Genomic DNA, 42,576 nt, shown 5'->3' with positions numbered 1-42,576 from the left:
TTAGCTTGAACGAAGAGAAAGCCGCGTCATTTAGGCGCAGTCGGTAACATGCCCTTATAGGGCTAGAGCAAACCACCCGCTATGCGGGTGGTTCTGATTTATTATTTTTATAAAGATCGTCAAGGACAGACTGAAACTCGCTATGCGTTTGGGTGGGCAACAAAAATTTCGCATAGGTGAAAAAGAAGTGCTTTTACTTCATTGTTCAAACGATTGTACCGATCAGGGGACTGGATAATGGTATCCAGTCTCTTATCCAAAGGTGTCTGTTGTTGTGAGCGATTTGTATACCGCCGAAGGCGTGATGGACAAAAATAGCCTCTGGAAGCGCTATGTACCCCTGGTTCGCCATGAAGCATTGAGGCTACAGGTCAGGTTGCCTGCCAGTGTAGAACTCGATGACTTGCTTCAGGCCGGTGGCATAGGCTTACTGAATGCGGTGGAACGGTTTGATTCCCTACAGGGAACGGCCTTTACCACCTATGCGGTACAGCGCATCAGAGGTGCAATGTTGGATGAGTTGAGGAGCCGTGATTGGGCTCCGCGTAGTGTGCGGCGTAACGCACGTGAAGTCACGCAAACCATCCGTAAACTTGAGCAAGAGTTAGGCCGTCCAGCCAGTGAGCAGGAAGTTGCTAAAGAATTAAAGATTAATCTGATAGAATATCGGCAAATACTGTTAGACACAAATAACAGTCAACTGTTTTCTTATGACGAATGGCATGAAGTTCACGGTGAAAGCTGTGAGCCAGTGATTGAGGAGGAGCATGAAACTAACCCTCTCCAACAATTATTGGAAGGTGATCTTCGTCAGCGGGTAATCAATGTTATTGAATCATTACCTGAGCGGGAAAAGATAGTTCTTACGCTATACTATCAGGAGGAACTGAATCTTAAAGAGATCGGCGCAGTACTTAATGTGGGTGAATCCCGCGTAAGTCAGCTTCACAGCCAGGCGATAAAAAGGCTGAGGGCACGTTTGAATCAAGAACAGTAACTTTTTGCTTGTTTGTTTTTTTTGTTAAGACTATACACAGGGCTTTATCTCTTATGTCTATTACAACACAAAAGAAACGGCCTCTTAGCCGTTATATCAAAGATTATAAACATAGCCAGACTCATTGTCTGCACTGTCATAAAACTCTCGACCGTATTTCGCTTGTTTTTAACGGTCAGGTCATCAATAAGGAAGCTATTTCTGAGATGACTGAATTGGTGGATGACAAAACCTGGAGCGAGTTGCAGGGTAAATTTGTGGCACTGTGCCGCTTTTGTAGTGAAATTTATTGCAATAGTCAGACTGATTATTTTGACATTATGTCATTTAAACAGTATTTGTTTGAGCAAACAGAGATGAGTCACAGTACTGTGCGTGAGTATGTGGTTCGTTTAAGGCGTTTGGATGAATTACTAACTTCAAGTAATTATCCAACAAGTGAGTTTACGCCAGAAAAGATCCAGGAAAAACTCAGTGAGGAATTATCTCAATCTGCTTTTAGTAATTATAATATTGCCCTGCGTAAATATGAGCAATATCTGAGTTGGCAACAGAACGGTCGTCATTGATTAATTATACCGATAGGTAATATTTTTAAATTAAAACGATTTCAGAGGGAAGTGCGATTATCACGCACTCCCCTCTATGTATATTTCGTTGAACCGTTCAATTTAGCCACTTATTTTAATTACTAAATAAATAGCTTTATCAGAAATAATGTGAGCAAAAAAAATGACATTAGCTGTTTCATGTTAACCAATTGTCATCAGGCTAGCATTTCCGCCTGCGGCTGCTGTATTAACACTTAATGAACGTTCATGCAGTAAACGTTCTAGCAGCAAGTTGGTTTCACCACGGGCAAAACCTTGTACGGAAATAATCGGCCCCTTACGTTGCGCAATCACTTCACACACATGGCGTAATTGGTCACAATCACCATGATAAATAACCGCTTCCATCGCTGTTTCTTCATTCTGCCAATCGTTGATCCAATAAATATGCTGACGAACCTCATTGGGTAACTGACTGTGTAGCCCTTGATGTAGCTCATCTTTTTCCCAAATGGCTTGACAACCAACAGAAAGTACCGCGGCTAATTGCACCAATGCGTCTTGTTCGTTGTCTGCAAGGCAAAGGACATGACCACGCGGCAGTAGGGTATAAGTATTACGCTCTCCGGTTGGACCTGGTAATAGGCGTATTGTTCCGCCCTGTGCCAGTAAACTGTATTCCTGAATTACCTGATTCAATACTTCATTATTCTGCTTGGTTGCCCAATCTGCCAGTTTATAGAGAGGCGAGTGCAGGTCAACACGAGCTTTGGCATCCAGCTCATATTCTGCATCCTGCCGTTCCAAGGTTTGGCTGGCGGCATTGAGAGGGCGTTGTGACAGCAAACGATACAGATACAGTGGTCCACCGGCTTTTGGTCCTGTACCTGACAAGCCTTCACCACCAAACGGTTGCACACCGACGACTGCACCGACCATATTGCGGTTGACATATATATTGCCGACTTTCGCTTTGCCTGTGACCTGGGTGATGACCTCATCAATACGGGTATGGACTCCTAATGTTAAGCCATAACCGGTAGCGTTGATTTGCTCCAGCAGATTATCCAACTCATTACGTTTAAAACGGACAACATGCAAGACTGGCCCGAAAATTTCTTTCTTCAATTCATCGAAACTTTCCAGTTCAATCAGCGTTGGTTTAACGAAAGTGCCTTGTGACCACTCTTGGCTATCTGTGATATTTTCATATACCGCCTGATAAATTGTCCGGCCTTTGGTACGCATGGTTTGGATATGTCGCTCGATACCCGCTTTCGCTTCTGCATCAATGACGGGGCCAATATCTGTGGATAAGTGCTCAGTATTCCCCATCCGGCATTCAGCCATCGCACCTTTCAACATAGTGATAGTTCTTTCAGCTACATCTTCCTGAACACACAGGATACGTAGGGCGGAGCAACGCTGACCAGCACTGTCAAAAGCGGAAGCGATGACATCGGTAACAACTTGTTCGGTTAACGCGGAGGAATCTATGATCATGGCATTCAGGCCACCGGTTTCTGCGATCAACGGTGTTGGGCGACCTTGTGCATCAAGCCGACCAGCAATATTGCGCTGTAACAAGCTGGCGACTTCGGTAGAGCCTGTAAACATGACACCGCGTACACGCTCATCACCGACCAGCAGTGCACCTACTGTTTCCCCTTGCCCGGGCAATAATTGCAGTACATCACGAGGAATACCTGCCTGATGCAACATTTTTACAGCAACGGCGGCAATAAGTGGTGTCTGCTCTGCGGGTTTTGCCAGGACACTATTACCTGCCGCCAATGCAGCCGCGATTTGACCGGTGAAAATTGCCAGCGGGAAGTTCCACGGGCTGATACATACCACAGTCCCTAATGGGCGGTGGGTATCATTAGCGAAATCCTGGCGAACCTGGCTTGCATAATAGTGGAGAAAATCCACCGCTTCGCGTACTTCAGCAATTGCATTGTTGAATGTTTTACCTGCTTCACGAACCAGAATGCCGAGCAAGGATTGCAGATTGTTTTCCATCAACTCCGCTGCACGGACTAAAATTGCTGCCCGCTCTGAGGGAGGAGTGGCAAACCAAATTGCGCTGGCATCGGTAGCCACATCCAGTGCATGGCCAACTTCTTGTTCAGTGGCTTCGCGAACATAACCCACTATATCGGAATTTCTGGCTGGATTATTCACAGATTTAGTCGTAGGCAGTTCTCCAGTAGGTTGGAAATCGCCACCTAACAACGGTTCGCTGTGCCATGTTTCCATTGAAGAACTGAGCAGGGCGCTGGAAAGAGAAGCTAAACGATGTTCATTGGCGAGATCCAGCCCTGATGAGTTAACACGGTTTTTGCCATATAAATCACGTGGCAGAGGAATTTTAGGATGGGGCAGGCCGATTTGCCCTTCAGTTTGCGCCAATTCCTGTACAATTTTTACCGGATCAGCAACCAATTCATCAATCGGCAGTGACGTATCGGCAATGCGATTAACAAACGAAGTATTGGCCCCATTTTCCAGCAAACGGCGTACCAGATAGGCCAGTAGTGTTTCGTGTGTTCCTACAGGTGCGTAAATACGGCATGGGCGATTGAGTTTACCTTCTGAGATCTTGCCGACAACTTGTTCATAAAGCGGTTCACCCATGCCATGCAGACATTGGAATTCATATTGCCCCAGATAATAATTTTGCCCCGCCAGATGATAAATGGCGGATAAAGTATGGGCGTTGTGAGTGGCAAATTGCGGGTAGATCAAATTAGGGACAGAGAGCAGTTTGCGGGCACAGGCAAGGTAAGAAACATCGGTATAGACCTTGCGGGTATACACTGGATAGCCTTCCAAGCCATCGATTTGGGCACGTTTAATTTCACTATCCCAGTAAGCACCTTTCACCAGACGGATCATTAACCTGTGACGGCTGCGTTGTGCCAAATCAATAATGCTGTCGATGACGAAAGGACAACGTTTCTGATAAGCTTGAATGACAAAACCAATACCGTTCCAGCCTTCCAATTTTGGTTCGAAACACAATTTTTCCAGCAAGTCGAGGGAAATTTCCAGACGATCGGCTTCTTCTGCATCAATATTGATACCAATATCATATTGACGAGCCTGTAAGGTCAGGGAAAGCAGGCGAGGATAGAGTTCCTCAATAACACGTTCGTACTGAGCACGGCTATAACGTGGATGCAGGGCGGAAAGTTTAATAGAAATTCCTGGCCCTTCATAAATACCACGGCCATTTGATGCCTTACCAATGGCGTGGATCGCTTGCTGATAGGAAACTATATAGGCTTGTGCATCTTCTTCGGTTAATGCGGCTTCGCCGAGCATATCATAAGAATAGCGGAAGCCTTTTTCCTCCAGTTTACGAGCGTTGGCAAGGGCTTGGGCGATGGTTTCTCCCGTCACAAACTGCTCACCCATCAAGCGCATTGCCATATCCACGCCCTTGCGCACCAATGGCTCACCACTTTTGCTGATAATACGATTCAGGGAGTTGGATAACTTGGCTTCATTATGGGTAGACACCAGCTTGCCAGTGAACAACAAGCCCCATGTTGCAGCGTTGACAAACATGGAGGGACTTTGGCCTAAATGAGAATGCCAGTTGCCGTTACTGATCTTATCGCGGATCAGGGCATCACGGGTTGCTTTATCGGGGATGCGTAGCAGGGCTTCGGCGAGACACATCAATGCCACACCTTCCTGTGAAGAAAGTGAAAACTCTTGCAATAATCCCTGAACCAAACCTGAGCGGCCGATGCCCTGTTTTTGTTGACGTAGCTTTTCTGCAATGGAATAAGCGAGCTTATGAGTTGCCTTGGCTTGTTCTTCAGATAGCTGTGCACGTTGCAGCAGCATAGGAACCGCTTGGGTTTCGGGGAGGCGATAGGCTGCAGTAATTGCAGAACGTTTCACCGATTGGGGCAAAATGTGTTCAGCAAAATCCAGAAATGGTTGGTAAGGCGCCTCAATCTGTGATTCTACTTCGGAAATCATTTCTTCTTTGTTATCCTGACTCGCTGATATTTCTGGGAGCTTTTCCTCGTTTTCCAGACGTTCGAGATAGTTAAAAATGGCTTGCTTAATCAGCCAGTGCGGTGTGCGTTCAATTTGTTTTGCGGCGGCTTTAATTCGACTACGCGTTGCTTCATCGAGCTTTACACCCATAGTGGTACTACCCATTTTCACTCCTTAATAGGTAAGACTAGAACAAGTTACATAACAATATCTTTCATGTTGCAACTTTGTGCAACCATGTTAAAAGTAGTCATTCTAAATTTGTGAAATTAATCTTGTTTTCATTATTTCTTCAGAGAATCTTATTATTGTTTTTTGTTTAATTTGTTGATATTTATGTATTTTATTTTAATTCTGCAAATTTTAGGTATAACCAGTTATTTAATTTCAGGTGCAACTTCTGGAGTGATAAATGTGATTTAGTAAGCGTTTTTTATAAAAATACAGTTAATTTGTTGTTAAACATATTTTATATAAACTAGGATGGAATGTAATTTTAGAATAATTACAAACATAAATAGTACATATGGAAACTAATGGCATCTTCAGGTGCAACTGTTAGAGTCTGGTAAAAAAGATGAGGTATCACTCAAGGGTACTTCAAGCACAGATGACATTATTTACGCAAATAACACATTTGCAGACACATAACTTATAAAAACACTATGGAGAAGAATCTGCATGACAGTAAATTCACCGATGCTCATTACCTTCATTATCTACATCGCAGGGATGCTGCTGATAGGTTTTATGGCTTATCGTTCTACCAAAAATTTTGATGATTACATATTGGGTGGCCGGCGATTAGGTAGCGTGGTAACAGCATTATCTGCTGGCGCTTCTGATATGAGTGGCTGGTTATTGATGGGGTTGCCGGGGGCTATTTTTTTCTCCGGAATTTCAGAAAGTTGGATCGCATTAGGACTGTTGCTGGGCGCATACCTGAATTGGCGATGGATTGCAGGTAGATTGCGCGTTCATACTGAAGTGAGTAATAACGCATTGACGCTACCAGATTATTTCACTCATCGCTTTGAAGATAAAAGCAAAATCCTGCGTATTATTTCTGCACTGGTTATCTTGATTTTCTTTACTATTTACTGTGCATCGGGTGTTGTGGCTGGTGGACTGTTGTTTGAAAACACGTTTGGTATCAGCTATGAAAAGGCTATCTGGTTAGGTGCATTGGCAACGATTGCCTATACCTTCCTCGGTGGCTTTTTGGCAGTGAGTTGGACGGATACAGTTCAGGCTACTTTGATGATTTTTGCTTTGATTTTGGTTCCTGTGCTGGTTCTGTTCAAAGTGGGGGGAGTTGGCACCGCCATCAATATTATTGAAGCAAAAAATTCGGCCTATTTAGATATGTTTAAGAATCTGAATATTATTGCCATTATTTCTTTGTTGGGATGGGGATTGGGCTATTTTGGTCAGCCACACATTCTGGCTCGTTTCATGGCGGCAGATTCCCACCAGACTATTCATAAAGCCCGTCGCATCAGTATGACGTGGATGTTCCTGTGTCTTGCAGGTACTGTGGCTGTTGGTTTCTTTGGTATCTCATATTTTGAAATATATCCTGAGCAGGCAGGGTCAGTATTGCAAAACCGTGAACGTATCTTTATAGAATTAGGCGTGCTCTTGTTTAATCCATGGATCACCGGAGTATTACTGTCTGCGGTGCTGGCTGCGGTTATGAGTACATTGAGTTGCCAATTGCTGGTTTGTTCCAGCGCGCTGACAGAAGATCTCTATAAAGCATTTATACGTACCAAAGCTAGCCAGAAAGAATTGGTATGGGTTGGTCGTATGATGGTTTTGCTGGTGGCAATTATTGCTATTGTGCTCGCAACTAACCCAAACAATAAGGTACTGGCTTTAGTCAGTAATGCCTGGGCTGGATTTGGTGCGGCGTTTGGTCCAGTGGTTTTGATTTCGGTATTGTGGAAACGGATGACTCGCAATGGTGCTCTGGCAGGTATGTTGGTAGGAGCTATCACCGTACTGGTTTGGATGGAGTTCCGTTGGTTTTCCTTGTATGAAATCATTCCAGGTTTCATTTTCGCGACGATTGCTATTATCGTGGTGAGTTTGCTAGGAAAAGCGCCAAGCCAAGCGACACAACAGCGTTTTCTTGAAGCCGAAGCGCATTATAAGACTAAGTAATCCAAATAAAATAACAAGCCTCTGAATACTCAGGGGCTTGTTAGGACACTGTTGCAAATAGCCGATGGTAGTAAGCTAGGTTCCCATTTTTCCGAAGGAGCGGCGTATGAATCCTTTTCATGGTCGTCATTTTCAGGGTGAGATTATTCTGTGGGCTGTCCGCTGGTATTGTAAGTACGGCATCAGTTATCGTGAATTGCAGGAAATGCTCGCCGAACATGGCGTGAACGTTGACCACACTACGATGTTGGTCTTTGAGCCCCTTTTTGAAGGGTAAAGCTCAACTTAGGATCCTATTTGCAACAGTGCCGTGCTAGCAGATAAAGGTTATTCGGGAGGAAAACTCCGCGGTTACCTGCGCATGCGCAGAACGCTGTTTCGGTTTTCTCAAAGGAAATCGGCGTATCGCAACCCGTTAAAAAAACAGCCCGGAACTCTCTGTCCATGGTGAAATTAGGCTGTATTCGACTCTTTTACAGGCGATTATATAATTAAGGGACACTGCCTAGTACTCTCTTTTCCATGTTCTTTAACCTCTTCTGTTTTATGACAGTAGCGACAAACCACATCAACTTTAGTCATATCTCACCCATAATAAAAAGAGAGATGTTTATCACAACATCTAATTATTGGGAACATGACTTTCATTTCATCAATTTTAATTATGTATTAAACAACTCCCTTCCCATACAGTAAATACTGATATAATGAATAATATAAATTTAAAAATAAATCCAGATCTATATTTTTGTAAAATACAGATAATCCTAAATAGGAAAAGTGTTGTTGATAAAATAAAAATAGCTATAGATGTTAATTTGTTATAGCATAAAGTTATAATAAGAGGAATAGTTAGGGCGATTATTGTTATTGACAAAACATTTAAAATTACAGATAAAATATTTTTTTCTGATATACCAAAAGACTTGAATAATTTAAGCATAGGCATATGCAAAGAAATCATTGTATATAAAAGCGCTGATGTTTGAAACATGAGAGTTACATGAAAAAACGCAACAAGTAAAATCACAACTGAGAAACTCGTTCCCATGGAATTTAATAGTGAAAGTATTAGAACGGGAATAATTAAAATAATAAATAAATTTACTCTTTGATTTATATATTTAAAACCAAACAAATAATACAATGATATCATTGTAATATTTAATTTAAACCCTTTGTTTGGGTTAACTATTTTTCGGGATTTTGTTTTTTTGAAAAAAACAAACGATGAGTTTTTGATCTTATGTATAAATATATATAATACCATGAATGAAAATATTTTTATGGTGAGTAATGATGTGGTGGATATTAAAAAAGGAATAAATAATGATAATAAAAAAATAATTAAACAAGAATATGATGAGTAGAGGTAAGTTAATTGAAAAAACAAAAAATATATCATTATTAATAAAATTAATATTATTTTTTTTAAAAAAATAATATTATCTACACCTCCGTCATGACCAAATAACATTGCAGCAAAAAATGGTAGTAAAATGGGTGTATCAATAATGAATAGTACAGATAAATTCAATGAGTTTATAATGTTGTTACTAATTGGTAGAGTCTCTAAAAATTTCTGATAATTTCCTCCGCTAATACCTTTTGTCTGGATACTACAAATTATAATGAATAAAATTGATAATGAACACCATATAAATAATGCATGGTAAATATTCTGTTCATCAGTTAATGCTAAAATAGGAGTGGCTAACAGGCGCATCTGTGATAAAAATGGCATTGCCATAGGAGAAATAATTAAGAGAAAAAATAGCGTGACATTCATCCGTTTTTTAAGTATTTCAGATGTAACATTAGAATAGTATCGGAGACGCAAAAATAAAAGTGTAATATAAACTCTCATTTATTTATCCTATATTAGTGTGATTGCTGAGAGAGATTGATGGATTAATTACCGAGCAACTGCCTTAAACGATATTTTTATGAGGCAATTTGATAATACGATTCATCCCATTTCTCATTCTTTTTGATCAATTCAGAAGAATATTAGCGTTTGGGATTGTTATCACCACAACTGTGCTGTAAGCCCCGCCGGTGACACCGTTTATTTTCTGTTGACAGATCATAGGAATAAGGAAGTTGCATTACGTTTCTTTAAAAAGGCAATAATCCAACATGACCAACACAAAATAGTGGTGTCTTTGATAAAAAGGGGGGCGAACAAAGTCGCACTGGATAAATTACATCAGGGAAAATAGGAAGATGATTCTAAACCGGGTCAATTTTTTCTGGCGTTGACGTTTTTCTTAATGCATTTTGTATGAGCCACTGGTAAATAGTAAAAGCATCTTGTGTTAAGAATGACTCGTTATGAAATTGAATTGAGGTCACATTACTTGACGACAAGGCAATAATTTCATTGGAAACAAGCCTTTCAAAACAGATAGTTTTGTCATAAGTTGTACTATACCAGCAAGGTTCATGGTGCATGGCCGAAAAACTATTATAGAAACCGACACAATGATTTTTTCCCTGAATCGATACCTGATATTGACTGCCTTGACGATTTCTGGGTAAGCGTATAATTGGGATGCCAAGCTCAGCGCAAATGAGTTGATGCCCCAGACAGGTGCCAATTAGCGGATGTTGGGAACGCAATTGTTGCGCAATAATTTGTCGGGCAATCCGGACTTTTTCGAGTTTCAGATTGGTAGGATCACCCGGTCCCGGGCCGATGAACACGATGTTGTTACTGGCCTGTGGCAATTTGCACTGACTGTCATACCAGGGAACAATTGTGACAGCGCAGCCCGCTATTCTTAGCTGGTAGGCGATCATTTCGGTGAAGGTATCTCCCATATCAATCAGGAAGATCTCGTTGTGAGGCAGGGTCATACGGTTTTGTTCCATCTTTCCCAACCAGAATGCGGATGCTTTCTCATTGCGTTGTGCCAGAAGTTGGCTTGCTCTGCTATATAACTCTGCGGATATTTCCGCTTTTGGCGAGCCTGCAGATATTGTCGCAACATCAAAGAAAGAGTGCATCAGTCCCTGCAGTTTAGCGCGTGTTTCACAGGCTTCATCATGTGGTACGGAATCCCTGACGATAGTCGAACCTGCCGTCAAGCGGAAATGCCCCTGTGAGCTGATATCAGCTGTGCGGATCATGATAGCGGAATCCAGATAACGTTTTTCGCGGTTGTTACCGATAATAGCAACAACACCGCTATAATAGCCACGGCCTCGCTGTTCATGGCGTGCAATGACTTTACAGGCATTTTCGATTGGACTGCCCGTGACTGCTGGAGAAAACAATGATTGCTGGATAATTTCCTTCAGACCCCGGTCAGACTCACCATTAATATAGTATTCTGTGTGGGCGATATGCGACATCGCCTTGAGTTTTGGACCGGATACTTGGATATTGCGTTGACAAATATTGCCCATCATTTTGAGTTCTTCATCAACCACCATGAATAACTCATCGCATTCTTTTTTATCCTGTAAAAAATCATACAATGCGCGTTCTAAATGCTGAGTATCAGGATATTTTAATGTGCCGCTAATGGGATTCATCGAAACAGACTGCTGGCTTACCTTAATGTGTTGTTCGGGTGTGCTGCCAATAAAATAGCGACGACCTGTATAGCACATCCATGTCCAGTAAGACCCACATTCAGAGTGTACCAATCGTTTAAATAAATTCAGCGCGTATTTGATATTAAAACCATCAATATCGCCTTCTAGACTGCGTGAAATAACGAAATTACTGCCTTCTCCTGCGTTTATTTCCTGACGGATTACAGTGTCGACAATCTCACCGTACGCTTGATCATTGAAATCGAAACGAAGATTCTTCGGCTGAATATCGTAATTGGCGATAACTGCCATAAATTGGTTGACAGGGTAATATGTCAGTTTATCAATGTGCATGACGATCACCTGTTCGTGATCATCAATACAGGCATAGCCCTTTTCCTTTAATTGATTAAAAGGTAGCAGTACCAACTGCGACATCTGATGGGTGTTAGCGTCTGTCGTCGGGGTATCGAGGGTCAAATCAGAAAGGGAAGGAAATTGCTCAATATTGCCCTCAAGGAATAACACCGAATCAGCTATATCGACTTCCGGACGATAAATACAAGCAAAGGGTCGATCGAGATTTGCGATATAAACTGGGAATTCAGCAATGCTGCAAGCGGCAAGTACAGTCTTATTGGTAGATAACATCATTATCTCCTTTGATACAGGACGTTATTCCAAAATATTGATGAGCTGTTGAGTGGATAACACTACGGAACAAGTTTCTGCTGCCAGCTCTAGCGCCAAGCGATGTTTTTCTGCGGAAAAATCAGCAACAGCATCGGCTACGAAAAAAGTTTCAATATCATTGGAGTAGGCTTCCTGTGCTGTGCACAAGCAGCCGATGTGAGCATAAACACCGCATATGATTAGCTGATCTCGTTTAAGGCTGTGCAGTGTAGGCAGCAGTGGGGAATTGAAAAACGCGCTGTAACGCCACTTGGTTAATACCTGTTCACCTTCTTGAGGAGACAGTTGCGGGATAATACATTTGTGTTCGTGGCTGGCCTGCATACCCGGCCCCCATAGACTTTGCAGCAATCCTCTCTGTTGGGGAGTCATGTCTCCCGGCTGAGCAGAATAAAACACGGGGATTTGCAGGTGTCTGGCAACGTTCAGCAAATGGAGCGCATTATTAATAACCTGTACTACAGGTGATGTATTCGCCGTAAAAAAATTGAGAAAATAGTGCTGCATATCGTGGATGAGTAATGCTATACGGGTGCGATCAGCCTGCCAGTTTGCAATGGGTATCGGTAATTGGTGTTCTATCGGTAATGGATAGGGCAATATTTTTTCCATTCGGCTTTCCTTTTCAGAATTAACAACTTCCGAGGGCGGCACCGCCATCGACCAGTAAAGTTGAAAGCGTGGTTTGTCCTGACTCTTCGCAAAGGTAGAAACAGACTGCCGAGGCGATCTCTTTCGTCGTTGCGATCTTGTTGAGTGGAATACCAATACGGAATTGTTGTGGGTTGCCATTGAGAGTATTTTGGCGGTCACGTTCGTTCTGCCACATACCCTGCAGCATAGGTGTGTCGGTAGATCCGGGGGCAACTACATTGCAGCGGATACTATACGGTGCAACCTCCAACCCTAATGCATAGGTAAATGCCTGTGCTGCTGCTTTTGATGCGCAGTACGCCGCCATAGTGGCTCGAGGCACACGCGCTGCGTTAGACGCGATGGTCACAATGCTGCCTTTCCGCTGCTTCATCATCAGGTTTGCCGCATGGCGGCTAATGTTAAATACGCCAGTAGAATTGACCGCAAAAGTTTTTTCCCAATCCTGAAGGGACGTCTCAGCAACAGAAGAGTGACATAATACGCCCGCACCATTGACCAGATAGCCCACCGGATCCAACTGACGACTCAGTGTGGCGAATACTTTTTCAACACATTGAGCATCAGTTACATCAACGGTAAAACCCATAATTGGCTGTGTATGTTCGCCTTTTAGCTCGGCAACCAGAGATTCTAGTGCTTGTGACTTGTTATCCAACAGCGCCAATGAAATGCCTTCTTTCGCTAGCAAACGGGCTACGGCCTCACCAATACCCCCGCAAGCGCCAGTAATGACGGCAGTATAATGTTTATCAAAGGTCATTTTGTTGTAGCTCTTTCCAGTAGTGTAATAAGGTCTGCGTTTGCGACATGTTTAAGTGCGGATCGCATATTCACAGAATAGGTGTTACGGTTGCTTCATATTTTTTGTTAATTAAAAAGGCATTAAAAATAATCTTCCTTATACTTAGATAAGTGATTAATGAATAAAAATTTAATTTATTAATAAAATCTAAGATGCATAATAAATTTTTCTATCTCGATATTACAGCACTCCCAATTGTAACTTCGTTTAAATATGTGATCATCATTCTCTAATGTATATAATTTACGTTTAACACTTGCATCTGTGAAAGATTTTGAATGTTCCCAAGGAGTAACCTCATCTTCTTTTGAATGGATTATCAATATATCGGTGTCTATCTTTGAAAATAATTCACTTATTCTGGTTTTATTTTTTATTAAAGATTTTTTTAAAATATTATAATCATAAACTGGGTTAATAAGAATAGCTGGAATGGATGAATTAGTATTACGCAAAAAATTGAGTATAGATAAACCACCTAAACTACCAGAGCAAAGTACAATTTTATTGAAACCAATTTCATTTAACTCTGTAATCACACCACTAAGATAATTATCTTCATTAATTTCTTTATTGAGTTCAAAATTATTTACAGAGTTAAAAGAACTAGGGAGGTTAATTATTATACCTTGATAGCTTTTTGATTTATCCTTGGTAAGGAGACGACAAATACATTCTTGAAACATATTTGGCTGCATGCCACTCATTGCCAACTTATGGGCTCCTGGGTAATAAACAACAATAATATTTTCTTTTTTGTAATTTAGATTAAAGATATCTTTTTTTACAGATAACCAATTGAGTATAGGGATAGATGGATATTCTGTTTTATTTTGATAGAATATTTTTACATTCCTACTAATACGGCTGTACTTTAATATTGATAGTTTATTTTTTAGTAATCCATAAAAAATACAATCACCGTTTTTTAGAATGGATAATTTGTATCCTACATCCTCAAAAATCATTCTTGTGGTGAATTTATTACCATGATTGGTTACTTCAAAAATTTTTCTGATTGGTTTATTTGAGACATATTCAATTGCAATATAATATATTGAAGAGCAACAATTCGATGAAACAAAGTTAATAACTACATGCTGTGGTAGAGATACAGGAGTTATACGTTCATTTACAGAGTTATAATGGCATAAATAAACATTATTATTTTTCTCGCAGATAAATAAAACATCATTATTTTTCCATCTTGATAAATTAATATTTTTTATACTTAAATGAGATACTGCCTCAACATTTATATTTTTGATTGAATTAAGGTCATGTTTATTTAAAACAATAAGATGGTTGTTGATTTTACTAACTAGATCTTTTGGTTGTATATATATGTATATATATGATTCAGTAGGAACTATATTAAAATGGGTTCTAGAATTACACTTTATTTTCCCTATTTTATATTTGAAAATTTCTTTCCCATCATTCACTATCAAAGTAAAATCATTTTTATCATCCACAGATAGTAAATAGTTATTTTTTTCTTCTAAAATAAAGGACTTAATATTTTTTTGAAAAGCATAATATTTACCAAAAGAATTTGGTAAGGTTTTAAACAACGTTTCTCCAGATAATAACCATAATGTATTTTTGTAATCAAATTTTATTGATTTTATGTTTTTTAAATTAATTAATCCACACATTTTATTATTTTCGAGAGAAAAAACCTTAACGTTATTATTTGTACTTAAGGCATAATTTTCTTTCGAAAAGGAAATTATATTTTGATAAATACTTTCTTCTAGATGCAAAAAAATAATTTCCTCTTCCAAAACTTTATACCAATAATGGTATGCGTTATTACCATCACTAGCAATCCAAGACACAATTACATTTTCTTTATTATCATTCTGCAATGAAGTAATAAATGGTGTTTCAAAAACACTTTGTTTTTCAATAAATGAAAAGTAATTCATTTAATTACCCTTAAATATATTTATGTTAATAATATGGGGGTTTAGATATTTTTTAACCTCAAAATTATGGCATGTCATTATAACTAATCCAGACAGGCTGAATTTTTTTATATTCTCGAGGAAATATGAAAGTGAATCATTATCAAGACCATTAGTTGGTTCATCAAAAATAAGTATTTTTACATCAGCTATGATTGCAGAAATTAACATGAATTTTTTTGCAGTTCCAAGAGACATATCACGAAAATGAATATGCATATAATTATGTAAATTAAAACCATCGATTAAATCAAGTTGTTTTTCTATTTCTATCTTTCTTATAGAACAAATAAGATCTAGAAATTCTTTTCCAGTAATGAATTCATATATACAGGGGCTATCAGGAGCATAAGCTATAAATTTTTGTCTACAACCGTATCCTTCACTTAAAAATACATCTCCATAATCAGGTTTAATGGCGCCAGCTATAATTCCTAACAATGTCGATTTACCTGAACCATTTTCACCTTCTAGGCAATAGATACCATTATTAGGAAAAGTAAAGCAAGCATCCTTAATTATAAATCTTTCTGAATATTCTTTACATATGTTGGATAATTTAATCACTATAACACCTATTTTCACTTTAAGTAAATACATTTAACTATAATATATAATTATAGTTAGTCTCATTATCTGGCTACATAGATTTTGATTGTTTAGTAATGAATGTTTTTTAATTATTAATTGCATCAAAAAACATTAAATTATAGATATAAAGTATAATTATTTGTAATGCAATTGCGCATAAAAAGACACTAAAATTATTTACCTTCCGTTTAGCAAAGCTACCGCCCTTGAATTATTTCCTATAAGAATAACTCATTTATTTTATTATGCTTTCTTATTAATGAATTATTTATAGTTAAAAAACAGAATATTTCATTAATTTTTTAATGCCGAAATCACTTTTTTTATCGCTCTGTAAATATCTAGTGTATCATCATGATTCCCTAATAAAGCTCGGTGATGTATCCAAACTCCTCTATTTGCGATATATTCAGCAACTGGACACGAGTCTATAAATTTTTGCTTATGTCGTGTTGTGCAAGGATATAGCCAATAATTATCAACATGGTAGATTGATTTATAAGCACGGAATGCTGGAATTCCCTCAGCGAATAGGCAAGCTACAAAGTAATTACGATCAATATATGCAATCCTTTGATCGAGTGTAAACATAAACATATAGTGTGGATGAGATGTTACGATTTTAGTATCGTACTCTTGAAGAGTAACTTCTGGTAATGTTTTTAACAATTCCTCTAAACTTGCCGCGTTACGCTCTCTAATCTGAGTTTGTTCTTTTAGTCTTTTTAGTTGAGTACGCAAAATTGCTGCAGAGAATTCACTTAGTCTAGCATTTGTTGCGATTATAGTATGTTGATATTCTTTGTCTTTTGTATGACGTCCACAATTACTATAAAGAAAAACAAGATCACGTAATTCTTTCGTAGGGCACAAAACGACACCGCCTTCCCCTGCTGTCATCAGTTTAAGATTATGGAAACTAAAGCATGCCAGTGTTCCCCAATCACCTATCTTTTTCCCTTCTTCTCCACAGGCTCCATGTGCATGAGCGGCATCTTGAATAATAATAATGTCATGTTTATTAGCTATTTTTATTATATTGTTCATATCACATAAGTGACCAGCAATATGGACCGGTATGATTGCTTTTGTTCGGGGAGTTATATTTTTTTCAATTAGATTAGGATCAATACAATAAGTACTTTTTAAAACATCTATAGCTATTGGTATTGCACCAACTCGTTGAACTGCCATACTAGTCGAAATAAATGTAAAAGCCGGAACTATAACTTCATCTCCAGGTTTTATACCAGAAGCTAATAATGCCAATTCTAATGCTACCGTTCCACTAGTGACAGTGACAGCATAACCGTTATGATATTGACCGAATTCTTGTTCAAAAAAATTATTTTCTTCCCCTTGATTTCTCCACCAATGCCCTTGATGTAAACTCCTCAATAATGCTTGCTCTTCACTTTCATTAAAATAAGGCCATTTAGGAAAGTTCGCGAGACGAATAGCTTTACCGCCATTGATTGCTAATTTCATGTTAATTACCTATTTAATTTCAATAGATTATCACTTTATTTAAAATTCTTAACTTAGTCAAAAAAAGCAAAAATACAGATTGATATAAAAAATATAATTTTGTATATCAAATTAATTTAGATTACATTAACTTTATCCAGTATATGGATTTTTTTAAAAACTATTCTAATTTAGAGTCAAACTTCCGTGGGCAGGTGAGACGACAATATGCAGGAGAAGTAAACAGTATTTCTCTAGCACGGTGTAAACTCTCTAAAATATCATCAATATCGAAATTAGCATCTCTTTCTAAAACAATACCATGAGGTGTGATTCTAGAACATAGGTACTCAAGTAATTCCCATACTGGTTTTCCTATTTTATGACCATGACTATCTATTAATAATTCATCATGCGCATATCCTCCAGCTATATGAATTTCTACGATTGAATTTAAATCTATTTTTTCTAGAAAATCATAAGGATCATAACCATGATTTTTAGAATTAATATAAAGGTTATTTACATCAAGCAGTAACCCACATCCACTTTTCTTAATAATATCATATATAAATTCACACTCACTATATTCATTATCAGGAAAGTCAAAGTAGTATGAAATATTCTCTATTAAAAATGGTATATTACTAGATGAACAAATTTCTTTTATTTTTGATATTACTCTTTCCTTATTATATGAATTTCTTCTAATAGGCATCAGTTGACCTATATCAAATGCATTTATTTTTGTATATGCCAAGTGATCGCTGAACCATAATGGGGATAATTTATTGATGATATTGGCTGTTAATTTTAAATAATTTAAATCTATACCTTCATCAGCACCTATAGATAATTTTAATCCATGTAGTACACAATATCTTTTGGTTAAAATTTTTTGCAAAGATAAAGGAATATCTTTAGATAAAAAAAATAGGTCAGTGATAATTTCTATAAAGTCAAAATAGTCAATATTTTTTAACAAGCTGTCACCTATTTCAGGGCGGTAATTAATTCCAACACCATATGGAAGATTGTCTAACATATTAACTCCTTTTTATATTTTTTAATTTACTCTTAGAGAACCATCTAATCACGCCTAATGATTCTAGTTTAATAAATATTGAATCTATTTTCAAAATATTGTTATCAGACAACTCTGATAACAATATTTTATCACAAATTTTTTTATAGGTTGATAGAGAATAGAATTCGTTGATTAACTTCATCAATAGTGTGTTTACCTTTATAGTTCTAACTTTCTGGTCATGCCAAGATATATAAGTTAAAATGTTATTTTTTTCATTTTTTAAAAGCTCTTTATCTGATAATTCTATTTCTACATTGTCATTTTTTCTTAGTTTTTTTATCATTGTGACTATATCAAAATCATAAGTGTTATAAACTGGCTTTACCATTACCACAGGGTAATTATAATCACTTTTAGAATCTGACATTGATAATGAATTATAACTGATTTTCTTTGCGTTATTTAATACCTCAAGGATACTAATTTCATAACTAATAATTTGACATATGAAAAAACCATTCTTATAAGAAAGAAATGAACCTTTATTTATTACATGTTTCATAAAATCTAGTGCACATAGATTAGCATCATTCCACCTAAGATTAGATAAAGTACTGCGAAAATCATCCCATTCTACATGCAATATATTTTCACTAATAGCTGTTGCAGATAAAGAAAAGAACAAAAGTACATGTTTATATAATCTTTTATCTAAAATTTCACTTAATATTCTAATTCTCTTTGTTTGATTTATAATTACGCCGTTAATAATATCTTTAATTTCTTTAGGTATATCTAAATTAGGGTCGTCAAATTCTTGGGTGTGTATATAATGATCTAATGAATACGTATTGGTAACCAAGTAACCAATCAAATATTGAATCATTGATTCGTTTTCTTTTATTTTTATCACATTCTCCTCCCATGTAATTTGGCATTGATTTCCTTGACTCTAATTAAAATATCACCAGAAAGAACAGATTCCAACTGAGATGAATATTTTTCAGCTTTACTTATATCAAGGCGGATCATTTTTTTATATGATTGTAATTTAATTGATGGAGTTCCGAGGGGAAATATTTTTTCCAATATATTAAATTTGAAATTCGGGCTTAATTTATCAGTGAGTAGTAAACATGAAGTCAAATTCCTCAATACTACAATAGAATGATCAATATTGTCACGTGGATCATTTTTCCCTAACCATATAGTATCGCCATTTTTATCTTTTCTCAGTTCTGAATCACAAAAAACGTGTAGAGTGATACTATATTCGGATAAATCGGGATTACCCAATGCATGGATACATGGTGGTATTAAATAACCTGTTTTTCCTTCAATCGCAATTAGTTCATCAATAACAGATAGTTCTTCATTTGTTTTTTTATAAATTTTTATTTTTATTTTGTTGTGCATAACTCCACTTACGCTCCATGTGTTATGCTGATGTGGTTGGTTTTCACTCTTAGGATTCCATAAAAAAATATTCATCCTCCATTTATTATTATGATCAACATAAAGTGGCTTGATTTCGTTAATATTTATGGTGTTTTTAATATTTTCAATGAGTTCATTGATACAATCATTCAAAAAAAGTTCGTCTGTAATTGCTACAGACATAATATTTCTGATATTATTTATCATATCAAACATACTTTGTGCTGATGTAATTTCGTAGTTTATTCTTTTTGCAAAATCAATTATATTCATAATCCCCCCTGAAAATATATTTTTATAACTGAAGGTTATATGACTGAATCTTGTTAATTAAATTTTATAAAATTTATTTATGATTTTATGAGGATAAATTATAAAAAATTACTTTCCTTATTATTCTTACAATACTAATTAATAATTAAATGATTTTTTAACAATCATAAGAAAATTCAGTTAGTGTTTTACTTCCCAAAATATTACGTTGTAATTTCCCTGAGCTGTTCCTCGGTAGAGCATCCATAAACTCAATTTCCTCTAAATGCTTATATGTAAAATTAATCCATCTATTCTTTACTGAATTAAAAATTCTTTCCTCTAAGGAAGGGGATATTACTGTTCCTTCTTTACATACAACGCATGCTTTTAATATAATCACATTATTTTCATTTGTTTCTCCAATGACTGCGCACTCTAAAACTTCATCATTTTTTAATATTTCATTTTCTATTTCATAAGGAGACACCCATTCGCCACAACCTTTTTTAATCATATCATCTGAACGACCGAAATATGTAACATAATCATTAGAAATGCTAAACATGTCATTGCTAATATGCCAACCATCATTAAAAGATTGCTTGCTTCTCTTTACATCATTTAAATACTCACAAGCAACACTTGGACCACGAATACAAAGTCGCCCAACTTTTCCTTCATTAACTTCATTTCCTTTATTATCAATTATTTTAATTTGAAAACCACTTAGGCATTTACCTACTGTCTGTGGTTTTATATTTTCTAGAGTGTTAGATAGAAAAATATGTCCCACTTCTGTAGAGCCAAAACCATCTAAAAGTGGGATTCCTATCTCCTTATTCCATTTTTCTAATAGAATAGATGATAAAACCTCCCCAGCAGAAGTTGATATACGCAAAGATTTTAATTCACTCCCTCTATTATTATTAAGTAATTCAGAGACCATTCTTGGTGTTCCAAGAAATATTGTTGGTTTTAAATCTTTACTTAACTTTATGATTCTATTATAGGTTGTTTTTTCTCTAAAAATGATGCATGATGCACCATATATGAAGCTAAATAATAATGCCCCACCTAATGCATAACCAAAAGTTAGCTTAGGGACGGCTAGCACCTTATCTGCTGAATTCATATGTAAAACATTTTCAGAAAAAGCATAAGCACAATGCAAAATATCCCGATGACGCCTGGGTATTACTTTATTTTTTCCTGTTGTGCCCGAACTGAGTAAAGCATAAGCATAGCTATCAGCACTTGTATGGCTGATCAATAAATCACTTGATTTGTTTTCTATTGCTATTTCTAAATCAGATGGATTTAAATGGAAATCTCCGATAAAAATAGTTTCAATGTTATTGGTTATCCCGGAAAGTAATCCTCTTTTTTTCTCTATTTCATGATCAATAATTAATATATCAGCATTTATTTTTTTTATTATGTAATTTATTTCTGTCGATTCGCTAAGAGGATTACTTAATATAGCCATAGCACCACATGCTATAACTGCAAAGAAACTTATTACGAATGCAGGGGTATCAGGAATGGCTAATATAACTCTGGTTTTATTTTTTACACCTATTGACTTAAAATAGTTTGATGTTTTTGAAATTTTTTCTGATAGTTCTTGGTAAGTGAAATTTTTTCCATCATATGAATAGCTATATTTTTACCTCTACCTTCTCTGATATGACGAAAAATAAGAAAATCAGTTAAGTTTAATGAATTGTTTTTTAATGACTCTTCTAAATCTATACTTTTCATAAAGGTAAATCACTCCATCAATTATTGAATATAATAACGCATGAATTAAATTAATTTGAATGTAAAAACAGAGGGTAACATAATTATTACCCTCTATTAATTATATTAAGAGCAGCTTAAACAGGCCAAACCGGCTTCTTCAATTTGTTCTAGTACTTCAATTAATTCTATAGATTCAATATCTTTAATAGCTTGATTTTGTACATCTTGAATATCAGCTTCTCTGTTCATATATACCTCTTAAAGTCGAATTCTTCTATACTGGCTGATTGATTGAAAATTATATAAATGAAATAATTTTAATATAGAAAATAAAAAACATTTTCCTCGTAATCCAAACTAAGCCTCTAATGAACTGTTGTCAATGTCATCAAATAATCTGTTGTCAATTTGTTTAATTTAGGTTAATTTTTTGTCCGTGATGAATATAATTATATTTAATTTCATTATATTACATTGTAATAGGTCCTCTTGATTAGAGGAATACTCTCCGGTCATGAGATCAATTTATTGAATCGTGTATAGATAGGCATAACCTGAATCTCCGCCAACATTTAGCAAGACTGACTCGCAAAACTTTATCTTTTTCAAAATCCATCGAACTGCATGATAGAGTCATCGGGCATTATCTAAAAATTAAATATTATCAATAAATTGGAGGCATTACCATTGAGTTAATCTCTATGTAATACATGTTTTTTTCAGTAACAATCCTCAATAATAATGTTATTGTATTGTTTCTATTTTAATAAGATTAATTACAATTTGTTGCAAGATTACTTGATAACATTGAGGAAAATAAATGAAAATAATAGGCATGTTAGGTGGAATGAGTTGGGAATCGACAGTTAGCTATTATCAAGCAGTTAACCGAGGAGTTAAGGAGGCACTAAAAGGTCTTCATTCTGCTAAAATATGTTTATTCAGTGTGGATTTTGATGAAGTTGAAAAATTACAAAGTTCTTCTCGTTGGGATGAAGCAGCGAATTTGCTGAGAGATGCGGCGAAATCTGTTGAAGCTGGTGGAGCTGACTTTTTGGTAATATGTACCAATACAATGCATAAGGTTGCTGATGATATAGAAAAATCCATTTCTATTCCTATACTTCATATAGCGGATGCAACAGCAGAAGTATTGATTGATGATGGCATCAAGAAAGTAGGTTTGTTGGGAACTCGTTTCACAATGGAAGAAGACTTCTATAAGTCAAGATTAGTTAATAAATTTGGTATTGAAGTCATTGTGCCAGACGAAAAACAGAGAAATTTAGTTCATCGTGTGATTTATGATGAATTATGTGTTGGTGAAATCTTACCAAATTCACGACAGCGTTATTTGAATATCATCCAGGATCTTTATTCTAAAGGTGCTGAAGCTGTTATTTTGGGATGCACTGAAATTGGTTTGCTTGTGAGTCAATTTGATACAAATATTCCACTGTATGACACAACTGCTATACATGCTGAAAAAGCTGTGAAGTTGGCATTGGAAAACTAAACGTCATTAATATTCTTTAAAAGATCACAGACCCTATTTACAATTTGTGTAATCACATTTCACTTTAAATGTGACCGTTTAGACGATCACCAAATTCAATCATAAAACGGCTCATGATAACCCTTTCACTGAGTGGAAAACGAAAAAACCATCAGTAACTTACTGATGGTTTTAGATTTATGGGTGCTTAAATTTTGTTATCGATTTATCGTAAATCATTCCCACTCAATCGTCGCTGGTGGCTTACCACTGATGTCATAGACTACCCGCGAAATACCATCGACTTCATTAATGATCCTGTTCGATACACGACCCAAAAAATCATATGGCAGATGTGCCCAATGAGCGGTCATAAAGTCGATAGTTTCTACCGCACGCAGGGACACAACCCAGTCATATTTACGGCCATCACCCATAACACCAACAGAACGCACTGGCAGGAACACGGTAAATGCCTGGCTGACTTTATGGTACAAATCTGCTTTGTGCAGTTCTTCAATAAAGATGGCATCGGCACGACGCAGTAAATCACAATATTCTTTCTTCACTTCTCCCAATACGCGAACGCCAAGGCCCGGACCTGGGAATGGGTGGCGGTATAGCATGTCATGTGGCAGACCCAACTCCAGACCGATACGGCGTACTTCGTCTTTGAACAACTCTTTCAGCGGTTCAACCAGACCCAGTTTCATATCTTCTGGTAAGCCACCGACATTGTGGTGAGATTTAATAACATGGGCGTTACCCGTTGCAGATGCTGCTGACTCGATAACATCTGGATAAATCGTGCCCTGTGCTAACCACTTAACCTGAGTTTGTTTCGATGCTTCTTCATCAAACACGTCAATAAATACGTGACCAATGGTCTTGCGTTTAGCTTCTGGCTCATCAATTCCTGCCAGTGCAGACAGGAAGCGGTCTTCCGCTTTAACATGAACGATGTTCAGGTCAAATTTACCTGCAAACATCTCCATCACCTGATCCGCTTCGTTCAAACGCAGCAAGCCATTATCCACGAAAACACAAGTCAGACGTTTACCAATTGCACGGTTCAACAGCAGCGCAGTAACAGAAGAATCTACGCCGCCAGACAGTGCCAGAATAACATGGTCATCACCAATCTGTGTACGCAGACGTTCTACGATATCATCGATGATAGAGGCAGCAGTCCACAGCGCTTCACATTGACAAATATCCAGAACAAAGCGTTTCAGGATATTCATACCTTGGTGAGTATGAGTGACTTCTGGGTGGAACTGCACGCCATAAAAACGTTTTTCCTCGTTGGCCATGATAGCAAACGGGCAAGTATCAGTACTGGCAACGGTTGTGAAACCAGCAGGGATCGCCGTCACTTTATCACCATGACTCATCCATACATCCAGCAGCGGTTTGCCGGTTTCACTCAGAGCATCTTGAATATCGCGGAATAGTTCGCAACTATTCTTGATTTCAACCTGTGCATAACCAAATTCACGTTCATCAGAGTTGGAAACCTGGCCGCCCAATTGCATAGACATGGTTTGCATGCCATAGCAGACACCCAGCACAGGTACGCCCGCATTGAAAACATACTCCGGCGCACGTGGGCTATTGTGCTCAGTCGTGCTCTCTGGTCCACCAGAAAGGATAATACCATTCGGATTAAATTCACGGATTTGTGCTTCAGTGACATTCCATGTCCAAAGTTCACAATAAACACCGATTTCACGGATGCGGCGAGCAATAAGCTGAGTATATTGCGAGCCAAAATCAAGGATAAGAATGCGATGCTGATGGATATTAGTTGTCATTTGAGGTGAGTTCCAAAAACAAGTGGCAATTAAAAAACAAAAAAATCAGTGGCCCTAGTGTGGGCCACTCTAAATAAATTACAGACCTAAGCGGTAGTTAGGCGATTCTTTGGTGATTGTCACGTCATGAACGTGGCTTTCCTGAATACCCGCACCACTGATACGAACGAATTCTGCTTTAGTTCTCAGTTCATCAATAGTTGCACAACCAGTCAGCCCCATACAGGAACGCAAACCGCCCATTTGCTGGTGGACGATATTTTTCAGTAGACCCTTGTAAGCCACACGACCTTCGATGCCTTCAGGAACCAGTTTGTCAGCCGCATTATCAGTCTGGAAGTAACGATCAGAGGAACCTTTGGACATTGCGCCCAAAGAACCCATGCCGCGGTAAGATTTGAACGAACGGCCTTGATAAAGTTCGATTTCACCCGGTGATTCTTCTGTTCCTGCCAGCATGGAACCAACCATCACACATGATGCACCTGCCGCAATCGCTTTGGCGATGTCACCAGAGAAACGGATCCCACCATCTGCAATAACAGGAATACCGCTGCCTGCCAGCGCTTCAACCGCGTCTGCAATGGCAGTGATTTGTGGTACACCAACACCAGTAACGATACGAGTCGTACAAATAGAACCAGGACCGATACCCACTTTAACAGCATTTACACCCGCTTCTACCAGTGCCTTAGCGCCTTCACCCGTTGCTACATTACCGCCGATGATTTGCAGATCAGGATACTTAGCGCGAGTTTCACGAATACGCTGCAACACACCTTCAGAATGGCCGTGGGAAGAGTCAATAAGTAGTACATCGACACCCGCAGCAACCAGTGCATCAACACGCTCTTCGTTGCCAGCACCTGCGCCAACTGCCGCTCCGACACGCAAACGGCCTTGTTCGTCTTTACATGCGTTTGGTTTACGCTCCGCTTTCTGGAAGTCTTTTACTGTAATCATGCCAAGCAGATGGAAGTTATCATCAACAACCAGCGCTTTCTCTACCCGTTTTTCGTGCATTTTATGCAAAACCACTTCACGAGCTTCGCCTTCTTTTACGGTTACCAAACGTTCTTTAGGGGTCATCACTGCCGTCACAGGCTGATTCAGATCAGTCACGAAACGCACATCGCGGCCAGTAATAATGCCCACTAATTCGTTCTCTTCTGTTACTACTGGATAACCTGCAAAACCGTTGCGTTCAGCCAGTTCATGAACTTCGCGCAGAGTTGTCTGTGGTGTTACAGTAACAGGATCAGTCACCACACCGCTTTCATGTTTCTTCACGCGGCTGACTTCTTCAGCCTGGCGTTCAATCGACATATTTTTATGAATGAAGCCAATGCCCCCTTCCTGTGCCAGTGCGATTGCCAGTGAAGATTCCGTCACAGTATCCATAGCTGCGGAAAGCATAGGTACGTTCAGGCGAATGGTGGAAGTTAATTGAGTGGACAGATCTGCTGTGTTAGGCAAGACTGTTGAGTGGGCAGGAACCAACAATACATCGTCAAAAGTTAATGCTTCTTTTTTAATTCGTAACATGGGCAATATCTCACCAGGCTATGGAGCAATAAGAGGGATAAAATATTGCCGCGGCATTATACAGGCCGAAATCGGTTGCCTCCAGCATTTTTTGAAAAAAATTCTTGATTAGTAATATGATGGGATTAATATTGATCAATTAAGTCATTGTTTTAAAATTTGATCTAGCTCACATGTCACTACCAACTAATACCGGAATTTTTTCTGTTAGCCGTTTGAATCAGACTGTTCGTCAGTTACTTGAGCTGGAAATGGGCAGAATTTGGTTGTCCGCTGAAATGTCCAATTTTTCTCAGCCATCATCAGGGCATTGGTACTTCACATTAAAAGATGAACGTGCACAAGTTCGTGCTGCCATGTTTCGAAGTCTCAATCTGAGAGCAACGTTTCGTCCACAAAATGGCCAGCAGGTATTGGTTCGGGCACAAATCACCTTGTATGAGCCCAGGGGTGACTATCAACTGATTGTGGAAAGTATCCAGCCTGCCGGAGATGGTTTGCTACAACAACAGTTTGAAATGTTGAAGCAAAAACTCTCCGTGGAAGGATTATTTGATCAAGCCTATAAGAAACTATTGCCTTCTCCAGCCAAACGACTTGGTGTCATCACTTCCATCAGTGGCGCAGCACTGCATGATATTCTAAATATCCTGAAACGCCGTGATCCTTCTTTGCCAATTGTCATTTATCCTACTGCTGTTCAAGGTGCTGAAGCACCATTACAGATTATTCGGGCAATCGAACTGGCAAATGCGCGACAAGAGTGTGATGTTTTGATTGTCGGGCGTGGGGGAGGATCTTTGGAAGATCTGTGGTGCTTCAATGATGAACAAGTGGCACGGGCAATATTCCAAAGTCATATTCCCATTGTTAGCGCTGTTGGCCATGAAACCGATGTAACCATTGCGGATTTTGTTGCTGATTTACGTGCACCGACACCTTCTGCGGCAGCAGAGTTGGTTAGCCGCAATCAAACAGAATTATTACGGCAAATCCAATCCCTACAACAACGCCTGGAAATGGCGATGGATTATTTCTTCGCGCAAAAACGACAGGAATTTAATGTATTGCAGCATCGCCTTCAGCAGCAATGTCCTGATTTGCAATTGGCGCGTCAGCAGCATTATTTAGCTGAATTACGGCAAAAGTTGATTGATAGTTTTTTACGTTGTCTAAAACAGCACTCAATTTCATATGACAAGTTGAATCAGCGATTGCTGCAAATCCACCCTGAGCGCGAAATCCAGCGTCACTGCCAATCTATCCAGCAGTTTGATTTTCGCTTAAAACAGGCCATTGAACGGCAGTTGGGGCGTTATCGGGAAAAATTTGCCGTTTCCTGTTCACGCCTGGAGGCTGTTAGCCCGCTAGCAACGTTGAGTCGTGGTTACAGTATTAGCGAAGCTCCTGATGGAAAATTGCTGAGGCAAGTCAGGCAAGTAAAAGCAGGTGATGTGCTGAAAACACGGTTGCAGGATGGCTGGGTTGAGAGTCAGGTAACACAAACTGGATTTGGATCCTAAATAAAAAACAGCTCCTGCCTGGGGCTTATTCTGTGTTTATACACCGTGTTAATAGAAATCAATTCCTATCCAATTTCGTTTGGTTATCCATTTTAATCACATTGATTGGATAAATATGACAAATGAAAATGTTTGGTCAAGGATAATGCAGTATAGATGTGAAACTTATTTGAATATTTTTTATATAAAACGATTTAATCTAAACGGAACTTTCAGGACTTTAAAATTAAAAACCTCGCTGTAGTATTTTATATTCATATTCTTGAGCATTAAGCTGCGTTTGTAGCTGCATCATAAATGTATCTTGATGTTTAAATTCATTGCAAACGAATAAATCAAGAGCGGCATATTGATGTTCAGGCCATGTGTGAATAGTAAAATGTGACTCTGCTAATATTAATGCACCACTGACACCCCATGGTTGGAATTGATGGAATTGATGGAAGTGATGAGTAACCACATTCAGTTCACATTGTTGGGCAATATCAAGCATGATTTTTTCAATGGCTGATGCAGATTTCAGTACCTCTGCATCACAATCTTTCATATCTATGATCATGTGAGTGCCAAGTTGTCGTGTATTATCCGATGTACTGACTTTTTCCTGACCACGATATTGAAATTTAGTGCCGTGACACTTATTACAAGTTGCCTCTATGAGCTGTTCTATCGTTAATATGTTCTTTCCGTGTCCAATGGTTATCATGTTATTACATGATTTACATTGATAAAATTTTATACGAGGGTTAATTTCTCCGGTATAGAGTTTATCTGAATAATTATTTTCCCCTGGGATTGTCGGGTACGTTTGAGGTGTAACAGAAAGAACATAGAGATCGCTGACATTACTGATAATACTTCCGCCATGATATTTATTGAATTGCGGATAAATATGTCTGATAAGAAGATTCTGATTGTTAAATAATCTTTGAATTTCTTGTTTTTCCATTGGTTTTTTTTGACCAAAGGAGAGTAAAATCTCACTATTATCATTTTTAGTGAAACTAATAGCACGTGATAAAAATAGTTTTAATCCGCTCAATGTATAAGGAGGATCAGTCAAGACGATATCAAAATCTTTAGTGTATACATTAGAAAGTTTCAGATCTAAGTATTCAGTATTAATGACAAAATCATTTTGCTCTGCGACATCCCGAATAAATGTTAGCAGGTCCTGATCGATATCCTTGACAAAAATATTTTTTGAGCAGTCGTGGCCGAGCTTTTTAAATGCCATCATAAGGGCTAAGGAAGTCAAATCATCATCACCCAAAAATAAAACATTTTGTTTAAATACTCTTGGGTTATTAAGTAATAGCATTACCCGGCGTATTGATGTCTCTAATGTCGCATGTGCTTGATCTAACAAAACATTGACTTTAGGTCTGCTGTTATATATAGGCTCCAATAAAACGGAAAGCTCTTGCTCAAACTCTTCTCGTTTCTCCTCTGATGACAGCAAGTTATATTTATTTATATCAATTGATCGGTATCCCAGTTCATCTTGTACGTATTTTACGCCGATAGAGTTTAACTTAAAAACACCTTTGTTTTCAGCGTAATCATATTTTATTAATTCTTTTTTAAATGCGGAAATGATAGGAATAGGTAAACCGCTTTTTAATGAAATATCTTTATTTGATGTGCGGTCATATAAATATAAGCGTATTAATAATGTCTCTAGCACTTCAACTGGGTGTGACAACTCCATATTGTTTTTTATAACATTCAGCGTGTTCATGGTAATCTCTTTTTACGTGATTTACTAATTTCACAACGTAATTAAAACTCAGAATTATTAACCCAGATGTTTAAATTCCATTTGAATCTACTACTGTTATTATTTCTGAAGTCTGCAATTTATCCTCCTGCCATAAATTCTGGAAATTCACTTATACTGTTTATAAATTTAACCATTATATAAGTGATTATAATTTTCAACTAGTTTCTATTACTTTTGAAACAGTAAACAAGGGTAATGTGTTTATGGTTTTTCTCTTAACTGAATCCATCAGCATTGTGATATTATTCGCAAATTTAATGTAAATATACTCAAATTGGAGTATATTTCTCAGTTTTATTGGATGGGAAATAATCAGATCTTTTTTTAAAACTAACAATAACCCGTATTTTATTTTTTACTAAATTATCTAAATAATAAACATAAATAATTATCACGTATAAAATAATTGCAATGTGACTGTTTTTTATTGCTTGGATTCGACTAATACAAAGAATTTTACCCCGATTTGACCTGACCGATACCTGTATAAATAATCGGTAACTGTTAGATCGAATTTGAGCTAATACATAGCAACAAGGTACGATAAGCTTGAACAAAATCACCCCAGTATGCTGGCACTGGCATTTATTATTGTCTGGCTACCCATGTGGATTGATTAAATAATGAACATGAAACATCAATACGTCCTAATAAAATACGGAAGAATTCACATTGATAGATTTTAGCGGCTACATCGACAAGGTTACTTATTACGCTCGTATATTAGGTAAAGAGACAAACTGTACTGTAGGAAACGTAGAAGGTCTAAGTTATAAGTTGTACCGATCTGTAGAGCAAGTCAGGGGGATCGTTGTCGCCTATCATGGAGGTGGTGTAAACAGTCAGGCTGGTTATGGTATTTTCGCTCAAAAATTGTGCATGATGGCTCCTTTGGCCGTGTGTCTGGTCGATATTCGTGGTCATGGGCAATCCGACGGTGCAAGAGGTACAGTGGATTCTCCAGAGAGAATTTGGAGTGATGTTGACATTATGCTTCAAGAGATGAAGCGCCTTTTCCCTCTGGCGCGTCTCTATTTGTTTGGTCATTCTAGCGGTGCAGGCATGCTGTTAAATTATTTCACTCGTCATTGTCCACAACATAAAGTTGATGGCTTATTTATGCTGGCATGTGAGTTAGGACCGTTTGCTAATTTTAAACGTCTGCATGACGGTTCCCCACCTTTTGCTGAGATAAATCAGTGGCCGTTTATCATAAATGCTTTGAGTAGGGGGTTGTTTTGTGGGCAAACTTTAGCCGTTAAGCTCCACTTTTCTGAAGAAGTGCTTGCATCTATGAATGGTTTTGTTGAGCGTTATAGCGTCAATATGGCGAATGCTTTGACGCCGCGCTATCCAGATAAGCAATTGGCTGTTTTACCTTTACCTGCACACTTTTTAATTGCCGAAAAGGATGAGCTGTTTTCTCCCACGGAGATGGAAGAATTTGCCACTAGATATGGTTCTCCATCCCTCAAAGTGAGTGTTTTACCAGAGTGTTCCCATTTGGATTGTGTTTTTGCTGTTGCTCCTTACTTATATAAAAACTTAACCCAAGATTGGTCTAATTTACGGGAGACAGAATAATACCTGAAACGGAAATTGTGGCTATCTCGACTGAAGACTAATTATTTCCGCTCAATATACTTTTGCATTGCTTTGGTATGATAAGTGATATGATCCTCAATAAAGCTGGCGATAAAATAGTAGCTATGATCATATTCTGGCCGAAGATTGATAATTACTGGATAACCGGTTTCATCGCAAATATCTTGCAATAAATGAGGGCGTAACTGTTCATCCAAAAAGCCATCATTGAGACCTTGGTCAATCAAAATAGGAAGCTGTTCTTTTGCATTTTTGATCAGTTCTACAGTGTCATACTGTTTCCAATCCGATGTATCTTCACCAAGATAGGCTGAAAATGCTTTTATTCCCCACGGAACCTGGCCAGGAGCCACAATAGGTGAGAATGCCGATACACTGCAATAACGTCCTGGATTTTTCAATGCAACGATCATTGCACCATGACCTCCCATTGAATGTCCACTGATTGCTCGTATATTCGTTACCGCAAAGTGTGTTTCAATCAGGTTGGGAAGTTCTGAAACAACATAATCATACATACGATAGTGTGAAGCCCAAGGGTGTTCTGATGCATTGAGATAAAAGCCAGCACCTTTTCCAAGACCATAGGCCGGATCGTCAGCGACATCATCACCTCGTGGGCTGGTATCTGGAACAACAATGACGATACCCTGTTCAGCAGCATAACGTTGAACACCTGATTTTGTTATGAAATTTTGCTCTGTACAGGTCAAGCCAGAGAGCCAGTAAAGGACAGGTAATCTTCTGTCTTTAATCTCAGGAGGCAAGAAAATGGCAAAACGCATCTCGCAATCCAAAACTTTTGATTCATGTTGATAGACATCCTGCCATCCACCAAAACAAGCGTGATGTTCGATTCTTTCCATTACTTCCTCTCTAAAGTCATTTGTTGCAGTGATTATTTTATTACTTGTCAGATACCGTGTTGGAGTGCAACACGGTTTTCTGTCTACGATCCAGATTTAATCAGTAGTAAATGACTGTTCGGATCGATTTACCTTCATGCATCAGATCGAAAGCCGCATTAATGGATTCCAGAGGCATTGTATGGCTAACGAAAGGTGCAAGTTCAATTTCACCTTGCATGGCTTTTTCCACCATTCCCGGCAACTGGCTGCGTCCTTTTACACCACCGAAAGCTGTGCCTTTCCATGTACGCCCGGTAATAAGTTGGAATGGCCGGGTGGAAATTTCTTGTCCAGCGCCTGCTACACCGATTATGACTGATTGCCCCCATCCTCGGTGTGCGCTTTCCAGAGCGGCACGCATTACATTGACATTACCGATACATTCGAAAGTATGATCAACACCCCATTTGGTCATCTCCAGAATGACCTGTTGGATAGGTTTGTCGTAGTCATTGGGATTGATGCAATCAGTGGCACCAAATTGTCTGGCAAGTTCAAATTTAGTTGGATTGGTATCAATGGCAATAATACGTCCCGCCTTTGCTTGGCGAGCGCCCTGAACAACGGCCAAACCAATCCCACCCAGTCCGAAAACGGCAACAGAATCTCCCGACTGCACTTTAGCTGTATTGTGTACGGCACCGATACCAGTAGTAACACCACAGCCCAATAAGCAAACTTGTTCATGGTTTGCAGTTGGATTTATTTTTGCCACTGATACTTCAGCTACGACAGTATATTCACTGAATGTGGAGCATCCCATGTAATGATAGATAGGTTGTCCATTGTAAGAAAATCGAGTTGTGCCATCTGGCATGAGGCCCTTACCTTGGGTCTCACGGACTGCGATACAAAGGTTAGTTTTCCCAGACTGACAGAACTCACATTTTCCACACTCTGCCGCATATAATGGAATGACATGGTCACCTGGTTTTACACTTGTAACACCTTCACCAACTTCGACAACGACACCGGCTCCTTCATGGCCTAGGATAACAGGGAATATTCCTTCAGGATCGCTACCTGAAAGGGTAAAGGCATCCGTATGGCAGACCCCCGTATGGCTGATTCTTATCATTACTTCACCCGCTTTTGGTGGAGCAACGTCAATTTCGATAATTTCGAGTGGTTTGTTTGGCCCAAAGGCAACGGCAGCACGTGATTTCATATAACCCCTCTTTATTGTTAAACAGAATATTTTAATACTTCTATTTGTCTGGATATTATCCGTATAGTTTGATTTTATTTTTGAGCTATGACCAATCTTATTGTATTTAAAAAATATTATTTGGGAACATTAAGTACCTTATTTATTATGTCACTTTATTTTTATAGGGATTTTTATAAAAGATCCCATCACTATCAGTTGACTTTAAATTGAAAAATAATGTCTTTTGTAAATTATTTAAAATAAAATAATAAAGAATGGATTTTATCAAAACCTGTCAATAATATGTCTCATCGATTACTTAGTGTGATATCGATCTATAAAAATCATTGAAGATGATAAACGTTTTTACCAAGTAGCTATATTCTTATTTCAAATAATGGAGGTTTAATGGCTGAATTCAATTCTCAACCCATTAAATTTGCTTATTGGGTACCCAATGTTTCAGGTGGATTAGTTATAAGTAAAATCCAGCAACGTACTGGCTGGGATCATACTTATAATCGCAGGTTGGCTCAAATCGCCGAAAATGTAGGTTTTGACTATGCATTGACCCAAATTAGATTTACTGCTGGATATGGTGCTGAAAATCAGCATGAATCGATGGCTTTTTCGCAAGATCTGCTTTCAGTAACAAACAAATTGAAAATCATTGCAGCCCTTTTACCTGGACCTTGGAAACCGGTGTTGGCCGCTAAACAGGTAGCAACAATCAGTCAGCTTTATGGTTCCCGTATTGCGGTTAATATTGTTAGCGGTTGGTTTCGCGGTGAGTTTAAAGCGATTGGTGAACCATGGTTGGATCATGAAGAACGCTATTTACGTTCTGAAGAATTTATCCGTTGCTTGAAAGGGATTTGGTCGCAACCTGCTTTCAGTTTTTCTGGTGATTTTTATCGTTTTCATGATTATGTTTTAAACCCCAAGCCACTGGCACCATTACCGGAAATTTTTCAAGGAGGAAGTTCCAGAGCAGCCAGAGACATGGCTGCGCGCGTTTCCGATTGGTATTTTACTAATGGTGGCAGTGTGGAATATATTCACAAACAAATCGAAGATATCAGAGCTAAAGCGTTATTGAATAATCATCAAGTAAAAATAGGCGTTAATGGTTTTGCTATTGCCCGTGATGATGAGAGAGACGCTCGTGCAGTACTACAGGATATTTTAGATAACAGTGATTTTGACGCGGTGAAAAGTTTCCATCATGAAGTACAAAATGCGGGAAATGCATCACCGGAAAAAGAAGGGAACTGGGCAAAATCAACTTTCGAAGATCTTGTACAGTATAATGACGGCTTTAAAACCAACCTTATTGGCACACCATTACAAATAGCTCAGCGAATTATCGAATATAAAAAGGCAGGTGTAAATCTGATATTGCTTGGATTTTTGCATATGCAGGAAGAGCTAGAGTATTTTGGTAGAAACGTGATCCCACTGGTTAGAGAATTAGAACAACGAGCCGATTGAATAACTATTTATTTTTTTGAACAATATGTTATTCGCGTTTTGTATTCGAAAAAAAGAACCCAATAGATTTCAAGTTGCAGCATAGCGGCAGTTTGAAATCTATTGGATATATCAGTTAATCAAATTGATACTTGGATATCAGGTTACCCACTCAATTGATTAAATTTCTCGATATTTTGCCATAGGCTGGTTATCCATTGCCTGACATGGGGTGCGGACAACATGGTCATATGATTGCCGGACACAACCATCGTATTGAGTTCAGCTACATGAAGACGCCATTGAGTTTCGCGAGTTCTCCTTTTATCCTTATTGCCTTCTTCTGCGTTAATCAGATGTACAGATCCCTCATAACGGGTACGAGGTATATAGCCCGTGTTCAGATTAGCCTGCATAACGCGAACAATCCCTTGCAACAGTGATATTGGTGTTTTTGCCGGAAAGAGACCGACCTTAACCAGAGCACTGTGCAGATGCTGAATTTGTTCATCTGGGGACAGATCATCAAAATCTTGTCTGGTGAGCGGAAGGGACTGGTTTAATATCATATTATAGATATCGATCAACTCCATGATTGTCTCAGTACGGTTGACTGACTTGAGGGCACTTCCTTGCTGGTCAGGTTCATCGGTATCGATAAGAATAAGTTCGGATACTTGTTCTCCTTCAGCTTGCAATTGCAAGGCTATTTCAAAAGCAATCCAGCCACCAAAAGAGTGGCCTAGCAGGTGATAAGGGCCATGAGGTTGAACTTTCCGGATATTCTGGATATAGGCACGGGCCGCCCCTTCGACACTGCTGTAAGGAAAATGATGCTCAATCGTGAACCCACGAGCCTGTAAAACATATATTGGAAGTTGCTGTGGGAACGATAGAGCCAGTTCGAGCAAACTGGACGGGCTGGCGCCGGCACCAGGCAGGCAAAATAGCGGCGATACAGATGGAGAGCCCTGCTGAATAATAACCAGTGGGTCGAAAGCAGGAACATCCCGCAAGTTTTCAGTGACTGAATCCACGACTTGGTTTAGCAGGGGAGGATGCATGATGGAGAAATGCGTCCCGCCGATAGGGTGGAGCACCGAATCGTGACCAACAATATCATGCCAGCCATGCCAACTATCGCTGTTGACTGACTCTTCCGCAGTATAGAGGTGGACAGGTAAGGCAGATTTTTGCGCGATGTACCCTTGACTAAGCTGTGAAATCATCTCGGAGGTATAGACACGCAGGAGAATATCTTCGCGCGTGATACCCGCCGGCAACCACTGGTGTTCAATAAAGTGATCAAGTACCTGATCCACGTCATTGAGGTTTTGCAGCTCGGCCAAATCCCTTTTATCGTCAATAATCCCTTGGGCATGTAGTACGTTAATGACTAATCCTATTCGTCTTTCTTCCTCGTTTACAGATTGTTCGGCAATTGTTGAGAGGTCACTATTATCTTTATGGGCATGATAATAGGAATCGATCATACCGAGAAACTCGACTGTCTCACCGTCACTTGTTAATTGTTGGGCTATCTCATAGGCAATCAAACCGCCAATCGACCAGCCCATCAGACGATAAGGCCCTCGTGGTTGGATACGGCGAATGGCCTGAATATGGCAGGCAGCCAGTGCTTCAATCGACACCGGCGGATGTTCCAGTGTATGGATGCCGAGCGCCTGTAAGGCATAAACCGGAAGTTCAGGTGGTAACAGGGTAGCCAGGGGAGAATACACCAGTGGATCACCGAAAGTTTCATGCACCAAGAATAATGGTAGCAAAGTGCCGGCCGGACTGAGCGGTACAGGATTTTCATCAAATGGAGATATTGGCATGACGAATTGTTCCTTAACAGCCAAGGCTAGATCACATAATGTTGGATGGGCGAACAAAGTGGTCAGTGAAACTTGCATATTTTGTTCACGCATGTGATTCAACAACTGTACAGCGAGCAGCGAGTGCCCGCCGAGCTCAAAGAAATGGTCATGGCGACTGATCCTTTCCAGCCCCAGTAAATCTTGCCAGATCTGGGCCAGAGCGGTTTCCGCCTTGCCGATGGGAGATTCATAGCTATGCGTCACAAAAGCAGAAAGATCGGGGGCAGGCAGAGCCTGACGGTCGAGTTTGCCGTTAGGGGTTAACGGGAAAGTGGCTAACGTGACGAAGGCACTGGGCAGCATATAATCGGCAAGGTGCTGAGCCAGTTGCTGACGCAGTTCTGCGGGCACCAATGCAACCCCTTCCAACGGTAACAGGTAGGCCACCAGCCGTTTCTGACCCGGTTCATCTTCGCGAGACATCACCACAGCTTCACGTACGCCGTCACACTGGATGAGTTTGGCTTCGATTTCTCCCAGTTCGATGCGGAAGCCACGTAGTTTGACCTGAAAATCATTGCGGCCCAGGTATTCAATATTGCCATCGGGCAGCCAGCGACCCAGGTCACCGGTTTTGTACATTCGTGCATTAGGTGTGGTTGAGAACGGGTTGGGAACAAAGCGTTCCGCTGTCAACTCAGGGCGATTGAGATAGCCACGAGCCACACCGGTGCCACCAATATAAATCTCACCGGCAACGCCAAGAGGCAGCAACTGGCCTTGTGTATCCAGAATATAGATCTGAGTGTTAGCTATTGGCTGACCAATGCTGGGTTGTGACAATGATAAACCAATCGGACAGAGCGTGGCGTCTACCGTACATTCTGTTGGTCCGTAAACGTTGATAAAGCGGGTAGTTTTTATTTCTTGCAGTCTGGACCACATTGAAGGGGGGATAGTGTCACCACCAATCAAAGCTAATTGGGGTTGATAACCAGCTTGTGTTCCCAATCCGACCTCTAACAGCCATTGTAATTGAACTGGCGTGCAGTCGAATATGTCCACAAGGTGGTGTGCAAAATATCGCCAGAGTTGCTGGCTATCGGCACGGATCTCTTCAGGCACGATAATCAATGTATGACCTGAAAGTAATTGAAGCCAGATTTTCACCGAGGCATCGAACACAATACTGGCATTCATGGCTATGCGACACGGCGGGTTAAGGGCGAGCGTTACATTCAATCCTGTCTGCAGATTGATGACATTCCTGTGTGTCACCATCACTCCTTTGGGCTGTCCCGTAGAACCCGAAGTGTAAATCACATAGGCCAGATGGTGTGGCGTTAGTCCCAGCGTTTGAGCATCGGGATTGTTTTCCGCTTCTTCATCAAAGATAGAGGGTAATTGAGTATCGAGTAATAGGCTGGGCAGGGTAGTGTCCAGCATTTCAACGAGTGCAGATTGGGTAAGCAGAGCTACCGGTGCCGCATCGTCTATCATATAAGCCAGTCGTTCAGCCGGATAGACTGGGTCCAGTGGCACATAGGCTCCACCGGCTTTGAGGATAGCCAGCAGGCCCACCATCATTTCCAGGCTACGTTCAACACAGAGAGCCACACGATCATCAGGACGTACCCCCATGGCGATTAGCTGATGAGCCAGACGATTGGCACGGCAGTTCAGTTCACGGTAGCTGAAAGACAGATCTTCGAAGACTAAAGCGGTGGCATCAGGCGTGCGGGCTGCTTGTTGCTCAAACAGTTCATGGATCAGGCTGTTTTGTGGAAAGTTAGTCTCGGTGGTGTTGAATTCGGCCAGTAGCTGTTGGCGTTCAGCGGCAGGCAGGATTGACAGATCCAAAACTGGCCGCTGGGGTTCGTTCATTAGGGCTTCGATCAGTCTGCTGATAGTTGTGACTAAATAATTAGCTATCCGGGCAGGATCAATTGTCGAGATGGCTTTGACTGATATGCTGAAATCTTCCCCAAGGTCATCCACTGAGAGGGTCAAGGGGTAGTTAGTTCGCTCCTCAGAAAACAACAGGCGCATGCCATCCCAGGCGGTCTCATTCGTATTTGGCCGGCTATGGCGATAATTCAGTAAGGTACTGAACAGTGGCATCGGTTGGGTCACGCCACTGCACCGTTGTGCCAATGCTAGCGGGGCTTGCTCATGCTCCAGCAAGGCGGTCAAATTATGGTAGGTATCTTGTACGATGGCGTGTACCGTGCGCCCGCCCAGAGAGACACGCAGGGGCAGGGTATTGATAAACATGCCCAATATGCGGTCGGCTCCCGCACCACCTTGCAATCGACCCAGTAACACGGAGCCAAACACCACATCATCACGGCCGCTAATATGGGCTAATACTTGGGCCCAGGCCACATGGAACAGCACACTAGAACTCATACCCATACGACGAACTTGAGCGCGAAGGGTTTTCGCCAATGTGGGATCAAGCAGAAGATGGTGTTCGTTGATAACATTATTATCGCTGGGTACGCTGAATATCCCAAAGGGGGCGGTGGGTTCATCAATATCCGCCAGTTGGGTACGGAAATAGGCTTCATGCTCTGCCATTGGCACATTGAATGTTTGGGCAATAAAGTTGCGATAGGGCAACATAGGGGGCAGTGTTTTTCCATTGCCTTGGAGTATCTGGGCAATTTCAGCCAAAATCAGCTCCAGTGTCATATGGTCACTGACCAGATGATGGAAACGCAAAGCTAATAGCCATTCATCCTGTACCGGATCATGGGTGATATCGGTGGCAAAGAGGGGTGCTTGGTTCAAATTGATTTGATGCTGGCGCGGATCGGTGTAAGCCTGTAATTGTGTAGGAATATCGTCCGTCGTGGTCGGGGTGAATTCTCGGATAGTCAGCGAAGCTTGACGCCAAACTACTTGCACCGGCTGTTCCAGTCCTTGCCAATAAATGGCCGTGCGCAGGATATCATGACGGTTGATAACCTGTTGCAAGGCATTCAGAAAACTATCGAGGCGATCACGGGTATCGAAAGCGAGCAAGCTTCGCAGCAGATAATTATCTCCCTGTGTCTGTAACAGATGATGGAACAAGATCCCTTCCTGCAAGGGAGCCAGCGGATAGATATCCTGCACATTATTCGCACCACCTGGGATCTGCTCAACCAGGGTATCAATCTCAAATTGGGAAAGCGAAACTAGTGGCAACATATCGGGGGTGATAGCCGTACAATTTTCGGGGATACAATTGGGTGGCACGACAAAGTGGCTGACCTCATGCTGGATAGCACGAGCCATATCGGCGAGGACTGGTGAGGCAAATACACTGCGAACCTCGAGTTGCCAATCCAGATGGCGCAATTCTTCGACTAGACTAACAATCATTAGTGAATGGCCGCCGAGCTCAAAGAAATGGTCATGGCGACTGACCTGCTGTAGGCCCAATAATTTTTGCCAAATCTGCGCCAGGGCGATTTCTGTCTCACCGATAGGGGTTTCATAGCTGCGCGCTACGATGGCCGATAAATCGGGAGCCGGCAGAGCCTGTCGGTCGAGTTTACCATTCGGGGTGAGCGGGAAAGAGGTCAGAATGACAAAGGCACTGGGCAGCATATAGTCAGCCAGATGCTGCGCCAGTTGCTGGCGCAGTTCCGTGGGCACCAATACGCTTCCCTCTTCGGGTTGCACATAGGCGACCAGTCGTTTCTGATCCGGTTCATCTTCACGCGCCATCACCACCGCCTCACGTACGCCGTCACATTGCGTCAGTTTGGCTTCGATTTCTCCCAGTTCGATGCGGAAGCCACGTAGTTTGACCTGAAAATCATTGCGACCCAAGTATTCAATATTGCCATCGGGCAGCCAGCGACCCAGGTCACCGGTTTTGTACATGCGTGCATTAGGTGTGGTTGAGAATGAGTCGGGAACAAAGCGTTCCGCTGTCAACTCAGGGCGATTGAGGTAGCCGCGGGCGACCCCCACCCCGCTGATATAAATTTCCCCCGCCACCCCGCGAGGAACGGGCTGGCCGTGTGCATCCAGGATATAAACCCGGGTATTGGCGATCGGGCGGCCAATCGGGGGTGGATTATCTGCTGAACTGTCATCGGAAAAGGCACAGGGATAGAGTGTGGCACAGACCGTGGTTTCCGTTGGCCCATAGGCATTGAGCATCTGCCGTCCTGGTGACCAGCGTTTGACTAAGGTCGGCGGACACGCTTCCCCCCCCACCAGCAAGGTTTGCAGGGTATCGGGCAGGGCATCCATGGCGGCCAATGCGGTCGGTGACAAGAGAACATGGCTGATGGCCTGGTCTGCTAAGTAGCGGGACAGGATGGCACCCGGCAACAGACTGGCCCGTTGAGCCAGATAGAGACGGGCACCGGCCATTAAGGCCATACAACATTCCCAAATACAGGCATCGAAGCTGTTTGAGGCGAACTGTAAAACGCGACTGTTGGCGGTGAGTGCCAGGGTCGCTTGCTGGGGGGTGATTAAGTTGCACAGGCTCTGATGTTCGATCATGACCCCTTTCGGTTGCCCCGTTGAACCGGAAGTATAAATAACATAGGCCAGATGGCGTGACGCTAAGCCCAAAGCCTGAGGGTCTGGATTGTCAGTTGGTTGGGTTGCCAGGCACGGTTCGGGGTTATCCAGTAGAACCGTGGGCAAGGCATTAAACTGGGCGAGCCACTCTGATTGGGCTAGTTCTGCTTGGGTCAGTAAAGCCACGGGAGCTGCATCTTCCAGCATATAGGCCAGCCGTTCGGCCGGATAAGCGGGATCCAGTGGCACATAAGCCCCGCCGGCTTTCAGGATAGCCAGCAAGCCCACTACCATCTCTGGACGGCGTTCAGCACAGAGGGCGACCCGATCGTCTGGACGTACCCCCAACGCAACCAGATAATGTGCCAACTGATTGGCACGGTGGTTTAATTCCCCATAGCTTAGAATTTGGTCTTCGTAGACGACGGCAGTGGCATCAGGACACTGTTCTGTCTGCGCCTCAAACAGTTGGTGGATCAACGTCTCTTGCGGGAAATCCGTTTGCGTCGCGTTGAAGTTCACCAGCAGTTGTTGCCGCTCGGGTTCTGGCAGCATCGGCAACGTGGCAATCCGTTGGGTGTCATCTGCCGCCATGGCAGTCAGCACCTGGTTGAAATAACCGACTATCCGCTCAACGGTGGCGGTATCGAATAAATCGGTGGCATATTCCAGTTCACCGACCAGACCGGCTTCGGTTTCAGTCAGGGATAAGGTTAAATCAAAGTGCGCGCTGGGGTACATTTGTGTAATGGGCGTGCATTGGATGCCGGGTAACGCCAGTGTCTGGGCCGGGGTATTATTTAAGGCCAGCATCACCTGGAAGATCGGACTGTAGCTTAAATGGCGTTCGGGCTGGAGGGCTTCCACCACCTGCTCAAAGGGGAAATCCTGATGGGCATAGGCCGCCAGCGTCCGTTCCCGAACCTGGGCGAGCAGGTCAGTAACAGTAACGGCCTCATTCAGGGTGACGCGCAAGGCCAGGGTATTGACGAAGAAACCGATTAAGCCCTC

At 40.4% G+C, this 42,576-nt stretch carries 27 protein-coding genes and 6 pseudogenes; 12 read left to right on the top strand and 21 right to left on the bottom strand.

Annotated features, from left to right (window positions below; all coding sequences use genetic code 11):
- Positions 1 to 274 precede the first annotated feature (274 nt).
- Both Xentx_RS15480 and fliZ read left to right on the top strand, forming a co-directional pair.
- Complete coding sequence (locus Xentx_RS15480) at positions 275 to 997, top strand: RNA polymerase sigma factor FliA (RefSeq protein WP_074021289.1); 723 nt, start codon at positions 275 to 277, stop codon at positions 995 to 997.
- 53 nt (positions 998 to 1,050) lie between these two features.
- On the top strand, positions 1,051 to 1,566 hold the full coding sequence (gene fliZ, locus Xentx_RS15475; protein WP_074021288.1) for a flagella biosynthesis regulatory protein FliZ: 516 nt from the start codon (positions 1,051 to 1,053) through the stop codon (positions 1,564 to 1,566).
- Positions 1,567 to 1,749: 183 nt separating this feature from the next.
- Here the strand turns inward: fliZ and putA are convergent, their stop codons facing one another.
- Positions 1,750 to 5,730: a trifunctional transcriptional regulator/proline dehydrogenase/L-glutamate gamma-semialdehyde dehydrogenase gene (gene putA, locus Xentx_RS15470; protein ID WP_074021286.1), complete on the bottom strand. Its 3,981-nt coding sequence runs from the start codon at positions 5,728 to 5,730 to the stop codon at positions 1,750 to 1,752.
- Positions 5,731 to 6,246: 516 nt separating this feature from the next.
- On the opposite strand from putA, the gene putP reads away from it, so the two are divergent.
- From putP to Xentx_RS18920, 3 genes and pseudogenes are all read left to right on the top strand, one after another.
- The gene (gene putP / locus Xentx_RS15465) at positions 6,247 to 7,731 is read left to right on the top strand and encodes a sodium/proline symporter PutP (protein WP_074021284.1); all 1,485 of its coding nucleotides are present in this window, start codon (positions 6,247 to 6,249) and stop codon (positions 7,729 to 7,731) included.
- 106 nt (positions 7,732 to 7,837) lie between these two features.
- A pseudogene (locus tag Xentx_RS15460) lies at positions 7,838 to 7,978 on the top strand (IS6 family transposase); the annotation flags it as partial.
- A 121-nt stretch (positions 7,979 to 8,099) separates the two neighbouring features.
- Positions 8,100 to 8,226, top strand: a pseudogene (locus Xentx_RS18920) (IS5/IS1182 family transposase); the annotation flags it as partial.
- 12 nt (positions 8,227 to 8,238) lie between these two features.
- On the opposite strand, the pseudogene Xentx_RS20190 reads toward Xentx_RS18920, so the two are convergent.
- Both Xentx_RS20190 and Xentx_RS15450 read right to left on the bottom strand, forming a co-directional pair.
- Positions 8,239 to 8,313: pseudogene (locus tag Xentx_RS20190) on the bottom strand (IS1 family transposase); the annotation flags it as partial.
- A gap of 76 nt (positions 8,314 to 8,389) precedes the next feature.
- Complete coding sequence (locus Xentx_RS15450) at positions 8,390 to 9,598, bottom strand: DUF6136 family protein (protein ID WP_074021282.1); 1,209 nt, start codon at positions 9,596 to 9,598, stop codon at positions 8,390 to 8,392.
- Between the two features lie 175 nt (positions 9,599 to 9,773).
- On the opposite strand from Xentx_RS15450, the pseudogene Xentx_RS19635 reads away from it, so the two are divergent.
- A pseudogene (locus Xentx_RS19635) lies at positions 9,774 to 9,950 on the top strand (IS6 family transposase); the annotation flags it as partial.
- Between the two features lie 13 nt (positions 9,951 to 9,963).
- On the opposite strand, the gene Xentx_RS15445 reads toward Xentx_RS19635, so the two are convergent.
- From Xentx_RS15445 to Xentx_RS19850, 12 genes are all read right to left on the bottom strand, one after another.
- The gene (locus Xentx_RS15445; RefSeq protein ID WP_244149880.1) at positions 9,964 to 11,928 is read right to left on the bottom strand and encodes a chorismate-binding protein; all 1,965 of its coding nucleotides are present in this window, start codon (positions 11,926 to 11,928) and stop codon (positions 9,964 to 9,966) included.
- Positions 11,929 to 11,949: 21 nt separating this feature from the next.
- On the bottom strand, positions 11,950 to 12,579 hold the full coding sequence (locus Xentx_RS15440; RefSeq protein WP_074021277.1) for an isochorismatase family protein: 630 nt from the start codon (positions 12,577 to 12,579) through the stop codon (positions 11,950 to 11,952).
- Between the two features lie 19 nt (positions 12,580 to 12,598).
- Positions 12,599 to 13,384, bottom strand: a complete 786-nt coding sequence (locus Xentx_RS15435) for a 2,3-dihydro-2,3-dihydroxybenzoate dehydrogenase (RefSeq protein WP_074021275.1) — start codon at positions 13,382 to 13,384, stop codon at positions 12,599 to 12,601.
- A gap of 179 nt (positions 13,385 to 13,563) precedes the next feature.
- Positions 13,564 to 15,357 carry an alpha/beta fold hydrolase gene (locus Xentx_RS15430; RefSeq protein WP_074021274.1) on the bottom strand — a complete coding sequence of 598 codons (1,794 nt, stop codon included), beginning with the start codon at positions 15,355 to 15,357 and terminating at the stop codon, positions 13,564 to 13,566.
- The gene (locus tag Xentx_RS15425) at positions 15,358 to 15,963 is read right to left on the bottom strand and encodes an ATP-binding cassette domain-containing protein (protein WP_167366766.1); all 606 of its coding nucleotides are present in this window, start codon (positions 15,961 to 15,963) and stop codon (positions 15,358 to 15,360) included.
- Positions 15,964 to 16,281: 318 nt separating this feature from the next.
- Complete coding sequence (locus Xentx_RS15420; RefSeq protein WP_074021271.1) at positions 16,282 to 17,475, bottom strand: DegT/DnrJ/EryC1/StrS family aminotransferase; 1,194 nt, start codon at positions 17,473 to 17,475, stop codon at positions 16,282 to 16,284.
- Positions 17,476 to 17,635: 160 nt separating this feature from the next.
- Positions 17,636 to 18,499 carry an MbnB/TglH/ChrH family RiPP precursor modification enzyme gene (locus Xentx_RS15415; protein ID WP_074021269.1) on the bottom strand — a complete coding sequence of 288 codons (864 nt, stop codon included), beginning with the start codon at positions 18,497 to 18,499 and terminating at the stop codon, positions 17,636 to 17,638.
- Between the two features lies 1 nt (position 18,500).
- Complete coding sequence (locus Xentx_RS15410) at positions 18,501 to 19,397, bottom strand: hypothetical protein (RefSeq protein ID WP_074021268.1); 897 nt, start codon at positions 19,395 to 19,397, stop codon at positions 18,501 to 18,503.
- On the bottom strand, positions 19,394 to 20,194 hold the full coding sequence (locus Xentx_RS15405) for a cupin domain-containing protein (RefSeq protein ID WP_074021266.1): 801 nt from the start codon (positions 20,192 to 20,194) through the stop codon (positions 19,394 to 19,396). Before Xentx_RS15405 ends, Xentx_RS15410 begins: the two co-directional genes overlap by 4 nt.
- Before the next feature lie 157 nt (positions 20,195 to 20,351).
- Positions 20,352 to 21,785, bottom strand: a complete 1,434-nt coding sequence (locus tag Xentx_RS15400; protein WP_244149881.1) for an AMP-binding protein — start codon at positions 21,783 to 21,785, stop codon at positions 20,352 to 20,354.
- Positions 21,752 to 21,937, bottom strand: coding sequence for a hypothetical protein (locus Xentx_RS15395; protein WP_074021263.1), 186 nt, complete (start codon positions 21,935 to 21,937; stop codon positions 21,752 to 21,754). The genes Xentx_RS15400 and Xentx_RS15395 overlap by 34 nt, the downstream gene beginning before the upstream one ends.
- Before the next feature lie 105 nt (positions 21,938 to 22,042).
- A complete protein-coding gene (locus Xentx_RS19850; RefSeq protein WP_279625113.1) occupies positions 22,043 to 22,168 on the bottom strand; it encodes a hypothetical protein in 126 nt (41 codons plus the stop codon).
- A 290-nt stretch (positions 22,169 to 22,458) separates the two neighbouring features.
- On the opposite strand from Xentx_RS19850, the pseudogene Xentx_RS15390 reads away from it, so the two are divergent.
- Positions 22,459 to 22,590, top strand: a pseudogene (locus Xentx_RS15390) (IS1 family transposase); the annotation flags it as partial.
- A gap of 149 nt (positions 22,591 to 22,739) precedes the next feature.
- The gene (locus Xentx_RS15385) at positions 22,740 to 23,435 is read left to right on the top strand and encodes an aspartate/glutamate racemase family protein (RefSeq protein WP_074021262.1); all 696 of its coding nucleotides are present in this window, start codon (positions 22,740 to 22,742) and stop codon (positions 23,433 to 23,435) included.
- Positions 23,436 to 23,650: 215 nt separating this feature from the next.
- Here Xentx_RS15385 and guaA read toward each other — a convergent pair whose 3' ends face one another.
- Both guaA and guaB read right to left on the bottom strand, forming a co-directional pair.
- Entirely contained in the window at positions 23,651 to 25,228 is a 1,578-nt protein-coding gene (guaA, locus tag Xentx_RS15380) for a glutamine-hydrolyzing GMP synthase (protein ID WP_074021259.1), read from the bottom strand.
- A gap of 78 nt (positions 25,229 to 25,306) precedes the next feature.
- The gene (guaB, locus tag Xentx_RS15375) at positions 25,307 to 26,773 is read right to left on the bottom strand and encodes an IMP dehydrogenase (protein WP_074021256.1); all 1,467 of its coding nucleotides are present in this window, start codon (positions 26,771 to 26,773) and stop codon (positions 25,307 to 25,309) included.
- A 173-nt stretch (positions 26,774 to 26,946) separates the two neighbouring features.
- Between guaB and xseA the strand changes: the two genes are divergently transcribed.
- Positions 26,947 to 28,296 (top strand): exodeoxyribonuclease VII large subunit, encoded by a 1,350-nt coding sequence (gene xseA / locus Xentx_RS15370; protein ID WP_074021254.1) that lies wholly within the window; start codon positions 26,947 to 26,949, stop codon positions 28,294 to 28,296.
- A 226-nt stretch (positions 28,297 to 28,522) separates the two neighbouring features.
- Here the strand turns inward: xseA and speD are convergent, their stop codons facing one another.
- Complete coding sequence (gene speD, locus Xentx_RS15365; protein ID WP_074021252.1) at positions 28,523 to 30,037, bottom strand: adenosylmethionine decarboxylase; 1,515 nt, start codon at positions 30,035 to 30,037, stop codon at positions 28,523 to 28,525.
- A 569-nt stretch (positions 30,038 to 30,606) separates the two neighbouring features.
- On the opposite strand from speD, the pseudogene Xentx_RS19420 reads away from it, so the two are divergent.
- Together Xentx_RS19420 and Xentx_RS15360 are read left to right on the top strand one after the other, a co-directional pair.
- Positions 30,607 to 30,699, top strand: a pseudogene (locus tag Xentx_RS19420) (IS5/IS1182 family transposase); the annotation flags it as partial.
- A gap of 52 nt (positions 30,700 to 30,751) precedes the next feature.
- Positions 30,752 to 31,663, top strand: coding sequence for an alpha/beta fold hydrolase (locus Xentx_RS15360; RefSeq protein WP_074021251.1), 912 nt, complete (start codon positions 30,752 to 30,754; stop codon positions 31,661 to 31,663).
- A gap of 41 nt (positions 31,664 to 31,704) precedes the next feature.
- On the opposite strand, the gene fghA is transcribed toward Xentx_RS15360, so the two are convergent.
- Together fghA and Xentx_RS15350 are read right to left on the bottom strand one after the other, a co-directional pair.
- A complete protein-coding gene (fghA, locus tag Xentx_RS15355; RefSeq protein WP_074021249.1) occupies positions 31,705 to 32,550 on the bottom strand; it encodes an S-formylglutathione hydrolase in 846 nt (281 codons plus the stop codon).
- Positions 32,551 to 32,650: 100 nt separating this feature from the next.
- Complete coding sequence (locus Xentx_RS15350; RefSeq protein WP_074021248.1) at positions 32,651 to 33,760, bottom strand: S-(hydroxymethyl)glutathione dehydrogenase/class III alcohol dehydrogenase; 1,110 nt, start codon at positions 33,758 to 33,760, stop codon at positions 32,651 to 32,653.
- 390 nt (positions 33,761 to 34,150) lie between these two features.
- Here Xentx_RS15350 and sfnG point away from each other — a divergent pair, with 390 nt between their 5' ends.
- Positions 34,151 to 35,233 (top strand): dimethylsulfone monooxygenase SfnG, encoded by a 1,083-nt coding sequence (sfnG, locus tag Xentx_RS15345; RefSeq protein ID WP_074021246.1) that lies wholly within the window; start codon positions 34,151 to 34,153, stop codon positions 35,231 to 35,233.
- A 143-nt stretch (positions 35,234 to 35,376) separates the two neighbouring features.
- On the opposite strand, the gene Xentx_RS15340 is transcribed toward sfnG, so the two are convergent.
- Positions 35,377 to 42,576: non-ribosomal peptide synthetase (locus Xentx_RS15340; protein ID WP_139292508.1), on the bottom strand; the 7,200-nt coding region annotated here is incomplete at its 5' end.

This window comes from Xenorhabdus thuongxuanensis, from assembly GCF_001908095.1.
Lineage (GTDB): Bacteria > Pseudomonadota > Gammaproteobacteria > Enterobacterales > Enterobacteriaceae > Xenorhabdus > Xenorhabdus thuongxuanensis.
Note: the sequence above shows the minus strand (reverse complement) of the source record. Positions and strands in the feature narration are given on the sequence as shown.

Coding starts and splice junctions, on each gene's coding strand:
- Xentx_RS15440 (WP_074021277.1), bottom strand. CDS start 12,579: ATGGAAAAAATATTGCCCTATCCATTACCGATAGAACACCAATTACCG.
- sfnG (WP_074021246.1), top strand. CDS start 34,151: ATGGCTGAATTCAATTCTCAACCCATTAAATTTGCTTATTGGGTACCC.
- putA (WP_074021286.1), bottom strand. CDS start 5,730: ATGGGTAGTACCACTATGGGTGTAAAGCTCGATGAAGCAACGCGTAGT.
- Xentx_RS15415 (WP_074021269.1), bottom strand. CDS start 18,499: ATGTTAGACAATCTTCCATATGGTGTTGGAATTAATTACCGCCCTGAA.
- guaB (WP_074021256.1), bottom strand. CDS start 26,773: ATGTTACGAATTAAAAAAGAAGCATTAACTTTTGACGATGTATTGTTG.
- Xentx_RS15405 (WP_074021266.1), bottom strand. CDS start 20,194: ATGAATATAATTGATTTTGCAAAAAGAATAAACTACGAAATTACATCA.
- Xentx_RS19850 (WP_279625113.1), bottom strand. CDS start 22,168: ATGAACAGAGAAGCTGATATTCAAGATGTACAAAATCAAGCTATTAAA.
- Xentx_RS15435 (WP_074021275.1), bottom strand. CDS start 13,384: ATGACCTTTGATAAACATTATACTGCCGTCATTACTGGCGCTTGCGGG.
- guaA (WP_074021259.1), bottom strand. CDS start 25,228: ATGACAACTAATATCCATCAGCATCGCATTCTTATCCTTGATTTTGGC.
- Xentx_RS15450 (WP_074021282.1), bottom strand. CDS start 9,598: ATGAGAGTTTATATTACACTTTTATTTTTGCGTCTCCGATACTATTCT.
- Xentx_RS15445 (WP_244149880.1), bottom strand. CDS start 11,928: ATGATGTTATCTACCAATAAGACTGTACTTGCCGCTTGCAGCATTGCT.
- Xentx_RS15385 (WP_074021262.1), top strand. CDS start 22,740: ATGAAAATAATAGGCATGTTAGGTGGAATGAGTTGGGAATCGACAGTT.
- Xentx_RS15430 (WP_074021274.1), bottom strand. CDS start 15,357: ATGAATTACTTTTCATTTATTGAAAAACAAAGTGTTTTTGAAACACCA.
- xseA (WP_074021254.1), top strand. CDS start 26,947: ATGTCACTACCAACTAATACCGGAATTTTTTCTGTTAGCCGTTTGAAT.
- speD (WP_074021252.1), bottom strand. CDS start 30,037: ATGAACACGCTGAATGTTATAAAAAACAATATGGAGTTGTCACACCCA.
- fghA (WP_074021249.1), bottom strand. CDS start 32,550: ATGGAAAGAATCGAACATCACGCTTGTTTTGGTGGATGGCAGGATGTC.
- Xentx_RS15420 (WP_074021271.1), bottom strand. CDS start 17,475: ATGAAATTAGCAATCAATGGCGGTAAAGCTATTCGTCTCGCGAACTTT.
- fliZ (WP_074021288.1), top strand. CDS start 1,051: ATGTCTATTACAACACAAAAGAAACGGCCTCTTAGCCGTTATATCAAA.
- Xentx_RS15350 (WP_074021248.1), bottom strand. CDS start 33,760: ATGAAATCACGTGCTGCCGTTGCCTTTGGGCCAAACAAACCACTCGAA.
- putP (WP_074021284.1), top strand. CDS start 6,247: ATGACAGTAAATTCACCGATGCTCATTACCTTCATTATCTACATCGCA.
- Xentx_RS15395 (WP_074021263.1), bottom strand. CDS start 21,937: ATGAAAAGTATAGATTTAGAAGAGTCATTAAAAAACAATTCATTAAAC.